Raw genomic sequence first — 46,722 nt, 5'->3', positions numbered from 1 at the left:
GGTCTCCACACCTTGGATAAGTATGACGATGGAATGTAAGGGCATAGACCCGTCGAGCCATGGGATGGTAAACACCAGGGCGCTTGTGGAGTTTGCGTGCAGTAGAGTTAGGCAGAAAGGAATAGCTGAAGCAATTCCTCTGTTCCCGCATGCTCAGTCACTAGGCTAACGGCATCCGCTCCCAGCTTTCTCCACCTCCATATCTAATCCATGGTGATGAAATCCTGCGAATGAGTGAGTATATGTGAGATAAACCCTTAAAACCGAGGGACGGGCAGGTTAGCAAAGTTGCGAGTATGAAGGAATTTCATCTTAATATATAGAATTTTGTGATAGAGGTAATGCATTTTGAAAAATCTATTAGAAACTGAACGGTTACTTTTGAAGAATTTTCAAGAGGGTGATTTGATGAAATTACATACTCTAAAGTCTATTGCTTTAGTTTGGACCTATTCAGATAAAACAGTTATCACCGACATTGAAGAAACAAAAAACATCTCGATATTTTAAAAAACAAACGACCTGGAATTCAAAGAAGGTGAGAGGAGAGGGAATATAGGTTGTATGCACAAATATTTCTTGGTATTTGGATGCTCGTAAATGCAGGTTTTCATTTTTTTAAACTTAAATTTTTTCTTGGAAAGTCGGTAATATCTATCTTGAGCGAGGATGAGTTAGCCTCTTACCAAAAGGGATTTGTTTTACCATACATCCTATTAGGCATCTTATTTATCGTTATGGGGATTATCGAGGGCAAGGAATTGCTTTCTACTCCAGTTTTCATTGGAGTGTATATTATATTGGCTTCCATTCCATTTGCTTTGCTTTTTAGAAATAACAAAAAACACTCTGGCTATTATTTTTGGTAACTCTTTTGGATTTGTAACTGGTTGCTGATATATTTACTATAGCTTAATAAATAACTAAAGCGCGGCTGCTGGAATGGATCAGCAGCCCTAACAGGTTCGTGCAACAAAATCTCTTTTTTTACGTATAGTATATAATTGGAAAAAGTGGATCGAATTACAGCCAAAGGCCAGAAATTTGCAATGGGGGTGAAGTGACAATAAAAAGATCGTTTGGTTATGGATCATTATCAATAGTTGTTCTATTTTTAGGATTTTTATTTAATTTTAAATTTCAAAACGACTTCATGTTGAGCCATTATCTATTTAAGTTATTCAACTGGGATATATATACGAATGGAAGCCATGGATATCACATTCCATTTATGTCCGCTATTGTATTTTGGTTGCCAGCGGTGATAATTTCAAAGAAATATCCAAATGATTATGGGACATCTTTGTGTTATAAGGTTGGAGGAGTTATGTTAATCCTTAGTATTATCGTGTTTTTAGTTTACTTGTTAGGGACCCTTGTATAGATATAAGTGATGCACAATTAGAATACTAAATTGGATATAATGTACGGTTTAATGTTTGTCGGAGGACAACAAGGCTAACGTGCAGAATTGCTACATTACCTTTATGGTTTCATATGGTAAAATGAAAGCGGGGAGGGAGTGAAATATTGAGCAAAAAACAAAAATTAATATTAAAAATTTCCATCGGTTTAAACATAATTTTAATCACATTAGTAGCTTGGGGATATATGAAGATTAATTTTGTGAAAGAACAGGTTTTCATTACAGAGGTACAACATAATTTAGTCGAACTGGAAGGCTTAATCGCTAATCAAATAAATAATAATTGGTCAGACCCCAACTTAGTGACGACTGAATTAGGAGACGTTTTGAACGGAATCTGGCTTGGTATCACAACTGGCGAACAATTAGGAACTCTCTCCAAAAATGATAAGGAAATTCTTAATAACTTCTATTATAAATTAAGGCAATTTCCTAATAATGATTTATATAAATTTGCTTATTTAACCATAGAGGACAAAAAAAATTTTGAAGACTTGCAAAAAATGCTTCGTGAAGTTGGGTTAGGTTTAAGGATTCAAGTTAGTGCTGATATGAAATATTTTATAAAACAAGTAGAGGAATTAGAAGGGAAAATCAAAACTCCACTATAAATATTAATTTCTAAGTTTTGTTGACGAGTCTATGCTTCTACTGTATTTTCATATATTGTTTCACATCATATGTGGACATCCGTTTCATTGAAACGGAAATGTCCTTTTTTTGTGTAGATGAAGGTGGAGGTTGTGGAGGAAATGGCTTCGTTTTTTCATAGTGGAATAAATTGACAGAGAAAGTTGAGTGTGTTAGAATTGCTTTAATTTAAAATGAAAAGGCTATGATGAGAAATAGTAGGTATTAGGGATCTCACAGAGAGAAGATGGTTGGTGCGAATCTTCATTGATCTAATAGTGAAGCAGTCTCGGAGCTGTGAACCGAACAGAGGAATCTTAGTAGGCTTCAACGGAGTTCCACCGTTATTCAGGAAACAATATCGGAGATATCCCGTATTGATAGAGTGCAGAGAAATCTGAAATTAGGTGGTAACACGGACATAATAGTTCGCCCTAAGTTGACAAGAAATATGTCAGCTCAGGGCTTTTTTTGTTTTATTTCTTTTCGTTTGAATATTCGCAGAATAAAGACTTTTGGATTTTCCAAGAATAAATAATAATTAAAATGGAGGTACTGAGCATGGTGAAAATGACACCAGATGAGTTAAGAAAATCATATATTGATTTTATGAAAGGAATAGGGGCTAGCCAAGTGCCCTCTTCTAGCTTGTTACCAGAAAATGATCCCTCAACGTTGTTTACAGGAAGTGGAATGCAACCTATGGTTCCCTATTTATTGGGGGAAAAGCATCCGATAGGTAATGAGATAACTAATATTCAGAAGTGTTTAAGGACAGTGGATATTGATGAAGTAGGAGATACGTCGCATCTGACATTTTTTGAAATGATAGGTCGATGGGAGTTTAAAGCTAATGAAAATAACTATAAGAAAAAGCAAATCGATGCCATTTGGAATTGGCATATTATCGAATTAGGAATTGATCCTGGCAGGCTGTATATCAGTGCTTTTATAGGAAGTGATGATTTGAATATACAGAAAGATACGGAAGCCATTCAAATCTGGTCAGAAAAGTTCAAATCAGTTGGTATAGAACCTATTATTGAGGATGATCCATATAAATATGGGACATCTAGAGGTGGAAAAATATTCCTATATGATGAAAAAGAAAATTGGTGGAGTAGAGCCGGAAGTCCATTAGATATGCCTGTTGGTGAACCGGGTGGGCCTGATAGTGAAATGTTCTATGATCTTGAACCAGGCGGTGATTCACTGGATCATCCTGCTTCTGAAAGCGAGAGGTTTTTAGAAATTGGGAACAACGTATTTATGTGTTACAAAAAAGAAGACACAGGATTTGTAAAAATGCAAAATCCCAATATTGATTATGGGGGCGGATTAGAAAGGGTTGCAACAGCCCTTAATGGTGACAAGGATATTTATAATACGGCTTTCTTCCTTAACCCCAAGAAAAAATTGATGGAGTTAAGTGGTAAACAATATACTGACGATTTAAAGTCGTTTAGAATCATACTTGATCATGTGAGAGCGGCTACTTTTCTAATTAATGATGGTGCGGAGCCAGCTAATAGTGATGCAGGGTATATAACAAGAAGGTTATTAAGAAGGGCGATTCGTGCAGGTAAAAAAATAGGTATACAAGGAAGTTTTGTGGGTGAGTTGTCTGAAGTTTATATAGATGAAGCAACAGCTTATGAAGATTTGATCCGTAATAAAAAGAAAGTTATCGAAATAGTAAATAAGGAAGAAAATCTTTTCTATAGAACTTTACAGCAAGGAGAATTTGAAATACAAAAACATCTTAAGAATAAGGGTAAGGTTTCAGGTGCAGATGCCTTTTATTTTTACGAAACATATGGGTTTCCCTTGGAGTTGACGGAAGAGTTTCTAACTGAAAGTGGATATAGCATGGAGGACAAGGCGTCTTATATAGAGGCGGCAAAGAAACATGCTGAAAAGAGCAGAACTGCTTCTGCGGGTAAATTTAAAGGTGGGTTAGCTGAACATTCAACAGAAACAACAGCGCTGCACACGGTATCTCATTTGTTACTTGCTGGTTTAAGGGAAGTTTTAGGTGATCATGTTCATCAACAAGGAAGTAATATTACTTCAGAACGATTACGGTTTGATTTCAACCATGATGAAAAACTTACGCCAGAGCAAATAGCTGAGGTGGAAAAGTATGTGAATGATGCGATTTCATCAAAAGCAGTTACCTATATTTCAGAGATGCCTAAAATTGAAGCGAAAGAAAGTAATGTTGAAGGAAATTTTTGGGATAAATATCCAGATATCGTTAAAGTGTATACAATCAAAGATAATGAAGGGAAAGTTTGGAGTCGAGAAGTATGTGGAGGACCTCATGTAGAAGATACAACAAACTTAGGAAAGTTCAGTATTAAAAAAGAACAATCTTCTTCTGCTGGAGTTAGAAGGATTAAAGGAGTAATTAATAAAAACGCGGAACAATAGCTAATGTTTTAGGATTGCCATTTGTAACAACGTTATGAGTTACCTGGTATCTAGGATGAATGATAAATCCGGCAATCGAAGAGGGTTTGACATCGCTTGGCCTTTCCGTTGGCGGTACCGGAGGACAGTATTCAAAGAAAAAGCAATTTGGATTAAATCCGAATTGCTTTTTTACTGCAAGAAAGGGGAACTTATAAAAACAGAACGAAAATCGAGCTATATGGTGTATGACACTAAATGAAAATTCAGTAGTTACTAGGCATTAAATCGATTTATATACATATGTACAAAATACGAGTTTTGTGAACATGTTATAAGAAAACGCGTAACACATCGCGGTTTCACCGATCCATGTTATTCACTGCATTACGCATCTCTTCATCTGTTAGGTGTGTATATATCATCGTTGTTTGTATGGATGAATGCCCTAATTGGTTCTTCAATCTTGGAACATCGTTATTTTCTAAATGGTATCGAGTTGCAAATGAGTGCCTAAGCGAATGTACGGTTAGAGATGGTTTACCAAAAGCCGTTGCATATTTCTCAATTAGCTTTTCAATTGAACGTTGTGTCAAACGCCGGCTTTTTCCTTTACGGCCTACAGGAGCTGCAATAAATAAATAGTTTTCGTGTTTTTCTGGTAAATATCTTGCTTCTCTGATTTGCAGATAATTTTCTAAATCTAATAATGCCTGTTTGCTAAAGTATACATATTGTTCTTTATCACCTTTACGGATGACTCGTACTAATGCTTTATTCATATCTAAGTCATCCATATTAATGCCTGCAACCTCAGACAATCTCAGCCCTGAACCTAATACCAGCGAAACAATCGCAGTGTCACGCTCACGATTAAACTGATGAAACGTGAAGATTCGCTTATTATCTTTATGCTTTTCTCCGAAATCATAAGCTACAAATTGCCTAAATAATTCAAATTCATCTTCTCTAAGGATTTTTCCTTCAATACGGTTTGCAATAGTCTCTTGGCTTTCCTTGACTGCATTCAAGTCCATTTTGGCCATTACATTTCGTTGAATATATGGCTTCAGATCGCTTGTCTCAGCCTTGTTCTGAAGGTAATCAAACAAAGATTTTAGCGAGGACAACTTGCGATTTATTGTAAGTTTCTTATTTCCAAGTTGATAATCCAGGAAAGACAAAAAGTTTTCTACTTCGCGAATTTTCAATCGCTCTAGTGTCTCTAAGTTTATTTCTTTCCGACTCGCTGAAGTTAAATTTTCAGCAATAAGCCAATCAAAAAAAATAATGTAATCATGGCAGTAATTAAGAAGTGTCGTTGGAGATAACTTTCGTTTTTTGCTATCTATAAATTCTGTAACATACCAAGGTAAATCAGAAAGTTTTTCGTCAATCCGTTGCATGTAGTGCATTTTCATCTGTTTTTCCATATTTGTGCAAAACCTCCATGATTGCATTATATCTGATTATTATTTATTCGTCAAATTATTATTTTACGTAATTATATTTTTCATTTCTCCTAATCCCTATGTTATTGTAGTCAAGAAAAAAAAGATCCAGCACATTAGCCAGATCTTTTTCAACGCGTTCCTCGCTGCCTCGTGTCTATCACCTTATACACTTATCAATTCTTTTCGGAAAAGCGATTTTTATTTACGAATTAATCAAATGCAGGATACGGATCACCCGAAATTGAAAGTATAGCATATACTTTTCTTTGTTTCTTTGACTTAGTATATTTACCGTCATCTGTAATTGATTCTATTTCACTAAAGTTGTTAAAGTTTGTATTAAGGTATTCAATTTCAACCATTCTTCCCCCATATTTCTCAAAATCGGAAGGTTCCACTTGGAATAACATATTCTCAACCTCTAAAATAAAAGTATTTATTTCCTTCCCAATAGGATAATCTGTAAATTTTATTAAGTTACCATCATAAACCGAATATATATCTGAAGCTTCTCCTTGTAATATAACGATTTGCTCCTCAATTTCCTTATCTTTAGCAGGGTTCGCCAGTAGACTTATCGATAATACCGCCACCATAACAGTAACAATAACACTAACCCAAATAACAGGACGTTTGAAATGTAAGATGTTCCTCACTCTTGTCTTTACATTGCTTTCTCCAAAAAATAGTCGGCTTGATAAGCCGCTTTGTTTGGAAGCAAGAGCCAGCAACGTTTTGGAATAATCTATCCGAAGGTCATCGTTTGATAATTTCATAACTCTTTCATCGCAAGACATTTCCATATCCTTGATCATGAGGAAATACGAAATCCATATAAGCGGATTAAACCAGTGCAGAACTAAGACCACTAACGCCAAGGGTTTAATTAAATAATCCAGACGTCTAATATGTGTTTGCTCATGCATTAATATGAAAGCTTGTTCCTGACTAGATAGGCCTATTGGTAAATATATTCTAGGTTTAATAAAACCAAAAACAAAAGCTGATTTAATCTGATCTGTTTCGAAAATATTATCCTTTACAAGTGTTGAAAATGAAAGCTTTTGCTTTAATCTGAAGTATGAAATTATTCCATATACTAACAATGCAGCCGTCCCCAGCATCCAGATTATCGCTCCCAGTTGTATAACAGCTCCCATCGGATTAACACTTGCTGTTGCATCTATTGGCGGTAGAGTTGACTGAATGGAGTGATTAACTGTATCGTCTAAGAGTATATTGCCAGTATTTATGCCCGGGCTTTCGGAATAAATAATATCTTGCGATATAGCGCCTATCTTACCTGGTAACAAGCTTAGCGAGCTTTCAAATGAAAAAGGAAAAACAAGACGAAACAAAACTACAAACCAAAGCGCATAAGAAAAAACCATTGGAACTCGTGCTTTTCTAATCCCAAGCCTAATCAAAATAACGATGAGTGCTGCATAGCTTGCCGTAAGGCTCATATTTAATATGGTTATAAAAAGGCTGCTCATTTCGTCGTCTCCTCTTGGTTTGTTTAAACAAACCTATTTACAAAGAGTTTATTACGACAAACCTTTTAAGTCAATAGAAAAATGGCACTATTGTAAATTTTTATAAAAAAGAAAAAGCCAATCAAAATTCGACCGGCTCTCCGTATACATATTAAATATTAAAGTTATTGGTTACCCTTCTTTACCCATTCCGCAACTGTAACTGTGCGCTGGGCTTGGTGTTTTACCGCTGCTTGAACATCTTCAATCATTTTTCCGTCTTGACCAACGGTTACGCTTGTTCCATATGGATTTCCGCCTGCGCCAAAGATTACAGGGTTTGTATAACCTGGAGTAGCAATGATAGCACCCCAGTGCATCATCGAAGTATATAAGGATAACAAGGTAGCTTCTTGGCCACCATGTGGATTTTGAGCAGATGTCATTGCACTTACTACTTTATTTACTGTTTTACCTTGTGCCCATAGACCTCCTTGAGTGTCTAGAAACTGTTTCATTTGAGACGGCATATTACCAAAACGTGTTGGAACACTGAATATAATCGCATCTGCCCATTCAATATCTGCTGATGTTGCTACTGGAATATCTTTTGTAGCTTCGACAGTTCCTTTCCAAGCTTCATTCCCTTCAATGACAGAAGCAGGTGCTAGTTCCTGCACTTTCAATATTTTCACTTCAGCTCCCGCTTCTTTTGCTCCTTCTGCCGCCCATTTGGACAACTGATAATTTGTTCCACCCATACTGTAAAATACTACTGCTAATTTAACGTTAGACATTTCTTTAACATCTCCTTTAATGTTTGATTTACCAAATAGTTTGCTCAAAAAGCCCATATTAAATTTCCCCTTATTCCCATTCAATTATTACTATAAGATTATTTTGAAAAATTATTTTGCAATCTTATCGAGTCGAATACCATTTACCAGCTGCTTCAACTTCCGAAGCCGTCAATTGATGACCTCTATTTTCCCAATGAAGTTCAACTTGTGCATTCGCCTTTTCCAGCAACTCTTGAAGCTCTAAGGACTCTGATGATGAACAAATCGGATCGTTTGTTCCGGCTGCTATAAACACAAATTTTCCTGATAAATCTGGAAGCTCTACTCCCCTTTTTGGAACCATCGGATGATGAAGAATAGCACCTTTCAATGCGTCTTGATAGTGAAATAATAAACTTGCCGCAATATTTGCCCCATTTGAGTAGCCAACCGCAACAATCTGATTTCGGTCAAAATCATACTTTACGGATGCTTCATCAAGAAATTCGTTTAATTCCTTCGTCCGTAAAATAAGATCTTCTTCATCGAACACTCCTTCGGCAAGCCTTTTAAAGAAGCGTGGCATCCCATTTTCTAAAACATTTCCCCTAACACTTAATAGTGATGCTTCCCTATCAATTTGTTCTGCGAGAGGCAATAAGTCAAACTCATTGCCGCCAGTACCGTGAAGCAGAAGAAGTATGGGCTTATTTGGATTTTTTCCTTTTTTGAATATATGTTTCATTTCTGATCTCCCTCCAATCACGCGCTTCTGTTTGATTAATATGAATGACAAGTTATTTATTGGACATTATTCTAATTCTCGGACTTGAATTGGTATCAAACTGCGTTCAAGCTGCTCTCTATATTTCTCATACTGCGCGGGCAGCATAAGCTTTTCTCCCATTGTTTCCTGTGATTCGTCATGAGCAAATCCAGGAGGATCTGTAGCAATTTCAAATAATATTTCTCCATATTCTCTAAAGTAAATCGCATTGAAATAGTTTCGGTCCTGAACAGGTGTTACCCCATACCCATTCATTGAAACATATTTCTGCCATTCCAACTGATCTTTGTCGTCAATTGCTCTCCATGCGATATGATGAACGGTCCCAACCCCCATCTGACCTCTTTCAGTTGAAGCAGCTTTAAGATCGATAATATTTCCAATATTAGCTCTAGAACGGAAACGAATGAAATCGCCCTCTCTACCAACGAGCTCAAGTCCCATTACCTTTTCTAACAACTCAGCTGTTTGATTTGGCTGTGCGGAAAATAAAGTTGCGCCGGCGAAGCCTTTAATCGCTACTTCTGGTGTTATCCCTCCGATCGTCCACGCGTTGATTTCCCCTTCTTCTCGTTCAACAATTTCCAATCGAAGCCCATGCGGATCTTCAAACTGTAAGTACTGCTCATTAAAGCGTTCTTGTTTGGTAAAGGTGATGTTAAACTTCTCTAATCTTTGTTCCCAAAATTTCAACGCATCCTTAGGAACGGCATAACCTGTAACACCTACTTGACCGTCGCCAATCTTTCCTTGACGAGCTCCTGCCCATGGGAAAAATGTTATGATTGTTCCTGGTTTGCCGCCTTTATCGCCAAAGTATAGATGATAAGTATTAGGATCATCAAAATTTACGGTTTGTTTCACTAAACGCAAGCCAAGCACCCCTGCGTAAAAGTCTACATTTTCTTGCGGATGCCCTACGATAGCAGTAATGTGATGTATGCCCATAGTTTTTTTAGTCATTTCTATTCCCTCCAATTTATAGTTAAAGCTAAAGAGTATCGTTTAAACAAAAGTGACAAATTCGCCAACCGGTTTACGATAACCACGCGGTTTTCTGCTTGCGACTTTTTCTTTGCCTAGCGTAATCATCATTACGACCTCGTACTGTTCACTGACATTTAATATTCCCTTCACAGCTTGAGGATCAAATCCGATCATTGGACAAGTATCCCAGCCCTTTTCTTTAGCAGCGAGCATAAAAAACATGGCAGATAACGAAGCATTCCTGATCGCTTCATCTCTTTGAAATTCCTCTCCCCTTGTTTCATAAAATGCAAGGGTGTCATTGACCATATGATCGTATTCTTGCTTATTCATAATCTCTAATAATTTTAAACCTTCGTAAATTTTAGGGGCTTGATGAAATGCTTTTTTATCTCCTAAGACAATGATTACAGCCGAAGAACTTTTTACTTTATATTGTCCATAGGCTGCCTTTTGTAATCTTTCTTTTACGTTTGCATCCAATACAGCTACATAATTGGCATGCTGCAAATTAAATGCTGAAGGGGCTAGCTTTACCAATCCGAAAATATCATTTAGTTCTTGTTGCGTAATAGGATTTCCAGGTAAAAAATTACTTGCAGACCGTCTTTCTTTTATCAAATCCATAAAATCTGCCATAGTTTCTAAACCTCCGCTACAAAAAGTTATTATTTTAAAATTAATTAATATGAATTTATATATTACGAATTCGAGATAAATGCTTAAAAAAATTTACATTTTCTCTGCATAGTATCCTATCTTTTTCAATTGTTGAATCATTAGCTTTTTCTCCTCAGCATCTAGCCCAGCACATATCTCATTTATTTTCATTTTATGATTAGGGAAAACTTCATTCATAAAATCAGTTCCAGCTGGAGTAATTGCAGCATAAGTAATTCGACGATCTTGTGGACAAGGTTTTCTCTTCAAAAAATCTTTTTTCTCTAATTTATCTACTACATAAGTAATACTGCTGCTGGCAATCAATACTTTTTCACCAATTTTTTGTATGGGCTGCTCCCCTTTACTGTATATCAATTCTAAAACAGCAAATTCAGTCGGGTTTAATCCCATGCTCTTAATATCTTCTTCCACACGTTTTTTTATTGATTCTAATGCTCGAGTTAAAACAATAAATAACTTCAATGACAATTCTTCGTCGATTTGCTCTAGACTATTCTCGTTCATTTTAATCATTCCCTTTATCGAATATCTCGAATTCGAGATAATTATATCTCATTATTTTTGTCTTATCAAGTCATTTTTTCAATCCAGCTCTGAAAGTGCAATTTTGTACAGCTTATCGTCATTCCCCTGTGGAGTGCCGCGTCCGTCTTTATTATTACTAATGAAATAAAGAAAGTTATCTTCAATCAGAATATCTCGAATTCTGCCAAGTCCGGAAATAACTTCTCGGATTTTTTTCGATTCCAGATCAAATTCTAAAACGGCAGATCCGCTCAACGCAGCAACATACAATTTGCCTTTATAAATATCCATTCCCGATGGTGCCCACGTAGTTTTGTTTCCAGAAGTAAATAATGGTGAAACTAAGCCTTCTTTTTCCTCATAGCCTTCAATTATCGGCCAACCGTAATTTTTACCGGCTTCAATTTTATTGATTTCATCGTTTGCACGGCTGCCGTGTTCACTTGCATACAGTGTTCCGTCAGGCAACCAGGCAATTCCTTGAGGATTTCGATGTCCGTAACTATATACATAGGAATTGGGAAAAGGATTATCTTCGGGTACCGATCCATCAAGATTGATTCTTAAAACCTTCCCACCTAAAGAAGCGGTTTCTTGGGCGATATCCGGTTCATATGCATCGCCGGTTGTTGCATATAGTTTTTTGTCAGGCCCAATTTTAAGCCTTCCGCCATGATGCCAGGATCCGCTCGGAATTTTATCTAAAAGCAAGCTTTCTTCCTTCCATACGCTATCTTCCAGACGTAGTGTAACAATCCTGTTAAACTGGCCAGAACTGTCCTCGTAAGTATAATAAGCATATCCTTTATTCGATTTCGAAAAGTCAGGAGCTAGAACGAATCCTAATAACCCCGCTTCCGATGCTGTTGAAATGTCCTTCAGGAGGTTAACGCTTTGCTTCACTATCTCCCCGTCTTTTATTTTTACAATCGCCCCTTGTCTTTCTGTCAAATAGAACGTATTTTCCAGTTTTTCTAATGACCATGGAACTTCAAGGTTTTCGGCTACCACATCTAGTTTCTGATTTTCCCGCTCCTCTAAATTCCATTGCTGTTTATCTAAGTTTCGTTGTTCACTGGCAGTGCACCCGACAAGTAATAAAATTGCGATAATATAAGCGCTAATGATTTTATTCATCATTCATCACCTCGAACCAGGATCATTTTTTGCTGCTTAATCATTAATTATAACGTTTCCGTCTTCAATTATGTTACATATCATGTTTACATCTTACAGCTCATCTCTTGCATTTTCATCTACATTTGTAGACAAAGAATCTTTCGCATGCTACACTGAACTTACAACCACTTATTAACGCTAATGGAAATATGTACGGATGTATTGGAGTAATCACATGACGAATCCTGGAGGGATTTTCTATGGACAAATCGTTAGAGCGGCTGCCAGAAGCTGAATATATTGTTATGCAAGTCATTTGGCAGTCCGAGCACCCTATCAAAACGTCAACGATTTTAACTAAGCTTCATGAAGAACAGGAAAAAGACTGGAATATTTCTACCTTGCAGTCTTTGCTCTCCCGCCTGCAGCAGCGCGGCTTTATTGATTTCAGCAATGAAGGCAGATTTAAGCTTTACTTTCCATTAATTAATCAAGAGCTGTATACAAAGCAGGAAACAGAAAGCTTCTTCCGCAGGTTTCATCACAGCTCATTCAAAAGCTTGTTTGCCTCGCTGACTGGCGGCAAAAAGCTGAGCAAAGAGTCGCTTGATGAATTGACGGAAATTATCAAACATGCAGGTAAACAGCATGATTAAAGCCTGGTTTGCAGTCATATTGGAGCTTTCCTTCTTTGCTTCCATCACCATTATTTTGGCGGCGCTGGCCGGAAAACTTAGCGGTCAAAGATATCGTCCGCAATGGCGTTATTTTATATGGATTATTCTAGCTGTACGACTGGCTCTGCCGATAGATCTTCAACTACCTCAAGCGATTCACATTACGGCGCCGCCTAGCCTCACTCTAGATCGACCCTCCCTGTCAGCCAATGTTTCTGATCCCAATACTATTTTATCAAACCCGGAAATACCAACAACATCGAATCACGAATCAGAAGCAAGCTCATATACAAGCTCTATCGCAACGAAAACGAATTCCAAACCCAACCTGAATGTATCAACAATCATTGCTTGGATTTGGCTGCTGGGAGCAATAGGTTATTTCACTTGGAACATGCTTAAATATAGGAGAATCATGCGCAGTTTAATGCTCCACAAGCGGCCAGTAGGTCCTAGAGAGCATGCCATACTGGAAAAAGTGAAATTCAGCCTGGGGTTAAAACAACGTATTGACTTATATAGCTGTTCGATGGCCAGCAGTCCAATGCTTATTGGTTATTTACGTATTTCCATCCTGCTGCCTGATACTGATTTGACAGATGAACAGCTTGAACTCGTCTTTCAGCATGAATTGATCCATGCAAAAAGAAAAGATTTATGGTTTATGGCACTCATGCTATGGGTTTCCGCCTTGCACTGGTTTAATCCATTCATTCATTGGATGCAGCGTTTAGCTTATGATGATCTCGAGAAAATTTGCGACAGCCGCGTTATCCAACATTCCGATGTACACACTAGGCAGCTCTATGCCAATACAATTCTCCACTTTATGAAAAATGACTTTAAACAAAGCTCTTCTTTAACTACTTCTTTTCTAAGAGGTGAGCCTATGATTAAGGAAAGATTCAAGGCGATATTTCATCATCAGCCTAAAAAATCAGCAGCATGGATTTCATGTATCCTGATCATCTTTATTATAACTGGAGGCACACTCGTTTCTTGTCAAAAACAATCCGCTCCAGGTAAAAATGCCGGCAGCTTTACAGATATTTACTCGTTATTTGGATCAACTAAACAAGAGGTGTTTGCTTCTTTATCCCTTAACGCCGACGATAAAGCTGTCATTAAAAAATTGGACCCAGACGACTCAAACTCGAAGAGTTATCTTTTGCAGCAGCCTGTACAAGTTCATGGCCGGTCTCCATACCTGCTGCTTCTTTTTCACAATGAATTGCTGTTGGGTTCTGATTATTCCTTCGACAATCACCAGGATGCCTTTGATTTAAGTAAAATGTGGCTAGACGAATTGATCAAACAGCATGGAGATCCCGACATGATCGAAGGTTTCAGACGGGTGGGTGAATTGACAGCTTTGCCATCCGACGAGTCTTTCCCAGACGGCTATGGCTATAGGGAGGAATGGAGTATTTCACTGGAACCGCAACTAGTGTTAGCACTTTTATCAGATAGTATAGAAAGATATAAGAACAACCCTAACAAACCACGTACTGTGAAAATTATGGAAGAGAGCATGGCTAAAGATCCTAGCCGGGCTATGATTCTCCGGTTTAGTATCTCTTTCTATGATGAGTCCCGTGCTACCGTATCTTTGCGTTATTCATTGAATCTCAACCCTTAATGACAAAAAGCCTGCAGCTTATCTATGCGGGCTTTTGCTGTTAAGACCTCTTACGTACAACTTAAATTAAACTATTTATCAATTTCACGAATTTTTATTTTGAGTTTTTGACCTTCTCTTTTTCCAGCCCGGAATACACCTTTACGTTTTCATTATCATTGACAGTTGCTAATATCACATCACGGATTTTCATTTTTGCAGGTTCTATTTTTGTATTCAGCCATAAAAGATCTTTTCCGAGCTCTTGGAGAACTGACAAATCGACTTTCCCATCTATAATGATCGGCCTTGATAGCACAAACGGTTGAGTCGCTAGTTTCAAATCTGCCGGAGTAACCGGCTGGTATTGAGTATCTGTAAAAACCGATATAGTTCCGCCTGGTTCCCAAATGGCAAGGGATACTTTTTGTATATCCTCTACTTTTTCTTTTCTTATTTCTGAAAATAAAAATTCAATAGAAATTCTCGCTTTCGAAAGGTTTTGAAACTGAATAACCCCATTTTTAACAAGTGTGATCGGTGATGGATCAAGATAATGTTTGAAAAATGGCCATTTAAGACTTAACCATGTTGCTGCAATATACAAAACAATTAAAACAATAGTTGTAATCATTGATCCTTTTAATCCTAATTGTTCATCTGAAAGCGGGTGAGCTATTATGTTTCCAAGGGTCATAGCAATAATAAAATCGAGTAGCCTTAATTGAGATATGGACCGTTGTCCCATTATTTTAGTTACAAGAAGCAAAAAAACAAAGCTAACAACACCTCTTAGAATCCATTCAATTGTTGTCAATGTTTCTTTACTCTCTAAAAAATCCAATTTATTCAGCCCTTCCCCTATACCATTAATAAAATTTAAACTCCCCTCATTTTCCAATTTTTATACCTTAATCTGGCACCAACTCCTTCCGAAATGTGAAGCTATCCAGCAATAGTAAACGCGACACAAGGATAAACGACTTTGCCATCCTTTGGACAGGCGCGTTTACCAATGAAATATAAGAACAGATATATAGTTATAAAAAACTTATACCCTTCTTTTATCTTCAAAAAAAAACCACTGAGTGAGTGGTTTCCATGTCTTATTTATTAAGCTTATCAATAAAACTAGAAGTGTTCTTCGATTGTAAAAATTGTTCATTTTCAAGATATTTTCGATACTTCTTTTTATAGTGTCTATACTGGAGAGGACTTAATACCACACCAAGACTAAATCCAAAACCAATTATGGTGAGAATCCATTTCAGTTCATACCCATACAGTATCAGTAATGCATTTAATGTGCCTATACTCGCACCATATAGCCCCATTAATAAAACAAATAAAAATTTATAACTAGCCTTACTTTCTACATTTCCCCAAAAACCCGCTATAGAACCCCTGAAATTAAAATCCTTTTTATTATTCATGAATACCCGCTCCTTCAAATATTCAGATGATTCAAGTTCAATATAATTCTTTAACTTAAGATCCGCTATTTGCCAGCTTAATCGCTTCAAGCACGCTTATTTTTCTTCCTGTTACTTCATGAATAAGCTCATCTTTTACATGGTCAATATATAATATGCCGTCTAAGTGGTCCAGTTCATGCTGAATGCAGCGAGCGAGAAATCCTTCTGCTTCCATATAAAACTGCTTTCCCGCTCTGTTCCAGCTTTTAATTTTTACATATTGCGATTTACGTTCTTCTTTTGAAACAAAGCTGTCCACAATCCGGAAGAGCCAAAACACTCATTTGGTTGTTCTATATCTTTCATCTTTCGAATTTCAATCACTTGGAGGTCTTTAAATATCGTCTCTAATTTCTCAGGGGTATATCCAAGCCCGCCTTTCAAGCTGCGTTGACGATACACTTCCCAATCAGAAATATCAGAACCGCCTAGAGGGCCGTTTTCAACAAAGCAAGTAAGCCCAAAGTAACCGCCCGGTTTTAAAGCCCGCTGAATTAATGAAACATAATCTATTCTTCGATGCGGTGCGATATGATGAAAACAGCCAGAATCGTATATTACATCATAATCTGAATCAATGATTTCAAGTTCAAAAATGTTTTTGTACATAAAATGAATACAAACGTTTTGTTCTTTTGCTCTCTCGCTTCCCCATTGCAGCGCTTCTTTAGATAAATCTACTGCATCAACCTCGAATCCTTGCTTGGCAAAATATATTGCGTTTCTACCAGGGCCGCAGCCAAGTTCTAAAATCTTACCAGCTGAAGAAAGGAGATTGTTTTTAAAATAATGAACTAAGTTTTCATCTGGCGCATTTACAAAAAAGGGAACCGGTCTCTCTCTTTCAGAATAAAAAGCGTCCCAATTAAATTTAGATTGTTCCTTCAATAGGGAATCAAGCATGGTAAGGACATCATCTATACAATTAATCGTTTCACCGTTTTTTGACACCGTCATACCCCCTTCTACTTCATAATTATACCACTTTTGGTTATCTGCGTTAATAAGTGCAGCATGCATTTTCTAAACAAAAGCTTATCTTGCTCAAAAAATGAGAAAGCATCTGCGATTCACAGATGCTCTCTCATTATGCCTTACAGCTTGACAATTTTCGTTGCGATTTGTTCACAAAACTGGCTGTCATGCTCTACGAATAAAATAGTCGGTTTGTGTTCGAGCAGCAGCTCTTCTAATTGCATGCGTGAAATAACATCGATAAAATTCAACGGCTCATCCCATATATGCAGATGTGCTTTCTCACAAAGACTTTTCGCTAGCAGCACTTTTTTCTTTTGACCGCCGCTAAAGGATGAAATATCCTTTTCAAATTGCACTCTCGCAAAATCGAGCTTTCTCAGAATCGACTTGAACAGACTTTCGTCAATGTCATTGTTTTTGGCGAACTGGGATAAATCCCCTTGCAAATGCGAGGTGTCTTGTGAAACATAAGATATGATAAGCCCGCTTCCTTTTCTAAAGGTGCCCGTGTAATTTATATCCGCTTCTCCGCAAATAAGCTTTATAATACTTGATTTACCGGAGCCGTTAATGCCTGAAAGCGCAATTCTCTCTCCTGGCTCGATCGTAAAGCTAACATCCTGGCAAACCGTCCGATCACCATAAAATACAGAAATACGTTCAAGTTCAACCAGTTTATTTTTATGAAAAGAAAGCTGTGCAATTTTCAGATTATCCGAGCTTTCAATGTTTTTGAGCAGCTTGGACTTTTCCTCCATAGCAGTCTGCTGTCTTTGCTCCATCGACTTAGACCGTTTCATCATTTTCGCAGCTTTATGGCCAATATATCCCTTATCTACCTTAGATCCCGAATTTCTAGTATTATTTTTAGTTTTTTCCACCTCATGCGACCAATCATTCGTGCGTTTTGCAGCCTCTGACAATCGTTTAATATCCTTTTTAAGCTTGTCATTCTCAGCAAGCTCATAGTGATCTTGTCTTTGTTTATTTTCCCACCAGTCAGAGAAATTTCCTCTTTGAACGTCGATATTCGTTCTATTAATGGAGAGGATATGATCCACGCAGTTGTCTACAAAAGCCCTGTCATGAGATACAAGTATAAATCCACTCTTCGAATTCAAATATTCGCTGACGAGCTTTCTGGCATCCATATCAAGATGATTGGTCGGCTCGTCGATTAGAAGAAAATTGTTTTCTTTCAAAAATAAGGCTGCCAACAGCACCTTTGTTTGCTCTCCGTTAGATAGAGTATCAAAAGGCCGATACAGCACATCCTCAGATACTTGAAGCAGATTAAACTCACGAATGAGCTGCCAATAAATATAATCAGGGTAAATCTCTTCAATGATATCAACGGTATTAATTTGTTTGTTAACGACCTCAAACGGGAAATAATCAAAATGAACCTGCGCAGAAATATGACCACTGTATTCGTATTTTCCGAGCAGCAGCTGAAGAAACGTAGTTTTCCCCCGTCCATTACGCCCCATAAAGCCTAATTTCCACGCCGAATCAATCTGAAAGCTTACATCTTCAAATATATTATCGTAGCTGCCATCATAAGCAAATGTTAGTTTATCCACACTAATTAATGACATTAAACATCCCTCCTGCTGTAATAAAAATAAAGAGCTGCAAGAAAATTATCCTTCTCGCAGCTCAAATAAATACAGCAAATCTAAGCCCAGTCTGGGTTAGATGAGGAAATATTGATTGCGTGAAAAGTTAGAATAATTTTCTTGCATACAAAATAAACTATGCGAAAACAATCGCTGTTTATTAAGCAAGAAAATTCTCCATTATACTTTTCAACTCCAATCTTTGAATTGGTTGTATTTTACCATACTTTAGTATTCGTTTCAACTGTATGCAGCTTTTTCAATTTCGACAAGTGGATATTTACAACATTTTTATTATGTTAACTAATGACATTAAATAAATTATTTTGCCCTCATTTGTTTCCGTCTGATTGATGGCTATATCGATAGCTTGGTCTATTGTTTTAACTGCAGAATTAAGCTATAATTTGTATAGGAACAAATGTTCTAGCGCCGTTATTTTACATACTTTTCAGGAGGACTAATGAAAGGCACTACACATCTTACTATCGGAATGATGATCGGCACAGCTGCAGCCTTTTATTATCCATTTACGATTACCAATGCTACCGCTTATATAGTTGTTGCTTCACTTTCCGCTTTAAGCGCGGATTTGGACGGAGCCAGCCTGCTTAATGCAAAGCTGGGTCCCCTATCCAAATTTATACATAGACTGCTTAATATTGTTGGATGGTTTTACTTGGCATGGCTGGCCTATCTGTATTGGCAAAAAGACTTTTTTAACACGACTTACATTTTGTATGCCGTATCCATTATTTTAATCGGCCTGATATCTTCACAAGGCCTTATCCGCAACCTGCTCGTTTCAATAATCGGTACGATTATCGTCTACGCCGGCATTACGATGCATTTGCCGTGGCTTATCGGTTTTGGTGCTTTCGTTGTAATAGCGCCTTGGTTTAAGCATCGAGGTTTTACACATACAATTTGGGCAGTAATCGCTTGGACTTGGATCGGTTATGGTCTGGAATTGTATCTTGATATTCCCGGTATTATGCGCATCGCTATGCTTGGGTACTTATCTCATCTATTGGCAGATACCTTGACTCCTAACGGCGTGAAGTGGCTCTATCCTTTATACAAAAAAGCATTCAAGCTATAACGGCTTCACAAGAAGCTCCAGCAAATAATCCTTCAAATCAATCATTCGATTATATTTCGGTTTCTTATCAGTTCCGCTTATTAGTAATGGAACGATTGATTCTTCTTCTCCCAGACTTCCGTGACCGCCTCCGTCTTTATGCGTAGGCGAGTCACGATCAGCAAGCTCATAGCCCGGCTTTGCGCCAACGATCATGAACTGCCCCTCATGTGAGTAAAGCGCGCCATACAATCGGCGCAGTGCATCCGGGTACTTTCCATAGCTAATATTTCTATTTTTTGGGTCGATTTTAAGATCCAACACTTCACCCGCTTGTTCAATCGTCCATTTCTGGTTATATTGATCAATCAAATTCCCATTCGGCTTAAACAACAGCTTCTTATCCGAATCGCTGCGAATGACATGCACATAGTCTTTTTCTTTCCACGAAATGAAGTCGATACGAGGATCCTGGCTTATTTTTTTCGCTAAATCCTCCATAGACATATTCTCCTTAAGCTTATACACATAAGCCATCGTCTCATTTACCGCAAGCACAATATCGGTATGATCCGTAATCTCATCGCCATGAGGGTATACTTGGTATTCATGCAATAGAGCTGGCAAATCAATGACAGGATTAGCATCCTTCGCATGGATCGGGGTCATCCCGCTGTCGCCAGCTACGATAATAATCGCCTCAGCCAGTGCTTTCTCAAGCGAACCAAAGCTTTGCAGCAATTGCTGCAGCTGTTGATCTACTTTCTTAACGCCAGCTAAAACAGCCTCCTGATCTGAAGGCCCGCTCCTGTGTATTTTTTGATCCAGATCAGGCAAGTAAATATACAAAAAATCAGGCAGCTTGTCAGCTTGAATCAAATAAGCTGCCGTGTCTATGGCAAACTGATTATTTAAACCGATACGGCTGAATATACTTCCTGGCATCTCTTTCAAATCATCAAGTGGATTGGATAGCGTCCCCATAGATAAGTAATCCGGCCCGTTAACTTCAATCTCTGCGGGTAATGCGGCAGAGCCTTGCAGCCACACAGGAATCTTTAATCGGTGCTTCGTATTGCCCCGGTACACTAGACCATTTATACTGCCAGATTTCAATCCACGCCTAGCCAGCTCTTCATACAACGTTGGCAGCTTTTTATTTAAGTGCTCGCCGTTCAAACGAATTAACGCATCAGCTAAAACGGTATGTACGCCTTGTCTCATTATTTCCATCGGCCCCGTACCATAGCTTACAATTCGTTTTTCTTGTTCCGAATACCAAACTAAACCAGGCACATGATGAGCATCTGGGTACGATCCTGTTAACAAGGAGCTGTCGATCGTTACAGACATTGTTGGATAAGAACTGACCATCTTGTTATGATACTGCCCTTTCTCCATTAAAAATTTAAACGTAGGCAGTTGGTTTTGCTTAACCCCGTTTTCAACAGCTTGCGGCATAAGAGAATCTACAAGCACAAAGATAACCTTTTTCTTTTCATTGTTTGTGGATTTAACATGCATAATATCTTGCTCTTTATGGATTGGCTTCTGACTTTGACAGCCTGATACAGCCAAAACAATAGCAGCAATTATAAGTACGGCTTTTGCTTTTGCAATAATGGGTCTCACACTCCTATTCTAAATTGTTTCATGTTCAATAGGTTGGTCGATCCGCGAGCATTTATTCGTTGAAATATTAAAAACTGTGCGCAACACAAAAAAGAGTGTTAGAGGCGGATACCACTACCACTGCAGGTGTACACGCACTCTATCACTCTTTTTAATTGATGATGACCGCTTACTGCAAAGCTTCAACTACGTTTCGGATAATCGTGATGCCAACATCCTGGCTTGATGACAGAATGGATTCTGGATGAAATTGCACGGCTGTTATTGGCAGTGACTTATGACGAATCGCCATCACGACGTTATCTTCCGAAACAGCTGTAACACTGAGGCATTCTGGGACGAGGCTGGCATATAAAGAATGATAGCGAGAGACGGTAATTTCTTTTTGGAGCCCGTTCCATAAATAGCAATCATCGACAATACGAACATTTGCTCGTTTGCCATGCTGCGGATAGCTTAATGTACTTAATTGCCCTCCGAAATACTCAACGATACCCTGCAAACCGAGACAAACTCCAAACATCGGAAGTTTATACTCCAGGCAAAGCGCGATCGTCTCCTCCAAAGCAAATTGCTCCGGCTTTCCAGGGCCCGGTGATAAAACGACAAGATCATAGTTCGCTGTACGAATTTGCTCTCTTGCCGCTGCTGCTCGATAGGTTACAACTTCAGCGCCGGTTTGCTTAAAATAGTTGCCTAATGTATGAACGAAAGAATCCTCATGATCGACGAATAAAATACGTTTCCCTTTGCCGTTTTTCTTTAAATGAGATGCTGTACTCCTGTCTTGCTCTTCCCAGCCGCGTATCGCTCTTAACAATGCTGCCGCTTTGGTCAGCGTTTCCTGTTCCTCTGCCTCTGGGTCCGAATCAATATGAAGGGTAGCTCCAACTTTGATTTCGGCAATGCCATTTTTTATTTTGATCGTACGCAATGTTAGTCCCGTGTTCAGATTTCCATCAAAGCCGTACATCCCGACAGCACCACCATACCAGCCCCGCGCGGCACTTTCATGATTTTCAATCCACTGGATCGCTGCTCGCTTGGGGGCTCCAGTTATCGTAACCGCCCACATATGGGTCATAAACGCATCAAGCGCATCAAATTGCGGTTCGAGACAACCTTCTACATGATCGACGGTATGAATAAGATGCGAATACATTTCCAATTGTCTTCTGCCAATGACATTTACAGAACCAGGAATGCATATACGCGATTTATCGTTACGATCGACATCCGTACACATCGTCAACTCCGCTTCATCCTTCGCGGAATTCAAAAGCGCCACGATACGCTCCGCATCCTCGATGGCATTGCTGCCTCTAGGTATCGTGCCTGAGATGGGGCAGGTTTCAATCCGGCCTCCTTCTACTCTGACATACATTTCTGGCGATGAACCTACGAGAATTTCGTCGCCTAAATTAACAATAAAGCCATAAGGGCTTGGATTTAGCTTTTTTAATCTTTTAAAAATGGCAACAGCAGAGTCTTTACATATTTCGTACAGCGTTTGTGAAGGAACGACCTCAAACAGATTGCCTGCTTTAAACTGCTCCATCGCTTTTCTTACTAAATCAGCATAGTAACCTGCTTGATAACTATATTGGAAAGGAGCTGATGCATTAACCTCATTTGTTTGGATAGAGGTCCTCATGCGCGGAATAGCGACAGTCGATTTTCCATCTTTTTCGAAATCATAAGAAAGCTGATATGCGAGTGACATCTGATGGTCAACGATTACTAATTGATCGGGAATAAATAATACCATATCCGATGAGTCAGCATGTCGCTCCTGTTTAAATGCAATGGATTCAAGCTGAAACACTAAATCGTAGCCAAATGCGCCATAAAGACCCAGAAAGGAATCTTCCGAACAATAAAATAAATGCTTCAAGGAACGCATGACATGAAAAATAGAAGGCTGCGCCGTTCTTTCTTCTTCGCTAAAAACGTCAGCCGATTGAAGGATGCGTCCTTCCAGGCAAGTAGACAACAGTATACTTACTTCGATTATTTCCAGCCTAGCCAGTTGCTCATAAAGCATTGGGAGCAATATTTCGCCTCGCTCATCAAGTGCCTCTACATAAAAATGGTAACCGACGGAACGTATTTGAATTGGCGGATTAACAAAACCGATGTCCCAGCGGGAATATCTGCCGGGATATTCGTAGGAGCTGGAAAACAGCGCACCTTTGGCGTGATTCAATTGTTCCAAAATAGAATTGGTTGCCGTTTTGTAATCTAAAGGCTTCGTCGTACGTGAAATTAGAATGCCTGCTTGTGATTCGTAATGCTGCTGCTCAGAATCATACGTAAATCGGGATAAAATACTGTTCATCTTAGAAACCTCCATTTTCATAGAGGAGAACAGGGGATGTGGAGTTGTAAGGAGAATATTGGATTACATGCATTAAAATCCGCAACTCGGCTCTAGCTCGGCTCTTCCTGTCTCGTCTCAGCTCAACTAAAATCTTTACTCAATTATAGAATATAACATAAATTTGGAAGAAAACAACATTAGCTTATCGAAAGAAACCCCAAAAGATCAGCTAAGATCTTTTGGGGCACTTTCTATTTATTACAGAGCACATTCGTCTAAATCGATTATGCCTACCTGCAGATTTGCCTGCTCATCCGCAAAAGTAAAGCTGATCTTGCGGCTGTCCGGACTGAAGGAAGGGTGTGGATGGCCCGGGTGCTGGTACCATATAGGCAGCTCACAAAGCATCCTTGAAGATCGTTTTTCCAAATGGATCAGTACAATCTTGCTGATTGCCTCCTGCTCAATTGTATCCGCAACCGCCCATTTCCCGTCTGGACTTAACGATACATGCCAGTAGTTATAGTCGCCGTTAATTAGCGACGCTTCACTACTCTGTTTATCTATCCGGTGCACACCAGTAGGTTTTAAAGGACTTTGCGGGTATTTAACAAAATATAAATAATCTCCGTCCGCAGACCACATCTCATGCCCGACAAATTCAACCAACTCTCCACCTTCGAGTTTTTTCTGATGGTAAGCATTTTTAATTATGCCGCTGTCTGTATCGATGATATAAATCCGGTCGGCAATATATTCTGTCTGTCCTTCATGCGAAAAGAATATTAAATGAGGATAAGCAGGATTAATCATCGCATGATTAGCTATAGGATAAGGCTCGGCAAAGCCTGGGCTGGCCGCTTTCTCCACCAGCCCGTTTGTTATATCAAGAGTGCCAATCGTCCAGTCGTTTCCTTTACGCCAATAAATCCCCATCTTTTTCCCGTCATTCGTAATGGAAAGAGGCCCATATACCGTTTCATCTGGATTAAGGGTACATACTGTACGGGTTTGACATGTGATCAAATTAAATTCATAAATTAATGGTCCATCGTAATAATAAAAAACATCCTGTTGCGATACAAGCCCGCGTCCCCAATCCAGACGCTCTGCGATAACCTCTGTTCTTCCATCCATAATATCTGTCTTGATATACTTCCCTTTTTTTTCTTCATCGATCTGGGTGCAAAGCAACATATGCCGGCTGTCACTCATCCAACTCATCGCCGTAAAATATTGATGGCTTGTATCAACGCCTGGCTTACCCAGAACTTGTACAGTCAACCCTGTCTTTTGGTCTGTAAACTCGGTTTTAGCAAGCATACGCTTCTCTCCTCTCTCACCAGAGCATGGTTTCGTATTCGGTTATTGCTTTAGCAGTCTAAGTAACAATACTGCCGCCTCAGCCCGAGTCGTCTTTTCGCCTGGGGCAAAGCGATTGTCACCGCGTCCTTGAAGCAAGCCTGCATCCCGGACTGTTTTCACCGCTGCCTCAGCCCAAAACGGAATAGCATCCGCATCAGCAAAGTATCCAGCAGCTGCGTCTGACTTATCTGTCCGTACTCCCGCAATAAGCTTCAGCGCTCTATCTGTCATTACAGCCAGCTCTGCGCGTGTAATCGGCCTTTGTCCGGCAAACGAACCATCGCTGTAACCTTGGAGCAATCCGAAGCGGGCTGCCATGTACACCTGCTGTTTCGCCCAGCCTGGAATCAAACTATCGTCAGCAAATACCTTGCCGTCTGTCTCGCCAGGAAGCTGCAAAGCGCGGACCAGCATAACGGCAAATTCAGTTCGGGTCACTTCCCGGTTCGGCTTGAACGATCCGTCCGGCAGCCCATTAATCAGCCCTTTTTGAGCCGCTTCTTGAATGGCTGCGGCAGCCCAATGTCCGGCAATATCCGTAAATTGTACGGTTTTCGAGCCTTCGCTCTCCTCTGTTCCATCTGTGCTGCCATCAGCAGGAACGATTAACGCCACAATAGCCGTTAGTTCATGCAATTGGGCAATTAGCCTGTCCGCTTTTACTTCCGTATCCAACGCTTTCCACTTCCCGGATTGAGCATCATAAGCATACAGCACCGCTTTTTCATCCTGTCCCAATTGCTCCAGATCAGCTTTTACACTCACTTGAACCGGATGCTTAAGCTCTGTATCCTTATTTTGAGCAAGCTCATAAATTTTCCCAAGCGTTGTGATGGTTTGCTTTGGCAGCTCCGCTATATGCCCGTCAAGCTCCATTATCGTAAATATAAGCGGCTGATCAGCAGTACCTGCTGGAAAGATTAGCTCAATTTGATCTTGAAATGATAGTCTGCCCGCAGCACCGGCTGGCAGCTCAAGCTTTCCATTCGTTGATTTATACTCGCCTGGAGTATACGTATTTCCCGGCAATACCACAGCATTTTTTTCAATTTCTATTGTGACAACAGCAATATTGGAATAGCCGAAGCCATCGTGAACACGGAATGTAAAGCTGTCCTCTCCACTTACCCCTTTGTTCGGGGTATAGAGGAATATTCCATCCTGCTCGTTCAACTGTGCTGTACCCAGTTCCCCGTCTCTTACAAGCTCATAGCTTATCACCGTTCCTTCTGCATGCTCGGCGACCAGACTTCCTGTCAATGCCTTGTCTGTGCTTGTTTTAAAAGCAGCATCATGTGCCTGAGGCTGACTTTCAGTATGAATCCACTGCATCGAGCGGAACAAGGAAGCCCGCTTCTCGGCTCCGATGCCAGAGGCCCACTCTACCCATCCGTGCCGTCCGTTCCCATCATTGTCATTTACTAGCAAGGAAAAGCTAATAACCTCGCCTCGCTCAGGCTTGATCGGCTCCAGCTCCTGCCACGGCAGCGCAAGCTTGTAAATCGTACGTTTCTGTTCCTCGTCCCGTATCACTTCAGCTTTAGCAGACTGTACAGGCTCCGACACTTTTCCGATCAGATTACTCCAACGGTGCACATGCGTGCCATCCGGCGTATCTGCAATGCCAAACTCGTACCACCCCTTACTCTCGCCCGGAACTCCCGGTACTATCGCAAATTGAATACTGTCATTATTCCAAATATCCGCCCCGCTTGCAGGAACAGCGTGAATATCATCTTCTACGTCGGCCAGCAAATAAAAATATTCTGAATCATACTGCAGCCATATATGGCCAGTAACATCAATACTGCCGCTATGGCCCGATTGTAATATCTTTTTCCCTTTTGCCAAATCAATTGTTGGCAGTAACTGATCTTCACCTTCGCCATCTTCTTTCCCGACTGTACCGTCACCTCGCATTATCGGATTAAAGCTTAGATTCCCATTAAATTGAAATGGCAAGCCGGATTCGAAATCGACTTGAACATCAGCAGGCAAATCAGTTCCCATCGGAACTGCCTCTAATGGAATATTGAACCGGCGCTTCTCCCCCGGCATAATTTGCCCATTCAATTGCTGTCTGCCGGACTTATCGCCCAGTGACCAAGATACAGCTGCCGCTAATAAAGACTTGACCTTGCCAAAGTTTACAATCTCAAGTTCCAGAGATTGATTAAAGCTGCCATCTTCATTAAATGAAAGTATCGGCTTCACTTTCACATCGCTTGCCTCAAAAGCATTAAATGAATGACGCAAGCGGCCTATCGTTTGTTCACCGTTTTTAATCGAAATAACAGACGAACGGAAAGCAGTATCACGTGCCGGTGATACCGTGATGCGTTCCGAGGAGCTATTTCCTTTTACAGCTGCAATGGTATAGCTGTTGCCCTCCACCGCCAATGCAACCTTAAGCTCACCGTCAAAGTCTTCATTATTCAGCTGAACGGTGAAGCCTGTTTCATCCCCGATAAAGCTTTCTTCACCTATTACAGTGAACGTATTATCGCTTGTGATGCTGTCCAGATTTCCTTTTAAATAGAGCAGCTCGCCATTTAGCGTCAAATAAATTTTGCCGTTATACGGCACGAACTGTTCTGTATGGCCGGTTATATCGGTTATTTGAAGCGGTTCATCCGTAAGGATAACAGCATTTGTATCTTCCACGGCCCAAACTGCTCTCAGCTCCTCGCCGTCCCGTTCAAACAGAAAGCTTTTTATATCGCCTCCATAGCTTTCCTCTTCAATAAATGCAGCATTAGTCAGCTCTCTTGTCATTGCAGCATACGCTACATACGATGGTTTAGGAGTATGAGCGCCAAGCGGATCATCTTTAAAACGGACCAGTCCGAAATTATGCTCGTTATAATCAGCTTGCAGACCATCGTTCATCAAGTTATACCATACGATTTGTTCAACACCTTGCGACAAGGCGATGACATAAGCCCGCACTAGAAAATCAGCCTGCGTCTTCTCATCTACCCCTATAGCTGCCTGATGCGTCGGCCATCCAAATTCTGAAATCCAGATCGGCTTCAGCTCGCCATCATTATATTCACGAATCAGCTGTTTTAATTGCTCCAGCTCCACAGCCATCCCTTCCGGCGCACGGTCCTTTACTACAGCGCGTCCATAACGGTAAGGATGAACAGCAATATTGTCGAGATAATTCATGCCGCCAAGCTTTAACACTTCCTCTATCCACTCCAGATCGATACCCGCACTAACCATTCCGCTGACAATAAAGTCAGAATGATTTTCCTTTACTGTTTCATAAGTCTTTTTCAGCAGCTTATAGTAATATTCCGGTTTGGAATCTGCCGGACTATTGCCTCTTTTGCCAAAGCCGCCGTTAAATTCGTTGTATACCTGCACACCGACCAGTTGATCTTTAAAATGCTCAATATAAGCATTTACATAATTAGCAAAGCCCTCACGTCCCGCATCTGTATATGGCGTCATATTATTATCATAAAGCGGATGATTGTATCCGCTTACAAACATGCTCTTCAAGCCTTCTGCCTGCACAAAAGACATAAATCTTTCAGGCTGAGGCGTAAACGTATATTGCCCCAGTGACTTTTCGATGGACCATTCATAACCGCCGCGCGCCGTTTTCGCTCCCGCGTACCTGATTAATCGGGCCAGCTCGCCGCTCCACCCAAACGATTCTCTATGCAAATGCGCAGCAATGCCGAATGGCGAATCCTCAACGGCAACCCAATCATAATCGGACAGCAAAGCAAAAGGAGTCTTAAGCCGAACTGGCGTTCCATCTGCTGACTGTGCAGACAGTTCCAGGGTATAGTAGCCAAGCTGCAAACCTGGCAATTGAACGATCCCACGGCCGTCGCTTGCAATTTGTGCGATTCCGTCACGAACCAGCTCACCGTTCAAATTATAAACCTGCCAGATCACTTCCGAAAACCTGGTAGAAACATTAAAAGCTACCAGCTCATTATCCAAATAAATATTGCCCATTACAGATTGTTTGATTGCTAAATCCGGGATATTTAGGTCGGCCGTAATTCTATCAACTAGCATGCTTGCAGTAAGCTTCCCGTCCTTTATATCGTTGCGGTCTATCATGATCGCAATTTTCTTCGCGGGCGCATTCCATTTGCCGTTAGCCGCTCCGCCCCAATACTGGCTTGAGGTTATCGGATCTACAACAACCTGCTGCCACTCAGCTGAATCCTGCAAGTTAATCTTCTGCTGGAATACTTGACCTGTTGCGTCAGTTGTGCGGATACGCACAGCTTTCAGCTCCGCTGTTTTTACCCAAAAGGCATATTTCCCCAGCTCCAGCGCTTCAAAGTCTTTGCGCATTGCCGTATATGCAGCTTTATCTTTACTGCTTTGCGAAAAATCAGCGCTCAGCTTCCCTGCATGCCCGCCGGTATACTCATCTTCAAGCTCAACGATTTCAAAGGCTCCTTGTATATTCGGCTGCTCGCCAAAGCTATACTCCCAATCATCATCACCCGTTTCAAAATCACTGATAACATATTGAAGATCTGCTGCAGAAGCTGCGGTCTGTTCATCTCCTCCAGCCTCAGCCGCAAAACCACCCGGCAGCATAAGCAATTGAAAAAATAAAGCTATTGCAATAATAGAAGATACTTTAGAAGATATTTTTTTATTAGAAAACATCATTTCTCCTCCTGTTCTTTTATTGCGTTTTATTTCGTTCCCGATATTCAGTTGGCGTAAGTCCTGTCATCTTCTTAAAAATGCGGACAAAACTGTTCACGTTGGAGTAACCGGCCTGCTCTGCAATGTCACGTATTTTCTCCTCTGTATCTGACAGCTTGCGCTTGGCATGCCCCATCCGCAAATCTATTAAATAATCAATAAAATTGCACTCCTCCTGTTCCTTGAACAGCTTGCTCAAATGAGAGAGGCTTATATGAAACTCGCTGGCAATTAAATTAAGCGAAAGATCATTACGCATATAGTTTTCTTGGATATAATCCATAACCTTGTCAATTACATCGTTCTTCTCCCGGTAGCTGCGTTTTTCCTTAATGCTGTTAACTAATTGCTGCAGCGCGGTAACGGTGAACTGTTCAAGCTGCTCAAGTCGTTCGTACTGGTTCAGCATCTCCACTAAAGATTGTTCAGGAAATACACCGCTAGTATCCACTCCGATATCAGCTGCAACTGTAGCTGCCTTCATCAAGCATTGCACAACAAGCTGCATAATCATTTCTGAAGGAACGCCATTTTCAGCTATAGCCTCAAACCAGCGTTGGAGCTGCTGCTGCACCTTTTCTGCATCCAGCATTTTAACGGATGCTAGGATGCCGTCTGTCATCGCACTGAGCTTATAGAATTGAGGGGAAGGGTCACTGACAATATCCTCAAGCGTAATTATCGTATTGCCCCCCATGACAAGCTTGTAGCTAAGCGCCTCTAATGACTGCTTGTAAGAGCGATGTATGTCCTCCAGCTGCTGTACCGGCCCGCCAATTCCTATCGTAATCGTTCGGTTAAAATACTCGCGGACAAACTCTTTCATCAAATCAGCCGTTGCCACCGCCCGCAAATAATGGCGTCCTCGGTCCTCCTCGCCCTCGAAGCTCATAATAACAGCACATTTTCCGTTATCCAGCTCTGCTGCAATCCCCTGGCTTTCTGCATTCATCAGCTCTTCCGCTACATTGCATAGTGCATAGGCATAAAGATGCAAATCTTGCGGAGATGCGATCTGTTCCTTATTATCGAACTCAATACTCATCACTACAAATTGATCCTCAAACAAGGAAACTTTGAGCCGCTCCATATAAGCTCTCATAACAGCTTGATTGTTGCCTTTTCCGGCAAGCAATTCCGTCATAAGCCGCCACTTGATAAGCGGCTTGCTTTCCAATACCTGCTTGTGCAATTGCTCGCGGTCATCCAGTATGTCCTGTACAACATACTCAAAATAATGAAAATCATCCGTGTCTTTTTTGAACTCATGCTTGATCAGCTTGCCTCGCATGGATTGAATAAACCGATTCATCGGCCTTAAGGTCCAGCGTCCGACAAAAGCTGCCGAAACCGTCACAAAAACAAACAGTACGGCCGCTAATATGATCAAACCATTTCTGAATACAGCAAGCGGTTTCGTTAGCTGCACCTGCGGCACTACACGAATCATCGTCCAATCTGTATAGGAGGAATGAATGTAAAACACAGAGGAGCTTGCCTGTTCCGCTTCCGCTATAAAATGACCGCCTGACAAGCTGGTATTTAGTATGCGGTCGATATAAGGGAACTCGCTAATATCCTTGCCAAGCTTGCTTTTATCGGAATGAAGCACAACGACTCCCTCTTTATCGATCACAAACGTCTGTCCGTCATCTGCTTCCTCTGCCGACTTTTGAATTAAGCTGTATAAGGAATCTTCCTTTACATTAAAAGCGATGGCCCCTTTCCTCGATCCAACTGGATGGATAAGCGGATAGGTTCGGATAAGAGAAACGACGTTTTTGTAAATCGGGTACTCCGAGCGGTTCGCTATCATTCTTTTGAACGAAATCCATTTGTAATAACCGCCGTAATCCTCGAACTGCGAGATCCACTGCAAATCATTGGCCAGAGCATCACCTGACAAAATATTGCCTGACACTAGACGCTGCTTCGTATAGGAGTACATATCTATCGTAAAAATATTGTCCATGCTTTGAATCGCATTGGTCATCAGATTGTTAATGCGCATCTGATTATTTTTAATCTCCTGCTCCGTCATTTCATAGTCGAAAAAACGGATAACCTCGTCGTTTTTCAGCAGCTGAATCGTCAGCTTGTCAATATATTGCAGCGTATGATCAAGCTTATGATCAACCTGCCTGAGCAGCTCCATATTGGTATCGACGAGCTGCTGTTTGAGCTTATTGTTCAATACCGTGTACGTAAAAAAAATAGAGGTGGAGACAAGGAAGAACAGAGTGAGCGCCAAGATCACAATTGCTTTCAAATACCTCTGATTTTTTAACAGCTTCATATCTGCTCTTCCTCTCCCTATCCATCTTTGATGTCAATACAGCACCTAGATGCTGCTATTAAAAACTGCTTTTATTGTCCTCATACCACTGCTGCGCGATTTCTTCAGCTTTCTTGCCGCCAAGTCTTTCCCATTCCTTGCGAATTTCGGCAATCGCCCACTGCCCGTCATACTTTTCTCCTTGCGTAACGGCTGTAGCACGCGTTTCCTTGATAAAGGTATCCAACGTTGAGCGAATCTCATTAATTTCATCGAAGCTAGGCTGGAAAGGAATATCTCTGCGGAATTCATTTTTAAGTGCCAGCTTGATCGATTCTACATTCAAATGCGCAATTTTTTGCGATAGCTCATCATCAGCTGCCAGTGCGATTAAATCTTCTGGATTAATGACCTGCTGGCGCAAAACAGCATACTCTCCCGCATACAAAACTTCCTTATTGAATTTGTCCATATTCATTTTTTTCGGAACACCGTTTTTGATCTCATGATGGACGCCTTCTTCGCCATATGCGAGCGTAAACCAGCCGCCGTCAATTAGCCAATCCAAATATTCAACTGCAGCCTTTGGATTTTTCATTTCTTTGTTAAAGGTTACAAAAATATTAGGCGCTGCTTCTTGATAAGCACCGAATTTACCGTATGGCGAAGCGACCATTTCCAGCGGAACGGGCTGTGCTTCTGGAATATTAGTGAGCAAATCCTGAATCATAATATCGTTATTACCGGCACCCCACTGTCCCATATAGATGCCTGCTTTCCCTGTCGTCCACAGCTGCTTGGCGCGCTGGTTGTCCTTATCTGTCAAATATTCGCGGTCTACGAGCCCCAGCTCATAAAGCTGCTTTTCAAGTCCAATCACATCGGCAAAACGGTCAAGCGTAGCTCCGTAAGTCATTTTGCCGTCCTCTACGTACCACATAAAGTTCATGGCTCCATACATCGCAGAGTAAATATCATTCGTTGTATGGCCTACAATAGGCGTGCTTCCCTTAAAATGCTCTTTGAACGCTTTTGCCACCTCGATCAGTTCTTCAACCGTTTGCGGCTGCTGCAGCTTCAGCTCGTCAAGCCAATCCTGGCGAATCCAAATACCATGATTAGCAATCGCTGTGCTGGGACGCTTCGCAGTAACGGCATACATTTCACCGTTAAAGGTTAAGTGAGGCAGCAGGTCGGGGTTTTCTTGTAAATATTTTTTGTAGGATGTGCTGTATTTTTCAATATAATCACCGATCGGCTGAATGACGCCTTGTGATACAAGTTTGCCGATATAAGAACGGTCAAACTCCCATACCAAATCAGGAGCCTGATGGGATGCAAACAAAACATTCAAGGAATCCTGCGACTGATTGCGTGGTACAGGTACAATCGATACATCGATGCCGGATTGCTCGCGAATCCATTTTACCCAGCGGTTATCCTCGTAAGTACCTTCATCACTGGACACTTGGCCGCGGTCAAACATGGAAATGCTCACTTTTTTCGGAAGCCCTTCATAGGGATCCTTTCCTTCATTGCCTGCATCTGTATTTTCACTGTTTTGCGGCTTTGGAGATGTATTTCCTTCATTGGCAGGACCTTTCGTTCCATCCCCGGAACATGCTGACACCAGCATGACAAGCAGGGTCAGTACGGTCATCAATAAATACCCTTTACTTACTTTCCTCTTCTTTTTTTGCATGTTAGACCTCCTAATAGCTTTTTTATTATATCAAAAAGTGCAGCATATGCACTTCAGATATCACTAGTTTCATAGATTTGTAGATTCATCTCATTCTTCCTGTTAAGCATCACCCTTTTATAGAGCCTAGCAATACGCCCTTAATAAAATGCTTCTGCAGAAACGGATAAACACAAAGAATCGGTACAATCGCGAATACTATAGCTGCTGCCCGGATGGATTCCGGTGTCGTCACGACCTGCAACACGCCTTCTCCCCGCAGCAGATCATCGCTCACCAAATCGATCATTTGATACAGCTTCACCATAAGCGACATTTTGTCTGTACTGCGGATATAAATTAATACATTCATATAGGAGTTCCACCAGGTAACGGCATAGAACAGTGTTAAGGCTGCAATAACAGGCTTGGACAGCGGCAATATAATTTGCCACAAAATACGAGCCTCGCTTGCGCCATCAATCGCTGCCGATTCCTCAAGCTCCTCCGGCAAGCCCTCCAAAAAGGACTTCATAACAAACAGGTTGTATGCGCTTATAAGTGCAGGCAGCCATAATGCCCAATACGTATTATTCAGTCCAAGCGAGTTGACCAATAAAAACTTTGGAATAAGGCCGCCGCTGAAAAGCATGGTGAACAATATCGCCATCAGCATCACATTTCGCACCTTCAAGCGGCTTTTGGAAAGCGGATAAGCCGCCATAATCGTAAACAGCATATTGAGCGCTGTACCAATAACAGTAATGATAACTGTATTTTTAAGAGCTATAATTAACTGCCCGTCTCGTATTAAGTTGTTGTAGGCGTCAAATGTAAGCTCGATTGGCCACATAAATACTTCACCTGCGTTAATGGCCCTGCTGCTGCTGAACGATGTCGCGATAATGTTAACAAACGGAAACAGCGTCGTATAAGCGCAAAGTGCCAAAAAGATATAGATCAGCCACCTCGCCCAAGCTGGCGATGACAATTGCTTGCTCATAAGCACTTCCTCCTTTCTTGATTCCAGCTACCATAAGCCACGCTCGCCCATTGCTTTAATAATCCGGTTAACGGCTACAACTAAAATTAGAGCAATGACTGACTGGAATAAACCGAGTGCTGTCGTATAGCTGTACTGTAAATTAATTAGTCCCCTCGTATACACAAACGTGCTGATTACCTCTGCTACGCTGGTAACCGCATCGTTTCGCAGCGCATACACCTGTTCAAAACCGACCTCCATCATATTGCCGACCTGTAAAATAAGCAAAATCGCAATCGTGCTGCGTATGCCCGGCAAAGTAACATGCCAGGTTTGCCTGAGCCTGTTGGCGCCATCGATTTTGGCCGCCTCATAGAGCGTAGGATCAATCGATGCCATAGCTGCCAAATACAGAATCGTTCCGAAGCCTGCTTCCTTCCATATGCCGGAGACGACAAAGCTGACCGGCCACCAAAACTTGTCCGCCATAAAATAAATCGGCTCCATACCGAAGCCCTTTAGCAAAAAATTGATAAAGCCGGTCGATGGCGACAGTAAAGCAATTACAATACTGCCAAGCACAACCCATGAAATAAAATGTGGGATATAAAGCAGATTTTGCAATGTTCGCTTATACCATTCCACCCGTACTTCATTAAGCAAAACTGCTAATAAAATAGGCACAGGAAAAGCAAAAGCCAAATGGTACAAATTGAGCAGCAGCGTATTTTTTAAAACGACATAAAACTCTTTACTGGCAAACAGCTTCTCAAATTGCTGGAACCCAACCCAGGGACTACCCATAATTCCATCCGCCAAACGGTAGTTTTTAAATGCAATAATTTCTCCAAACATAGGGGCATATTTAAATACAATTAAATATAGGGCAACCGGTACAAGCAGCACATACAAAAAACGGTTGCGCGCAAACTCCTTGCTCCAAGAAAATTTACGTTTAAAAGATTTCTCTTTCTTTTCTGCTGTTAAAGTGGTCTCGATGGCCTGCTTCATTTTCTCCCTCCTTTCTTCTGTCTCGCGATCTCTTCAGCCATTGCAGTTGAATCGATTTCTACGCTAGCACACTCTTGTTCCTAGTGAAATCTTCACTTTTTATGGTGCTACACCTTATCTCCAAAACGCTGTACTCATTTTTTGTGATGCTATGCTTTTTAGGTTTTCAGCCTGGATTTATATAGATTTCATGCGGGTTCAAGAGACTTTCGAAGACTAGATAAAGGGAAATGAGGGCGGAAGAGGAACAATGAAGAAGATCAATTTGCACAACAAAAAACAGAGGAAACATTCACTCTGCAAGATTTGAACCCTATTATCTGAAGGAAATCTGCTGTCTCTGCTGACAGTTATTTAATTCGTGCAGACGACGAGATTAAAAGTATCTTAACCGAAGGACAATAGTGAATTCATGGGGATTACATGTTAATGTAAATGCCTTTTCCTTCTAAATTGCTTATACATTCTGCTAAATATTGATCATCGTGCTCTGGATAAATAATTGCACCTTCCTGTGCAAGCTGATAAAGCCGGAGCGCATCTTCATCATCGCGATATTCCTGTTCAATTTCCTCGCTCGTATTGAAGCCGCGTTTTTTCATTTCATCAATAATAAGCAGGCCGTAGGCACGCAAGCTGCTCAAAGGATGATCATTAACGTAGTTAACTACCGAGTGATTAACTTTTCCATGACGTTTGATCGAAGCAAGTATCATTCTAATTTCAGTATGCTGTCCTCCCAGTTGATTGGAACAGCCTTTATAATCCTTAACACTGGGCAAATGTTTAATTAAGCTTTGATGCCATAGTCGCATGATCCTCACTCCTTTATCAATGTCATCTACAATATATGCAAAGAGAAACGGCAGCGTCGTCCTTTGGACAGGCGCGTTTACCGATGAAACATAAGAACGGGTATAAGGATAAAAAAACGTAACCTTTCTTATATTTCAAAAAAGGAGGCTCCACTCCCTTTACAGGTGAATGAAACCCCCTACTCATATAATCATTTTTTCAGTACTTCATGTTAACGTTATTAGTTAACTGCTTTTTTCCAATCTGCAGCAAACTTCTCAAGACCTTGGTCTGTAAGTGGATGCTTGGAGATTTGCTCAATGACTGAGAATGGAATCGTAGCAATATGCGCACCTGCCATCGCAACGCGAGTAACATGATCAGGATGGCGAACAGAAGCCGCAATAATTTGAGATTCAAGCTTATGAGTACGGAACAACTCAGCAACTTTAACGATCAATTGTACGCCATCTTCGGAAATGTCGTCAAGACGACCAAGGAAAGGCGATACATAAGTTGCCCCAGCGCGAGCTGCAAGCAAAGCCTGGTTAACAGTAAATATCAACGTTACGTTTGTTTTAACGCCTTTTTTAGTTAGGTAGCGGCAAGCTTCCAAACCTGCAAGCGTCATAGGCAGCTTGATTGTAATGTTTTTATCATTGTTGTTCAGCTTGATCAGTTCATCCGCCTGCGCGATCATCTCTTCAGCCGTTATTGCGTCCGGAGTAACCTCTGCGGATACAGATTCAACTTCTGGAACAGCTTGTAGGATTTCAACGATACGATCCTCAAATTTTACGCCTTCTTTGACAACTAGCGAAGGGTTAGTCGTTACGCCGGATAGAACTCCAAGCTTGTACGCTTTTTTAATATCATCCAAATTTGCAGTATCAATAAAAAACTTCATTGTGCAATCCCCCAATATTAGTTTATTGTTGCTTATCAACTTTTTTAAAATCAGGTTATAACCAGAAAACAGCAATAGGGCTACTAATTACTACTTCACTAACTCTTTTGCTAATTTTACTACATTTTCAGTTGAAAATCCAAAATAGTTAAGCACTTCAGCGCCTGGACCTGATGCTCCGAATGTATCGATACTAACTGCTTTGCCGCTAAAGCCAATGTAACGATCCCAGCCTGTTGAAATGCCTGCTTCAATGGAGATACGATTCGTAACTGCATTTGGCAGTACAGACTGCTTGTATTCGTTAGCTTGACGCTCAAAAAGCTCCATACTAGGCATAGCAACAACACGTACAGACACATTTTCTTTTTCAAGCTCAGCTTTTGCATTTACTGCAAGTGAAACCTCTGAGCCCGTCGCGATAAGAATTAATTCTGGCTTATCGTTTGTTTCGGACAATACATAAGCACCCTTTGACAATCCATCCATATTCGCCTTAGTCTCTTCTAGAACAGGAAGGTTCTGTCTGCTTAGCACCAATGCTACTGGACCTTCGCTTTGCTGCAAGGCGTAAGCCCAAGCTGTTGCTGTTTCATTCGCATCTGATGGGCGAATAACAGTAAGTCCAGGAATTGTGCGAAGAGCTGACAAATGCTCGACCGGCTCATGAGTCGGGCCATCCTCGCCTACTGCAATTGAATCATGTGTAAATACATAGACGACTGGCAATTTTTGAATGGCTGCCAAGCGGATGGATGGACGCAAGTAATCACTGAATACGAAGAATGTGCTTACGAAAGCTTTCACGCCGCCATGCAGAGCCATACCGTTGCCAGCAGCTCCCATTGCATGCTCGCGAACGCCAAAGTACACGTTGCGACCTGCGCCCGACTCAATAGCAAATTTTTGATCGCCTTTAATATCAGTCATTGTAGAGCCGGACAAATCCGCGCTTCCGCCAAAGATAGACGGCACAGCTTTAATGTAATGATTGATAGCTTCACCGCTCGCAACACGAGTCGAAATCGCTTTGGAGCTGTCAAAAGTAAGAATGTCGGAAGCATCGATAAGAACAGAACCGTCAATCGCTTGCTCAAGCTCGTTTGCTTGCTCCGGGTAGCTGGCTTTGTAAGCAGCCAGAAGCTCGTTCCATTGCCCTTCTTTAGCTGCACCTTGCTCTTTAAGTGCTGCGAAGTGAGCTTTCACTTCCTCAGGCACAGTAAATTCTTCCTCATAGTTCCAGCCGTATGCTTCTTTCGTAGCTTTAGCGCCTTCTTTGCCAAGCGGATTGCCGTGGGCCTTGCTCGTGCCTGCAACCGGGCTGCCATAGCCGATAATAGTGCGGATTTCGATTAGAGTCGGCTGCGAATCATTTTTCTTGGCAGCAGCAATTGCTTCAGTAATGCCCGCAACGTCATTGCCGTCCTCTACTCTCAAGTATTGCCAGTTTGCCGATTCCGCTCTCTTTTGTATATTTTCGCTAAAGGAAAGATTCAATTCGCCATCCAGAGAAATTTCATTCGAATCGTACAATACGATCAGCTTGCCAAGCTTCATATGACCTGCCATGGACATGGCTTCATACGCAACACCTTCCATGAGGCAGCCATCGCCAACAAGGGCATATGTGTAATGGTCAACAACTGGGAACTCTTGCTTGTTGAATTTGGCTGCTAGATGAGCTTCAGCCATAGCCATGCCAACAGCCATTGCAACACCTTGGCCTAGCGGGCCAGTTGTTGCTTCTACCCCGTCAGTATGACCAAACTCTGGGTGGCCTGGAGTTTTGCTGTTCAGCTTGCGGAATTGCTTCACATCATCCAAAGATACATCATAGCCTGCAAGGTGCAGCATGCTGTATAGAAGCGCAGATCCGTGACCAGCAGACAGCACGAAACGGTCGCGGTTAAACCATTTGGAGTGGCCAGGGTTATGATTCATCTGGTTAGCCCAAAGTGCATATGTCATTGGAGCTGCACCGATCGGCAAACCCGGATGACCAGAGTTGGCACTGTTAATAGCGTCAATAGACAATGTACGAATCGTGTCAATTGCTAATTGTTCAATAGTTTTGGTTGTAGACATATAAATCTCCTTCGTTCGTTTTATTATTTGATGCTGGTTTAGCATCAAACCACCATTTGAAGCCATCCTTCTCCAGCAATTGGTCAGCTGCAGACGGTCCATATGTTCCTGCTTCGTAGTAATGAAGCGGAACCTCATTGTTTTGGAATGCATCAAGCACAGGCTGTACCCATTCCCAGGAAAGCTCTACCTCATCCCAATGCGCAAAGAAGGTTGAATCACCGCGAAGCGCATCAAAAATAAGGTTTTCGTAGGCTTCTGGAATATCTGCTGGATCCTTATGATGATCGACATGAAGAGGAATAAATTCCCCTTTATATATAGAATCTCTTGAGCATAAATGCAGCCAAATGCCTTCGTTAGGGCTCATCTCAAATACTAATAGCTTAGACGCTTGACTAGGCCTTGAAGAGGATGCTGAAGATTGGCTTGGCGCAAATGCTGCAGGAGCTGCTTCCTTTAATTCAATAACGATTCGCGTGGACTTCTCTTTTAGTCTCTTGCCTGTACGGATATAAAACGGTATGCCGGACCAAAGCGGATGATTAATTTCCAGTCGGGCTGCAATAAATGTGTCATTATGAGAGCTTTCAGAAATACCTGGCTCATCTATGTAGCTTTTTACCGGCTCATTCTGTAAGACTCCCGCTCTGTATTGCCCGCGCACAATTTCACTTTGAATATGGCTTGCTTGCAATGTTCTCAGCGATTCCATAACGACATGCTTCGGCAGCTCGCCTGAATCTGGATCGCGATGTTTAGGAATATGTGAAGCGACCATCATGAGCAGCTGCAGCAAATGGTTTTGGAACATGTCCCGGATTGCCCCTGCTTTATCATAGTAGCCTGCGCGTTCCTCAACGCCGACTGTTTCATTGGCAACGATTTGCACATTAGCAATCTCGCGGTTTCTAAGCACGGCTTGCAGCTCAGGATTTACAGCTTGCAGCTCGCCTAGCTTTTGTACAATCGGTTTGCCAAGATAGTGATCAATGCGATAAATTTCTTTTTCCTCAAAGGAATGATTTAAATTTTCATTCAATTCCCTTGCAGATAGCAAATCATAACCAAACGGTTTTTCGATTACCAACCTCTTCCAACCTTTGGCTGTGCCAAGGCCGCTATTTCTAATATTGTTTGCGATCGGCTCGAAAAATTCCGGGCCTACCGACAAGTAATAGATTCGGTTTGGCGATATATTCAGCTCAGCTTCTCTTTGCTCGACAAGCTGCAGCAATGCTCTATAATCTTCCTCGCGGCCGATATCCAGCACTTGGAAGCGAAACTTAGCAAGAAACTGCTTCAGCTCATCTTCCCTTCCTGCTTGTTTTCTTGAAAAGCTGTGAACCGCTTGCTCAACATTTTTTTGAAACATGTCATCGGACCATTCACGCCTGCCCAGGCCAATCACAGAAAATGCTTCAGGAAGCTTTTTCTCAAGAAATAAGTTGAACAACGCAGGATATATTTTTCGTTTTGCCAAATCTCCTGTTGCGCCAAATAATATAAATGAGGCTGATTCCATCTCCACGACTCCTTCCTGAAATTTGTATCTATTTTCTGTAGTTATTTTGCTTGCTTGAATCAAAACAGCATGGTAGCTTCTTTCCCCTAACTACACTATAATACGAAATAGACCTATATAAGTAATTAATATATCGGACAGGAGATATAGATGGCGTCTATGACTAACAACTATGAGCTGTATAAAGTATTTTATTGGGCTGCAAAAACAGGCAGTCTCACTCAAGCCGCCAAAGTTCTATTCCTTACCCAGCCCAGCGTAAGCCATGCTATTAAGCAACTAGAGGAAAGCTTTGGCATTACCTTGTTTTACCGTACTCCCAAGGGAGTAACACTGACGCAGGAAGGCTCGATTTTATTTTCGTATATTGAACAATCGCAAATATTGATTACACTGGCCGAGGAAAAGATGCATGCGCTTAAACACCTGGAAAGCGGAGAATTGAGAGTCGGCGGCAGCGACTCCTTGTTTAAGCACTATTTGCTTCCTTATCTAGAAAGCTTCCACAGCAGCTATCCCGATGTGAAAATTCATCTGAACCATGGAACGACGCCAGAAGTCATCTCTTTTTTAAAGGAAGGTAAAATTGATTTGGGTGTCGTTCGGATGCCAATAGTTGATCCGCAGCTTGAAGTGCAAGAAAGCATTCAATTGCAGGATTGCTTCGTTGCTGGAGCCAAGTATGCTGATTTGAAGGGAAAAGTATTGTCAATGGAAATGCTGCTGCAGTATCCGATCATTCTTTTCTCGCGCAATAGCCGTGTTAGAATGAACATTACGGAGCTGTTTCAAAGCTATGGCTACAGTATAAAACCGGAATTCGAGGTCGGAAGCGTTGACCTGCTTATAGAGTTTGCTAAAAAAGGACTCGGCATTTCCTTTGTAACGAGGGAGTTTGTGTCCAGCGAGCTTGAGGAAAGGTCATTATTTGAAATTCAACTTGATGTGCAGCTGCCGCCCGCGCAAGTAGGCATTATGATTATGCGGAATATGCCGCTGTCTATAACAGCAAAGCACTTTGTCGAAATGGTTAATCAATAGTACAAGCCAAGGAGCTGATCAGGCTCCTTGGCTTGTTTTTCTGCGAAATAGCGTATTTTGTGAGACTGTCGATTAATTGTGGATAGTTGCAACAAGCAATAGAAAAGGCTGCCTCTGCGATTAAGATTAGGATTCCTGGGCTTGGGTTCATGTAAAGCTTGCTAAATGAGCATGCAATTGCGGAAGCTAAGTACATTTCATGCATCTAGTTTCTCATTTTTACCGATATAAACGATTCTACATGTATTTCATGCATCTAGTTTCATTGAAATACTCTATATTTTGCGAAACGCGCCAAACTAGATGTCGTTTCGTTTTTCCCCTTAGAATTACAAAAAAGCAAAATTTCTTAAAACTAAGTACAGGAAATGCAGTTAGCTTTGGCATGTGAATGCTCATTCCACAAAAACAGAATTTATCACCCCAAAGTATATAACAAATCAGCGCGGAGGTGTCGTCTTCTACATCATACGCAAATTAGTTTACATAATAAATATGATGTAAACTAATTTCATTCACCATATCTCATCCCACTCAAAGCATATCTCTTAGCATCCATACAAACTAAACTTACTTAATGACGTTAATTACTATGAGAATCGCTCGATCTTTATCTTTCGTTTCTATTTCAAGCTGCGTAATGCACGCTTTACAATTCGATTCGTTTCCTTCGTATTCGAGCTTTCTGTCCACCTCGCACAAACTTGTTTTACCCATTCAGGATTTGATTTGCTTGCATCGTTTAGCCAATTCGACACCGAATCTTGCACATACTTGGCAGAATCGGATTTGACAATCTCCAGCAGTGGCAAACCCATTTCAGGACGTTCCTTTAATCTCGTTATATGTTTAGCCCATACTCCATTGGGCCGAATAGCTTCTATCGCAAATCTTCTAATTTTCTCATCATGATCCACTAGCCAGTCCTTTAATATGAAAAGTGATACTTCCAGCTCATTAATAATCGCTTCCCTCACAGCCATCCACGCTATTTCTCGCACGCCGAAATGTTCATCGCCAGCAAAAGGGCGAATAAGCGGCAGCTTCTGAGCAATAGTCAGCTCAGGATTAAGGCCAATAATATATGCAGCCCAGCATCTGACACTATCTGAAGGATGTGATGACAGCTTCTGAAAAACAGCCTTTCCCTCTACTTCCCCTATTTCTCCTAAAATAAGTCTCCAGCCATTTGCAATAGCAGGTATTACTTTCATAATCTTCTTTTCCTTTAATCGTTCCTGCATGAATTTATTATGAAAATGCTGCAGCTCGAATTGAGCCAACACCTGCTTTAGCAACAGCGAGTGATCAACCGCAAGCCATTCCGTCAAATTAACAGTTGCGATAACCCCTGCTTGCAAATGTTCTAATACATACTGCGGAATATCCCCTGCTTTGCTTGCCCCCTTGCGCTGCAATATTGCTGCTGATATTTCCAAACCATTTGAACTATCCATTCCGATCGCTCCATTTATAACTTTTTCATAATTGTATAATGCAGCATGCTAAAAAAGCTGTAATGTATATTACAGCTTGCTATGATGTATGTAGATCGTGCGAAAGCCCGTTTTGATCATGTGATTATGCGCAAGCTCCTGCAGCGCCATTGTCACTGCTTCACGCGAAGCCCCTACTAAACCGGCAAGCTCTTGATGCGATATAGGCAAATCAATTTTCATGTACGCTCCTTCTCGCATATGACCGAACTGATGTGCAAGTTTAATGAGAGCTTGAATAATCCGTTCAGATAAATTTTCAAGCGCCAAATGCTGCGCAAGCAAGCTCATTTGCCCGACACGCTTACTTAGCAGTCCTATCATATTCATCATTAAGCGAGGATGTTCGAGCATAAACGCTTCAAAGCGAATTTGATCTATCGTGCAAATATGACTTTCTTCAATTGCTTCAATATATAGATTTCGTGTCCCTAGCGATACCTGATTCAATTCTCCGAAAACGTTTCCTTCCGATAAAAGATCAAGCGTAAACATTTTCCCTTCGGCATTAAGCTGATACAAACGCACTTTTCCTTTTTTCACGTAAAATAACTTCTCAACGAACGTATCGGGCGTTTGAATGAACGTATTTTTGGGATACAGCGTAATTTGTGTCAGCTCATCCATTTCTTTTAAATCTTCATTGGACAGGGCTTTCAGCAGATTGATTTCAGATAAAGTAAATAGTTTATCCATCGTTCACCTTTGTCATAAATTTGATTTTTTCATTATATCACACGTAGTAGAAACTCCATATGTAAATAGAGGTCGGAACACATTTTGTTTACATAATAAATATTACGTAACTAAATCACATGGTTAACTGCATTAACCACTTCCGAAAACTAATTAGCACTCAGCACTTAGCGCTCTGTGCCCAGCTATCTCACGATATATTTAATGACATCAACTTATACCTTTATTCACTCAAAAAAAACATACTCAACTGCGAGTATGTCCTCTTAAATTCACCGTTATATTATAGGTTTTTACAATACTGCACCACTTCTTCATAGGATTGCTTGCCGCCAAAAATATCCAAAGCACTGCCCACTGTAATATCCAGCCTGCCTTGAGAGATAGTATGAAATAGCTCCAAATCTGCAATCGATCTTGCTCCCCCAGCATAAGTGGTTGGGATTGTCGTCCAATTCGCCAAGTCGCGCACCAAGCTTTGCTGTATACCGCTTTGCTTGCCCTCTACGTCAACAGCGTGAATGAGAAACTCATCGCAATACTGCTCCAAATAGGCTATATTTTCTTGATTAACCTCAAAATCGCTGAATTGCTTCCACTGATTTGTGACTACGTACCATTTACCGTCCTTTTCCTTGCAGCTTAGATCGATAACAAGCCGCTCCTTGCCTACTAAAGCGACGATATCCATTAAGTTTTGTTTATGCAGCTTCCCATCTCGAAAAATAAATGAGGTTACGATAATATGCGTAGCTCCAGCCTCCAAATATTGCAATGCGTTATCGCAAGTAATGCCTCCGCCTATTTGCAGCCCCTTCGGATAAGCACGAAGCGCTTCAAGCGCTGCTTCCTCATTGTTAGGTCCCAGCATAATGACATGACCGCCAGTCAGCTGATCTCGCTGGAACATTTGTGCAAAATAAGTTGAGCTGTGCGCAGATACAAAGTTTTCCGTAACACTGCCAGAATTAAGTGTCTCCCCTACTATTTGCTTTACCTTCCCTGCATGCAAATCGATACATGGTCTGAATTTCAAAGTCATTCCTCAATTCTTTAATTAATTAATGTAATTAATTTTATATTTAATGACGTTAATAATATTATGCGACTATCAAAACGTCTGATTAGCTAGCATTAATTTTGCAACAACTAAAATGACACAATGACATCCATTTAATTGAGTTTGCATAATAAATAATATGTATACTAAATGCGATTCTAACTCACTACTCACATATTTTACTATATAACGATAGCAGAAGAAACCTTCTTCGATGAAAAATAAGAACAGATATGAGGTCAAAATAACTTGTACTTTCTTATATTTAAAAAAACTGTCCCGCTTTTTCACAAAAGACGTGGACAGCTAAACGATATACATGCTTTACTGTTTTACGATATGAGTGCCGGCATTATGATGAATTGCAGCTCTTAAGTTTTCCGGGTTCGTTATAATGACATTTTGGCCGTTATGATGAAGAAATTTCAAGCTTGCCTCTACCTTAGGCAGCATGCTTCCCGCCGGAAAATGTCTTTCCTTCATATATTGCTCCAGCTGCTCCATCGATATTTCATCCAGCTCTTGCTGATCAGGCTTGCCGAAGTTAATACAAACCTTTGGTACACCTGTCGTTATAATTAAAGAGTCAGCTTGCAGCTGATCCGCGAGCAGGCTGGTCGCAAAGTCTTTATCTATAACAGCGTCAATACCTTCATACGTGCTGTCCTCCCGCTTTACTACCGGAATGCCCCCTCCGCCAACTGCAACGACTACAAATCCCGCATCAATCATCGCTTTAATTGCATCCTTCTCAACAATATCAATCGGCTTTGGCGAAGGCACTACTCTGCGGTAGCCTCTTCCCGAATCCTCTACCAAAACCCATTCAGGATGCTCCTGACGCATAGAGTCTGCCATCTCTTCAGTAAAGAATGCACCGACAGGCTTCGTTGGATTATGAAAGTTGGGATCATCTTTATTAACTTCCACCTGTGTAATAATAGTAACTACTTTTTTATTCAGGCCGCGTTTAATAAATTCATTCGTTAGCGCCTGCTGAATCATATAGCCGATTCCGCCTTGAGTATCAGCCACACAATTGACTAGAGGTACACTCGACATCCCCTGCTCCTTATGGGCAATCTCGCTTCTTCTCATCGCAAAGCCTACCTGCGGGCCGTTGCCATGCGTTACGACTACTTCGCATCCATCCTGTACCATATCTGCAATGTTGGCAGTAATTGAACAGACAGCTTCGTATTGATCTTGCACAGAATCATATCCATTATCCTTTACAAGCGCATTGCCGCCAATTGCAACCACAACTAAATTCCCCACATCGATCCTCCTGAACACACAATCATTTACAATACTTGACACACTTGATCTAGGATACCATTTTGCTGAGAAATAAGAAAGCATAAAAAAAGGCAAAAGAGCATCCTTTTTCGCCTTTTCCTTGAACAAGTTTATCACTTTTAAAGAAAGGT

36 protein-coding genes and 1 other annotated feature are annotated in these 46,722 nt (G+C 41.0%); of the genes, 7 read left to right on the top strand and 29 right to left on the bottom strand.

Annotation, left to right across the window (positions count from 1 at the left end; genetic code table 11):
- The first annotated feature begins 560 nt into the window (after nucleotides 1-560).
- The 3 genes from ACRRU2_RS18815 (at nucleotide 561) to ACRRU2_RS18805 (ending at nucleotide 4,489) form a co-directional block, all read left to right on the top strand.
- Entirely contained in the window at nucleotides 561-869 is a 309-nt protein-coding gene (locus tag ACRRU2_RS18815) for a hypothetical protein (RefSeq protein ID WP_432504021.1), read from the top strand.
- 661 nt (nucleotides 870-1,530) lie between these two features.
- On the top strand, nucleotides 1,531-2,037 hold the full coding sequence (locus ACRRU2_RS18810; RefSeq protein WP_432504019.1) for a hypothetical protein: 507 nt from the start codon (nucleotides 1,531-1,533) through the stop codon (nucleotides 2,035-2,037).
- Nucleotides 2,038-2,252: 215 nt separating this feature from the next.
- Nucleotides 2,253-2,496, top strand: a binding site (T-box leader).
- A gap of 121 nt (nucleotides 2,497-2,617) precedes the next feature.
- A complete protein-coding gene (locus ACRRU2_RS18805; RefSeq protein ID WP_432504017.1) occupies nucleotides 2,618-4,489 on the top strand; it encodes an alanine--tRNA ligase in 1,872 nt (623 codons plus the stop codon).
- Nucleotides 4,490-4,830: 341 nt separating this feature from the next.
- Here the strand turns inward: ACRRU2_RS18805 and xerS are convergent, their stop codons facing one another.
- The 8 genes from xerS to ACRRU2_RS18765 form a co-directional block, all read right to left on the bottom strand.
- Nucleotides 4,831-5,901, bottom strand: coding sequence for a tyrosine recombinase XerS (xerS, locus tag ACRRU2_RS18800; RefSeq protein WP_432504014.1), 1,071 nt, complete (start codon nucleotides 5,899-5,901; stop codon nucleotides 4,831-4,833).
- Nucleotides 5,902-6,131: 230 nt separating this feature from the next.
- Nucleotides 6,132-7,418 carry a M56 family metallopeptidase gene (locus ACRRU2_RS18795; RefSeq protein ID WP_432504012.1) on the bottom strand — a complete coding sequence of 429 codons (1,287 nt, stop codon included), beginning with the start codon at nucleotides 7,416-7,418 and terminating at the stop codon, nucleotides 6,132-6,134.
- A gap of 164 nt (nucleotides 7,419-7,582) precedes the next feature.
- Entirely contained in the window at nucleotides 7,583-8,194 is a 612-nt protein-coding gene (gene wrbA / locus ACRRU2_RS18790) for an NAD(P)H:quinone oxidoreductase (RefSeq protein ID WP_331698342.1), read from the bottom strand.
- Between the two features lie 124 nt (nucleotides 8,195-8,318).
- Nucleotides 8,319-8,921: an alpha/beta hydrolase gene (locus ACRRU2_RS18785; protein WP_331698095.1), complete on the bottom strand. Its 603-nt coding sequence runs from the start codon at nucleotides 8,919-8,921 to the stop codon at nucleotides 8,319-8,321.
- 66 nt (nucleotides 8,922-8,987) lie between these two features.
- The gene (locus tag ACRRU2_RS18780; protein ID WP_432504010.1) at nucleotides 8,988-9,926 is read right to left on the bottom strand and encodes a ring-cleaving dioxygenase; all 939 of its coding nucleotides are present in this window, start codon (nucleotides 9,924-9,926) and stop codon (nucleotides 8,988-8,990) included.
- Between the two features lie 42 nt (nucleotides 9,927-9,968).
- Nucleotides 9,969-10,589, bottom strand: a complete 621-nt coding sequence (locus ACRRU2_RS18775; protein ID WP_432504008.1) for a nitroreductase family protein — start codon at nucleotides 10,587-10,589, stop codon at nucleotides 9,969-9,971.
- A 93-nt stretch (nucleotides 10,590-10,682) separates the two neighbouring features.
- Nucleotides 10,683-11,138: a MarR family winged helix-turn-helix transcriptional regulator gene (locus ACRRU2_RS18770; protein ID WP_432504006.1), complete on the bottom strand. Its 456-nt coding sequence runs from the start codon at nucleotides 11,136-11,138 to the stop codon at nucleotides 10,683-10,685.
- A gap of 78 nt (nucleotides 11,139-11,216) precedes the next feature.
- A complete protein-coding gene (locus tag ACRRU2_RS18765; protein ID WP_432504037.1) occupies nucleotides 11,217-12,296 on the bottom strand; it encodes a PQQ-dependent sugar dehydrogenase in 1,080 nt (359 codons plus the stop codon).
- A gap of 242 nt (nucleotides 12,297-12,538) precedes the next feature.
- Here ACRRU2_RS18765 and ACRRU2_RS18760 point away from each other — a divergent pair, with 242 nt between their 5' ends.
- On the top strand, nucleotides 12,539-12,934 hold the full coding sequence (locus ACRRU2_RS18760) for a BlaI/MecI/CopY family transcriptional regulator (protein ID WP_432504004.1): 396 nt from the start codon (nucleotides 12,539-12,541) through the stop codon (nucleotides 12,932-12,934).
- Nucleotides 12,927-14,594, top strand: coding sequence for a M56 family metallopeptidase (locus ACRRU2_RS18755; protein WP_432504002.1), 1,668 nt, complete (start codon nucleotides 12,927-12,929; stop codon nucleotides 14,592-14,594). The genes ACRRU2_RS18760 and ACRRU2_RS18755 overlap by 8 nt, the downstream gene beginning before the upstream one ends.
- 94 nt (nucleotides 14,595-14,688) lie before the next feature.
- Here the strand turns inward: ACRRU2_RS18755 and ACRRU2_RS18750 are convergent, their stop codons facing one another.
- From ACRRU2_RS18750 to ACRRU2_RS18730, 5 genes are all read right to left on the bottom strand, one after another.
- On the bottom strand, nucleotides 14,689-15,417 hold the full coding sequence (locus ACRRU2_RS18750; protein ID WP_432504035.1) for a DUF421 domain-containing protein: 729 nt from the start codon (nucleotides 15,415-15,417) through the stop codon (nucleotides 14,689-14,691).
- 262 nt (nucleotides 15,418-15,679) lie between these two features.
- Entirely contained in the window at nucleotides 15,680-16,006 is a 327-nt protein-coding gene (locus ACRRU2_RS18745) for a hypothetical protein (RefSeq protein ID WP_432504000.1), read from the bottom strand.
- Between the two features lie 55 nt (nucleotides 16,007-16,061).
- Nucleotides 16,062-16,223: a peptide deformylase gene (locus tag ACRRU2_RS18740; protein ID WP_432503998.1), complete on the bottom strand. Its 162-nt coding sequence runs from the start codon at nucleotides 16,221-16,223 to the stop codon at nucleotides 16,062-16,064.
- A 38-nt stretch (nucleotides 16,224-16,261) separates the two neighbouring features.
- On the bottom strand, nucleotides 16,262-16,951 hold the full coding sequence (locus tag ACRRU2_RS18735) for a class I SAM-dependent methyltransferase (RefSeq protein ID WP_432504033.1): 690 nt from the start codon (nucleotides 16,949-16,951) through the stop codon (nucleotides 16,262-16,264).
- A 191-nt stretch (nucleotides 16,952-17,142) separates the two neighbouring features.
- Complete coding sequence (locus ACRRU2_RS18730) at nucleotides 17,143-18,624, bottom strand: Lsa family ABC-F type ribosomal protection protein (RefSeq protein ID WP_331698105.1); 1,482 nt, start codon at nucleotides 18,622-18,624, stop codon at nucleotides 17,143-17,145.
- 484 nt (nucleotides 18,625-19,108) lie between these two features.
- On the opposite strand from ACRRU2_RS18730, the gene ACRRU2_RS18725 reads away from it, so the two are divergent.
- Complete coding sequence (locus ACRRU2_RS18725) at nucleotides 19,109-19,747, top strand: metal-dependent hydrolase (RefSeq protein ID WP_331698106.1); 639 nt, start codon at nucleotides 19,109-19,111, stop codon at nucleotides 19,745-19,747.
- Here ACRRU2_RS18725 and ACRRU2_RS18720 read toward each other — a convergent pair.
- From ACRRU2_RS18720 to zwf, 12 genes are all read right to left on the bottom strand, one after another.
- A complete protein-coding gene (locus ACRRU2_RS18720; protein WP_432503996.1) occupies nucleotides 19,742-21,358 on the bottom strand; it encodes an alkaline phosphatase family protein in 1,617 nt (538 codons plus the stop codon). The two genes, ACRRU2_RS18725 and ACRRU2_RS18720, sit on opposite strands and share 6 nt — an antisense overlap.
- Nucleotides 21,359-21,527: 169 nt before the next feature.
- Nucleotides 21,528-23,696, bottom strand: a complete 2,169-nt coding sequence (locus ACRRU2_RS18715) for an anthranilate synthase component I (RefSeq protein WP_432503993.1) — start codon at nucleotides 23,694-23,696, stop codon at nucleotides 21,528-21,530.
- Nucleotides 23,697-23,936: 240 nt separating this feature from the next.
- Nucleotides 23,937-25,001, bottom strand: a complete 1,065-nt coding sequence (locus ACRRU2_RS18710) for a TolB family protein (protein WP_331698109.1) — start codon at nucleotides 24,999-25,001, stop codon at nucleotides 23,937-23,939.
- A gap of 42 nt (nucleotides 25,002-25,043) precedes the next feature.
- Nucleotides 25,044-29,696: an S-layer homology domain-containing protein gene (locus ACRRU2_RS18705; RefSeq protein WP_432503991.1), complete on the bottom strand. Its 4,653-nt coding sequence runs from the start codon at nucleotides 29,694-29,696 to the stop codon at nucleotides 25,044-25,046.
- 16 nt (nucleotides 29,697-29,712) lie between these two features.
- Entirely contained in the window at nucleotides 29,713-32,031 is a 2,319-nt protein-coding gene (locus ACRRU2_RS18700) for a helix-turn-helix domain-containing protein (protein WP_432503989.1), read from the bottom strand.
- A 58-nt stretch (nucleotides 32,032-32,089) separates the two neighbouring features.
- On the bottom strand, nucleotides 32,090-33,712 hold the full coding sequence (locus ACRRU2_RS18695) for an extracellular solute-binding protein (protein ID WP_432503987.1): 1,623 nt from the start codon (nucleotides 33,710-33,712) through the stop codon (nucleotides 32,090-32,092).
- A gap of 109 nt (nucleotides 33,713-33,821) precedes the next feature.
- A complete protein-coding gene (locus ACRRU2_RS18690) occupies nucleotides 33,822-34,694 on the bottom strand; it encodes a carbohydrate ABC transporter permease (RefSeq protein ID WP_331698114.1) in 873 nt (290 codons plus the stop codon).
- Between the two features lie 27 nt (nucleotides 34,695-34,721).
- On the bottom strand, nucleotides 34,722-35,687 hold the full coding sequence (locus ACRRU2_RS18685; RefSeq protein WP_432503984.1) for an ABC transporter permease: 966 nt from the start codon (nucleotides 35,685-35,687) through the stop codon (nucleotides 34,722-34,724).
- A 419-nt stretch (nucleotides 35,688-36,106) separates the two neighbouring features.
- The gene (locus ACRRU2_RS18680) at nucleotides 36,107-36,502 is read right to left on the bottom strand and encodes a pyrimidine dimer DNA glycosylase/endonuclease V (protein WP_432503982.1); all 396 of its coding nucleotides are present in this window, start codon (nucleotides 36,500-36,502) and stop codon (nucleotides 36,107-36,109) included.
- A 221-nt stretch (nucleotides 36,503-36,723) separates the two neighbouring features.
- Nucleotides 36,724-37,389: a fructose-6-phosphate aldolase gene (gene fsa, locus ACRRU2_RS18675; RefSeq protein ID WP_331698117.1), complete on the bottom strand. Its 666-nt coding sequence runs from the start codon at nucleotides 37,387-37,389 to the stop codon at nucleotides 36,724-36,726.
- A 90-nt stretch (nucleotides 37,390-37,479) separates the two neighbouring features.
- Nucleotides 37,480-39,474 (bottom strand): transketolase, encoded by a 1,995-nt coding sequence (gene tkt / locus ACRRU2_RS18670; RefSeq protein ID WP_432503979.1) that lies wholly within the window; start codon nucleotides 39,472-39,474, stop codon nucleotides 37,480-37,482.
- On the bottom strand, nucleotides 39,452-40,999 hold the full coding sequence (gene zwf, locus ACRRU2_RS18665; protein ID WP_432503977.1) for a glucose-6-phosphate dehydrogenase: 1,548 nt from the start codon (nucleotides 40,997-40,999) through the stop codon (nucleotides 39,452-39,454). Before zwf ends, tkt begins: the two co-directional genes overlap by 23 nt.
- A 159-nt stretch (nucleotides 41,000-41,158) precedes the next feature.
- On the opposite strand from zwf, the gene ACRRU2_RS18660 reads away from it, so the two are divergent.
- Nucleotides 41,159-42,040 carry a LysR family transcriptional regulator gene (locus ACRRU2_RS18660; RefSeq protein WP_432504031.1) on the top strand — a complete coding sequence of 294 codons (882 nt, stop codon included), beginning with the start codon at nucleotides 41,159-41,161 and terminating at the stop codon, nucleotides 42,038-42,040.
- Between the two features lie 623 nt (nucleotides 42,041-42,663).
- Here the strand turns inward: ACRRU2_RS18660 and ACRRU2_RS18655 are convergent.
- The 4 genes from ACRRU2_RS18655 to arcC form a co-directional block, all read right to left on the bottom strand.
- Nucleotides 42,664-43,497, bottom strand: a complete 834-nt coding sequence (locus ACRRU2_RS18655) for a HEAT repeat domain-containing protein (RefSeq protein WP_331698120.1) — start codon at nucleotides 43,495-43,497, stop codon at nucleotides 42,664-42,666.
- 69 nt (nucleotides 43,498-43,566) lie between these two features.
- Nucleotides 43,567-44,232 (bottom strand): Crp/Fnr family transcriptional regulator, encoded by a 666-nt coding sequence (locus tag ACRRU2_RS18650; RefSeq protein ID WP_432503975.1) that lies wholly within the window; start codon nucleotides 44,230-44,232, stop codon nucleotides 43,567-43,569.
- Nucleotides 44,233-44,515: 283 nt separating this feature from the next.
- Nucleotides 44,516-45,268, bottom strand: coding sequence for a phosphoribosylformimino-5-aminoimidazole carboxamide ribotide isomerase (gene hisA / locus ACRRU2_RS18645; RefSeq protein ID WP_331698121.1), 753 nt, complete (start codon nucleotides 45,266-45,268; stop codon nucleotides 44,516-44,518).
- 348 nt (nucleotides 45,269-45,616) lie between these two features.
- Complete coding sequence (arcC, locus tag ACRRU2_RS18640; protein ID WP_331698122.1) at nucleotides 45,617-46,570, bottom strand: carbamate kinase; 954 nt, start codon at nucleotides 46,568-46,570, stop codon at nucleotides 45,617-45,619.
- Nucleotides 46,571-46,722: the final 152 nt, after the last annotated feature.

Source organism: Paenibacillus sp. GXUN7292 (assembly GCF_050864975.1).
GTDB lineage: Bacteria > Bacillota > Bacilli > Paenibacillales > Paenibacillaceae > Pristimantibacillus.
Note: the sequence above shows the minus strand (reverse complement) of the source record. Positions and strands in the feature narration are given on the sequence as shown.

What these genes read in the sequence shown, in the direction of transcription:
- zwf (WP_432503977.1), bottom strand. Translation starts at nt 40,999, where the DNA reads ATGGAATCAGCCTCATTTATATTATTTGGCGCAACAGGAGATTTGGCA.
- ACRRU2_RS18765 (WP_432504037.1), bottom strand. Translation starts at nt 12,296, where the DNA reads ATGAATAAAATCATTAGCGCTTATATTATCGCAATTTTATTACTTGTC.
- ACRRU2_RS18650 (WP_432503975.1), bottom strand. Translation starts at nt 44,232, where the DNA reads ATGGATAAACTATTTACTTTATCTGAAATCAATCTGCTGAAAGCCCTG.
- ACRRU2_RS18785 (WP_331698095.1), bottom strand. Translation starts at nt 8,921, where the DNA reads ATGAAACATATATTCAAAAAAGGAAAAAATCCAAATAAGCCCATACTT.
- ACRRU2_RS18775 (WP_432504008.1), bottom strand. Translation starts at nt 10,589, where the DNA reads ATGGCAGATTTTATGGATTTGATAAAAGAAAGACGGTCTGCAAGTAAT.
- ACRRU2_RS18755 (WP_432504002.1), top strand. Translation starts at nt 12,927, where the DNA reads ATGATTAAAGCCTGGTTTGCAGTCATATTGGAGCTTTCCTTCTTTGCT.
- ACRRU2_RS18745 (WP_432504000.1), bottom strand. Translation starts at nt 16,006, where the DNA reads ATGAATAATAAAAAGGATTTTAATTTCAGGGGTTCTATAGCGGGTTTT.
- ACRRU2_RS18805 (WP_432504017.1), top strand. Translation starts at nt 2,618, where the DNA reads ATGGTGAAAATGACACCAGATGAGTTAAGAAAATCATATATTGATTTT.
- ACRRU2_RS18710 (WP_331698109.1), bottom strand. Translation starts at nt 25,001, where the DNA reads ATGCTTGCTAAAACCGAGTTTACAGACCAAAAGACAGGGTTGACTGTA.
- ACRRU2_RS18735 (WP_432504033.1), bottom strand. Translation starts at nt 16,951, where the DNA reads ATGCTTGATTCCCTATTGAAGGAACAATCTAAATTTAATTGGGACGCT.
- ACRRU2_RS18690 (WP_331698114.1), bottom strand. Translation starts at nt 34,694, where the DNA reads ATGAGCAAGCAATTGTCATCGCCAGCTTGGGCGAGGTGGCTGATCTAT.
- tkt (WP_432503979.1), bottom strand. Translation starts at nt 39,474, where the DNA reads ATGTCTACAACCAAAACTATTGAACAATTAGCAATTGACACGATTCGT.
- ACRRU2_RS18705 (WP_432503991.1), bottom strand. Translation starts at nt 29,696, where the DNA reads ATGATGTTTTCTAATAAAAAAATATCTTCTAAAGTATCTTCTATTATT.
- ACRRU2_RS18715 (WP_432503993.1), bottom strand. Translation starts at nt 23,696, where the DNA reads ATGAACAGTATTTTATCCCGATTTACGTATGATTCTGAGCAGCAGCAT.
- ACRRU2_RS18780 (WP_432504010.1), bottom strand. Translation starts at nt 9,926, where the DNA reads ATGACTAAAAAAACTATGGGCATACATCACATTACTGCTATCGTAGGG.
- ACRRU2_RS18730 (WP_331698105.1), bottom strand. Translation starts at nt 18,624, where the DNA reads ATGTCATTAATTAGTGTGGATAAACTAACATTTGCTTATGATGGCAGC.
- ACRRU2_RS18680 (WP_432503982.1), bottom strand. Translation starts at nt 36,502, where the DNA reads ATGCGACTATGGCATCAAAGCTTAATTAAACATTTGCCCAGTGTTAAG.
- wrbA (WP_331698342.1), bottom strand. Translation starts at nt 8,194, where the DNA reads ATGTCTAACGTTAAATTAGCAGTAGTATTTTACAGTATGGGTGGAACA.
- fsa (WP_331698117.1), bottom strand. Translation starts at nt 37,389, where the DNA reads ATGAAGTTTTTTATTGATACTGCAAATTTGGATGATATTAAAAAAGCG.
- ACRRU2_RS18695 (WP_432503987.1), bottom strand. Translation starts at nt 33,712, where the DNA reads ATGCAAAAAAAGAAGAGGAAAGTAAGTAAAGGGTATTTATTGATGACC.
- ACRRU2_RS18760 (WP_432504004.1), top strand. Translation starts at nt 12,539, where the DNA reads ATGGACAAATCGTTAGAGCGGCTGCCAGAAGCTGAATATATTGTTATG.
- ACRRU2_RS18795 (WP_432504012.1), bottom strand. Translation starts at nt 7,418, where the DNA reads ATGAGCAGCCTTTTTATAACCATATTAAATATGAGCCTTACGGCAAGC.
- ACRRU2_RS18700 (WP_432503989.1), bottom strand. Translation starts at nt 32,031, where the DNA reads ATGAAGCTGTTAAAAAATCAGAGGTATTTGAAAGCAATTGTGATCTTG.
- ACRRU2_RS18770 (WP_432504006.1), bottom strand. Translation starts at nt 11,138, where the DNA reads ATGAACGAGAATAGTCTAGAGCAAATCGACGAAGAATTGTCATTGAAG.
- ACRRU2_RS18740 (WP_432503998.1), bottom strand. Translation starts at nt 16,223, where the DNA reads ATGGAAGCAGAAGGATTTCTCGCTCGCTGCATTCAGCATGAACTGGAC.
- ACRRU2_RS18655 (WP_331698120.1), bottom strand. Translation starts at nt 43,497, where the DNA reads ATGGATAGTTCAAATGGTTTGGAAATATCAGCAGCAATATTGCAGCGC.
- ACRRU2_RS18685 (WP_432503984.1), bottom strand. Translation starts at nt 35,687, where the DNA reads ATGAAGCAGGCCATCGAGACCACTTTAACAGCAGAAAAGAAAGAGAAA.
- xerS (WP_432504014.1), bottom strand. Translation starts at nt 5,901, where the DNA reads ATGGAAAAACAGATGAAAATGCACTACATGCAACGGATTGACGAAAAA.
- ACRRU2_RS18725 (WP_331698106.1), top strand. Translation starts at nt 19,109, where the DNA reads ATGAAAGGCACTACACATCTTACTATCGGAATGATGATCGGCACAGCT.
- ACRRU2_RS18660 (WP_432504031.1), top strand. Translation starts at nt 41,159, where the DNA reads ATGACTAACAACTATGAGCTGTATAAAGTATTTTATTGGGCTGCAAAA.